Origin of the sequence: Dinoroseobacter sp. PD6, assembly GCF_028807315.1 — a bacterium.
Classification (GTDB): Bacteria; Pseudomonadota; Alphaproteobacteria; order Rhodobacterales; family Rhodobacteraceae; genus Dinoroseobacter; species Dinoroseobacter shibae.
Map to the genome: position 1 here is coordinate 1 of NZ_JARAMN010000016.1, position 56241 is coordinate 56241.

At 66.2% G+C, this 56241-nt stretch carries 51 protein-coding genes and 1 tRNA gene; 13 read left to right on the forward strand and 39 right to left on the reverse strand.

Going from position 1 to position 56241, the window contains the following annotated elements; all coding sequences use genetic code 11:
* Positions 1 to 121: 121 nt before the first annotated feature.
* The 16 genes from fusA to secE all read right to left on the reverse strand — a co-directional run bounded on the left by fusA (position 122) and on the right by secE (position 21453).
* Positions 122 to 2239 (reverse strand): elongation factor G, encoded by a 2118-nt coding sequence (gene fusA, locus PVW48_RS19420; protein ID WP_012176954.1) that lies wholly within the window; start codon positions 2237 to 2239, stop codon positions 122 to 124.
* A gap of 25 nt (positions 2240 to 2264) precedes the next feature.
* Positions 2265 to 2735, reverse strand: a complete 471-nt coding sequence (rpsG, locus tag PVW48_RS19425; protein WP_012176953.1) for a 30S ribosomal protein S7 — start codon at positions 2733 to 2735, stop codon at positions 2265 to 2267.
* 12 nt (positions 2736 to 2747) lie between these two features.
* Positions 2748 to 3119 carry a 30S ribosomal protein S12 gene (rpsL, locus tag PVW48_RS19430; RefSeq protein ID WP_008182915.1) on the reverse strand — a complete coding sequence of 124 codons (372 nt, stop codon included), beginning with the start codon at positions 3117 to 3119 and terminating at the stop codon, positions 2748 to 2750.
* Between the two features lie 280 nt (positions 3120 to 3399).
* Positions 3400 to 4305, reverse strand: a complete 906-nt coding sequence (locus tag PVW48_RS19435) for a DMT family transporter (protein WP_274582605.1) — start codon at positions 4303 to 4305, stop codon at positions 3400 to 3402.
* Positions 4306 to 4455: 150 nt separating this feature from the next.
* The gene (rpoC, locus tag PVW48_RS19440) at positions 4456 to 8703 is read right to left on the reverse strand and encodes a DNA-directed RNA polymerase subunit beta' (protein WP_274582606.1); all 4248 of its coding nucleotides are present in this window, start codon (positions 8701 to 8703) and stop codon (positions 4456 to 4458) included.
* A gap of 97 nt (positions 8704 to 8800) precedes the next feature.
* On the reverse strand, positions 8801 to 12937 hold the full coding sequence (gene rpoB / locus PVW48_RS19445) for a DNA-directed RNA polymerase subunit beta (RefSeq protein ID WP_274582608.1): 4137 nt from the start codon (positions 12935 to 12937) through the stop codon (positions 8801 to 8803).
* 492 nt (positions 12938 to 13429) lie between these two features.
* The gene (locus PVW48_RS19450; RefSeq protein ID WP_274582610.1) at positions 13430 to 14758 is read right to left on the reverse strand and encodes a peptidyl-prolyl cis-trans isomerase; all 1329 of its coding nucleotides are present in this window, start codon (positions 14756 to 14758) and stop codon (positions 13430 to 13432) included.
* Between the two features lie 157 nt (positions 14759 to 14915).
* Positions 14916 to 15296 (reverse strand): 50S ribosomal protein L7/L12, encoded by a 381-nt coding sequence (gene rplL / locus PVW48_RS19455; protein WP_012176948.1) that lies wholly within the window; start codon positions 15294 to 15296, stop codon positions 14916 to 14918.
* 72 nt (positions 15297 to 15368) lie between these two features.
* On the reverse strand, positions 15369 to 15887 hold the full coding sequence (gene rplJ / locus PVW48_RS19460) for a 50S ribosomal protein L10 (RefSeq protein ID WP_012176947.1): 519 nt from the start codon (positions 15885 to 15887) through the stop codon (positions 15369 to 15371).
* 294 nt (positions 15888 to 16181) lie between these two features.
* Positions 16182 to 17240, reverse strand: coding sequence for a Hint domain-containing protein (locus PVW48_RS19465; RefSeq protein ID WP_274582613.1), 1059 nt, complete (start codon positions 17238 to 17240; stop codon positions 16182 to 16184).
* Positions 17241 to 17294: 54 nt separating this feature from the next.
* On the reverse strand, positions 17295 to 18080 hold the full coding sequence (locus PVW48_RS19470; protein WP_274582614.1) for an FkbM family methyltransferase: 786 nt from the start codon (positions 18078 to 18080) through the stop codon (positions 17295 to 17297).
* 127 nt (positions 18081 to 18207) lie between these two features.
* Positions 18208 to 18936, reverse strand: coding sequence for a VPLPA-CTERM sorting domain-containing protein (locus PVW48_RS19475; protein ID WP_274582615.1), 729 nt, complete (start codon positions 18934 to 18936; stop codon positions 18208 to 18210).
* A 352-nt stretch (positions 18937 to 19288) separates the two neighbouring features.
* A complete protein-coding gene (gene rplA / locus PVW48_RS19480) occupies positions 19289 to 19987 on the reverse strand; it encodes a 50S ribosomal protein L1 (protein WP_012176943.1) in 699 nt (232 codons plus the stop codon).
* 1 nt (position 19988) lies between these two features.
* Entirely contained in the window at positions 19989 to 20414 is a 426-nt protein-coding gene (gene rplK / locus PVW48_RS19485; RefSeq protein WP_274582616.1) for a 50S ribosomal protein L11, read from the reverse strand.
* Positions 20415 to 20517: 103 nt separating this feature from the next.
* Positions 20518 to 21051 carry a transcription termination/antitermination protein NusG gene (nusG, locus tag PVW48_RS19490; protein ID WP_274582617.1) on the reverse strand — a complete coding sequence of 178 codons (534 nt, stop codon included), beginning with the start codon at positions 21049 to 21051 and terminating at the stop codon, positions 20518 to 20520.
* 201 nt (positions 21052 to 21252) lie between these two features.
* The gene (secE, locus tag PVW48_RS19495) at positions 21253 to 21453 is read right to left on the reverse strand and encodes a preprotein translocase subunit SecE (protein ID WP_012176940.1); all 201 of its coding nucleotides are present in this window, start codon (positions 21451 to 21453) and stop codon (positions 21253 to 21255) included.
* 194 nt (positions 21454 to 21647) lie between these two features.
* On the opposite strand from secE, the gene PVW48_RS19500 reads away from it, so the two are divergent.
* Positions 21648 to 22997, forward strand: a complete 1350-nt coding sequence (locus tag PVW48_RS19500; RefSeq protein WP_274582618.1) for a S8 family peptidase — start codon at positions 21648 to 21650, stop codon at positions 22995 to 22997.
* Between the two features lie 59 nt (positions 22998 to 23056).
* The gene (locus tag PVW48_RS19505; RefSeq protein WP_274582619.1) at positions 23057 to 23305 is read left to right on the forward strand and encodes a hypothetical protein; all 249 of its coding nucleotides are present in this window, start codon (positions 23057 to 23059) and stop codon (positions 23303 to 23305) included.
* A gap of 78 nt (positions 23306 to 23383) precedes the next feature.
* Here the strand turns inward: PVW48_RS19505 and PVW48_RS19510 are convergent, their stop codons facing one another.
* Positions 23384 to 24136 (reverse strand): DUF1013 domain-containing protein, encoded by a 753-nt coding sequence (locus tag PVW48_RS19510; RefSeq protein ID WP_274582620.1) that lies wholly within the window; start codon positions 24134 to 24136, stop codon positions 23384 to 23386.
* Between the two features lie 150 nt (positions 24137 to 24286).
* Between PVW48_RS19510 and PVW48_RS19515 the strand changes: the two genes are divergently transcribed.
* A complete protein-coding gene (locus PVW48_RS19515) occupies positions 24287 to 24934 on the forward strand; it encodes a ribonuclease T2 (protein ID WP_274582621.1) in 648 nt (215 codons plus the stop codon).
* 30 nt (positions 24935 to 24964) lie between these two features.
* Here the strand turns inward: PVW48_RS19515 and PVW48_RS19520 are convergent, their stop codons facing one another.
* Together PVW48_RS19520 and PVW48_RS19525 are read right to left on the reverse strand one after the other, a co-directional pair.
* Entirely contained in the window at positions 24965 to 26524 is a 1560-nt protein-coding gene (locus PVW48_RS19520) for an AMP-binding protein (protein WP_274582622.1), read from the reverse strand.
* Positions 26525 to 26579: 55 nt separating this feature from the next.
* Positions 26580 to 27185 carry a TetR/AcrR family transcriptional regulator gene (locus tag PVW48_RS19525; protein WP_274582623.1) on the reverse strand — a complete coding sequence of 202 codons (606 nt, stop codon included), beginning with the start codon at positions 27183 to 27185 and terminating at the stop codon, positions 26580 to 26582.
* 146 nt (positions 27186 to 27331) lie between these two features.
* On the opposite strand from PVW48_RS19525, the gene PVW48_RS19530 reads away from it, so the two are divergent.
* Together PVW48_RS19530 and PVW48_RS19535 are read left to right on the forward strand one after the other, a co-directional pair.
* Positions 27332 to 28483 carry an efflux RND transporter periplasmic adaptor subunit gene (locus PVW48_RS19530; protein WP_274582624.1) on the forward strand — a complete coding sequence of 384 codons (1152 nt, stop codon included), beginning with the start codon at positions 27332 to 27334 and terminating at the stop codon, positions 28481 to 28483.
* Between the two features lie 3 nt (positions 28484 to 28486).
* Entirely contained in the window at positions 28487 to 31609 is a 3123-nt protein-coding gene (locus tag PVW48_RS19535) for an efflux RND transporter permease subunit (RefSeq protein WP_274582625.1), read from the forward strand.
* Between the two features lie 209 nt (positions 31610 to 31818).
* Here PVW48_RS19535 and PVW48_RS19540 read toward each other — a convergent pair whose 3' ends face one another.
* Positions 31819 to 32805, reverse strand: coding sequence for an NAD(P)H-quinone oxidoreductase (locus PVW48_RS19540; RefSeq protein WP_274582626.1), 987 nt, complete (start codon positions 32803 to 32805; stop codon positions 31819 to 31821).
* Positions 32806 to 32815: 10 nt separating this feature from the next.
* Positions 32816 to 33514 carry a COQ9 family protein gene (locus PVW48_RS19545; protein ID WP_274582627.1) on the reverse strand — a complete coding sequence of 233 codons (699 nt, stop codon included), beginning with the start codon at positions 33512 to 33514 and terminating at the stop codon, positions 32816 to 32818.
* A 121-nt stretch (positions 33515 to 33635) separates the two neighbouring features.
* On the opposite strand from PVW48_RS19545, the gene rpsU reads away from it, so the two are divergent.
* Positions 33636 to 33842, forward strand: a complete 207-nt coding sequence (gene rpsU / locus PVW48_RS19550; protein ID WP_012176928.1) for a 30S ribosomal protein S21 — start codon at positions 33636 to 33638, stop codon at positions 33840 to 33842.
* A 91-nt stretch (positions 33843 to 33933) separates the two neighbouring features.
* On the opposite strand, the gene PVW48_RS19555 is transcribed toward rpsU, so the two are convergent.
* Complete coding sequence (locus tag PVW48_RS19555) at positions 33934 to 34392, reverse strand: Lrp/AsnC family transcriptional regulator (protein ID WP_274582642.1); 459 nt, start codon at positions 34390 to 34392, stop codon at positions 33934 to 33936.
* A 141-nt stretch (positions 34393 to 34533) separates the two neighbouring features.
* On the opposite strand from PVW48_RS19555, the gene ald reads away from it, so the two are divergent.
* The gene (ald, locus tag PVW48_RS19560) at positions 34534 to 35649 is read left to right on the forward strand and encodes an alanine dehydrogenase (protein ID WP_012176926.1); all 1116 of its coding nucleotides are present in this window, start codon (positions 34534 to 34536) and stop codon (positions 35647 to 35649) included.
* Positions 35650 to 35658: 9 nt separating this feature from the next.
* Here the strand turns inward: ald and PVW48_RS19565 are convergent, their stop codons facing one another.
* From PVW48_RS19565 to mscL, 3 genes are all read right to left on the reverse strand, one after another.
* Positions 35659 to 36810, reverse strand: coding sequence for an acyltransferase family protein (locus tag PVW48_RS19565; RefSeq protein WP_274582628.1), 1152 nt, complete (start codon positions 36808 to 36810; stop codon positions 35659 to 35661).
* A complete protein-coding gene (locus tag PVW48_RS19570) occupies positions 36807 to 37784 on the reverse strand; it encodes a sterol desaturase family protein (RefSeq protein WP_274582629.1) in 978 nt (325 codons plus the stop codon). Before PVW48_RS19570 ends, PVW48_RS19565 begins: the two co-directional genes overlap by 4 nt.
* A gap of 85 nt (positions 37785 to 37869) precedes the next feature.
* Positions 37870 to 38265 (reverse strand): large-conductance mechanosensitive channel protein MscL, encoded by a 396-nt coding sequence (gene mscL / locus PVW48_RS19575; protein ID WP_274582630.1) that lies wholly within the window; start codon positions 38263 to 38265, stop codon positions 37870 to 37872.
* Between the two features lie 148 nt (positions 38266 to 38413).
* Here mscL and PVW48_RS19580 point away from each other — a divergent pair, with 148 nt between their 5' ends.
* Together PVW48_RS19580 and PVW48_RS19585 are read left to right on the forward strand one after the other, a co-directional pair.
* The gene (locus PVW48_RS19580) at positions 38414 to 39112 is read left to right on the forward strand and encodes a glutathione S-transferase family protein (protein WP_274582631.1); all 699 of its coding nucleotides are present in this window, start codon (positions 38414 to 38416) and stop codon (positions 39110 to 39112) included.
* Positions 39109 to 39870, forward strand: a complete 762-nt coding sequence (locus PVW48_RS19585) for an aspartate dehydrogenase (protein ID WP_274582632.1) — start codon at positions 39109 to 39111, stop codon at positions 39868 to 39870. The genes PVW48_RS19580 and PVW48_RS19585 overlap by 4 nt, the downstream gene beginning before the upstream one ends.
* Positions 39871 to 39874: 4 nt before the next feature.
* On the opposite strand, the gene PVW48_RS19590 is transcribed toward PVW48_RS19585, so the two are convergent.
* Together PVW48_RS19590 and pheT are read right to left on the reverse strand one after the other, a co-directional pair.
* The gene (locus PVW48_RS19590) at positions 39875 to 40345 is read right to left on the reverse strand and encodes a YtoQ family protein (RefSeq protein WP_274582633.1); all 471 of its coding nucleotides are present in this window, start codon (positions 40343 to 40345) and stop codon (positions 39875 to 39877) included.
* A 286-nt stretch (positions 40346 to 40631) separates the two neighbouring features.
* The gene (gene pheT, locus PVW48_RS19595) at positions 40632 to 43028 is read right to left on the reverse strand and encodes a phenylalanine--tRNA ligase subunit beta (RefSeq protein WP_274582634.1); all 2397 of its coding nucleotides are present in this window, start codon (positions 43026 to 43028) and stop codon (positions 40632 to 40634) included.
* 232 nt (positions 43029 to 43260) lie between these two features.
* On the opposite strand from pheT, the gene PVW48_RS19600 reads away from it, so the two are divergent.
* Positions 43261 to 43392: a hypothetical protein gene (locus PVW48_RS19600; RefSeq protein WP_274582635.1), complete on the forward strand. Its 132-nt coding sequence runs from the start codon at positions 43261 to 43263 to the stop codon at positions 43390 to 43392.
* Here PVW48_RS19600 and PVW48_RS19605 read toward each other — a convergent pair.
* From PVW48_RS19605 to pyk, 10 genes are all read right to left on the reverse strand, one after another.
* Positions 43389 to 43598: a phenylalanyl-tRNA synthetase subunit beta gene (locus tag PVW48_RS19605; protein WP_274582636.1), complete on the reverse strand. Its 210-nt coding sequence runs from the start codon at positions 43596 to 43598 to the stop codon at positions 43389 to 43391. The two genes, PVW48_RS19600 and PVW48_RS19605, sit on opposite strands and share 4 nt — an antisense overlap.
* 103 nt (positions 43599 to 43701) lie before the next feature.
* Positions 43702 to 44325, reverse strand: a complete 624-nt coding sequence (locus PVW48_RS19610) for a hypothetical protein (RefSeq protein ID WP_274582637.1) — start codon at positions 44323 to 44325, stop codon at positions 43702 to 43704.
* A 2-nt stretch (positions 44326 to 44327) separates the two neighbouring features.
* A complete protein-coding gene (gene pheS, locus PVW48_RS19615) occupies positions 44328 to 45401 on the reverse strand; it encodes a phenylalanine--tRNA ligase subunit alpha (RefSeq protein WP_012176917.1) in 1074 nt (357 codons plus the stop codon).
* Between the two features lie 59 nt (positions 45402 to 45460).
* Positions 45461 to 46525, reverse strand: a complete 1065-nt coding sequence (locus PVW48_RS19620) for a Hint domain-containing protein (protein ID WP_012176916.1) — start codon at positions 46523 to 46525, stop codon at positions 45461 to 45463.
* Between the two features lie 72 nt (positions 46526 to 46597).
* On the reverse strand, positions 46598 to 48481 hold the full coding sequence (locus PVW48_RS19625) for an SLC13 family permease (RefSeq protein WP_443112693.1): 1884 nt from the start codon (positions 48479 to 48481) through the stop codon (positions 46598 to 46600).
* Positions 48482 to 48636: 155 nt separating this feature from the next.
* Complete coding sequence (locus tag PVW48_RS19630; protein ID WP_274582638.1) at positions 48637 to 49707, reverse strand: Hint domain-containing protein; 1071 nt, start codon at positions 49705 to 49707, stop codon at positions 48637 to 48639.
* 257 nt (positions 49708 to 49964) lie between these two features.
* Complete coding sequence (gene rplT / locus PVW48_RS19635) at positions 49965 to 50330, reverse strand: 50S ribosomal protein L20 (protein ID WP_012176913.1); 366 nt, start codon at positions 50328 to 50330, stop codon at positions 49965 to 49967.
* 12 nt (positions 50331 to 50342) lie between these two features.
* Positions 50343 to 50543, reverse strand: a complete 201-nt coding sequence (gene rpmI, locus PVW48_RS19640) for a 50S ribosomal protein L35 (protein ID WP_012176912.1) — start codon at positions 50541 to 50543, stop codon at positions 50343 to 50345.
* 346 nt (positions 50544 to 50889) lie between these two features.
* Entirely contained in the window at positions 50890 to 51114 is a 225-nt protein-coding gene (locus PVW48_RS19645) for a hypothetical protein (protein WP_012176911.1), read from the reverse strand.
* A 4-nt stretch (positions 51115 to 51118) separates the two neighbouring features.
* Positions 51119 to 52567, reverse strand: a complete 1449-nt coding sequence (gene pyk / locus PVW48_RS19650; protein WP_274582639.1) for a pyruvate kinase — start codon at positions 52565 to 52567, stop codon at positions 51119 to 51121.
* A 154-nt stretch (positions 52568 to 52721) separates the two neighbouring features.
* Between pyk and PVW48_RS19655 the strand changes: the two genes are divergently transcribed.
* The gene (locus tag PVW48_RS19655; RefSeq protein ID WP_274582644.1) at positions 52722 to 53471 is read left to right on the forward strand and encodes an N-formylglutamate amidohydrolase; all 750 of its coding nucleotides are present in this window, start codon (positions 52722 to 52724) and stop codon (positions 53469 to 53471) included.
* Positions 53472 to 53482: 11 nt separating this feature from the next.
* The gene (locus PVW48_RS19660; protein ID WP_044028207.1) at positions 53483 to 53800 is read left to right on the forward strand and encodes a DUF1244 domain-containing protein; all 318 of its coding nucleotides are present in this window, start codon (positions 53483 to 53485) and stop codon (positions 53798 to 53800) included.
* A gap of 296 nt (positions 53801 to 54096) precedes the next feature.
* Here the strand turns inward: PVW48_RS19660 and PVW48_RS19665 are convergent, their stop codons facing one another.
* Together PVW48_RS19665 and PVW48_RS19670 are read right to left on the reverse strand one after the other, a co-directional pair.
* The gene (locus PVW48_RS19665) at positions 54097 to 54864 is read right to left on the reverse strand and encodes a hypothetical protein (protein WP_274582640.1); all 768 of its coding nucleotides are present in this window, start codon (positions 54862 to 54864) and stop codon (positions 54097 to 54099) included.
* Positions 54865 to 55063: 199 nt separating this feature from the next.
* Positions 55064 to 55139 (reverse strand) — tRNA-Trp (locus PVW48_RS19670).
* 112 nt (positions 55140 to 55251) lie between these two features.
* Here PVW48_RS19670 and PVW48_RS19675 point away from each other — a divergent pair.
* Entirely contained in the window at positions 55252 to 56127 is an 876-nt protein-coding gene (locus PVW48_RS19675) for a hypothetical protein (protein ID WP_274582641.1), read from the forward strand.
* Positions 56128 to 56241 lie beyond the last annotated feature (114 nt).

Sequence of the window (56241 nt, forward strand, 5' to 3'; positions counted from 1 at the left end):
CACATGCGGTTTCGAACGCTCAAACTTTTCCTTAGCCATGGTGGCCTCCTCATCTTGTTGGGTGGCGGGGTAGCCCCGCCCTACGGGTCGTGGGTAGGGCGGGGTTCACCCCGCCGTCCCGTTATGCGAATTTTTCCTGGATTTCCTGGCTGATATTGGCCGGAACCGGATCGTAATGGTCGAACTGCATCGTGAACTGCGCGCGGCCCGAGGACATGGAACGCAGGGTATTGATGTAGCCGAACATGTTGGCCAGCGGCACGAAGGCGTTGATCGCCACGGCGTTGCCGCGCGGTTCCTGCCCCGTGACCTGGCCGCGACGGGAGGTCAGGTCACCGATGATGCCACCGGTATACTCTTCGGGTGTCACCACCTCGACCTTCATCACGGGCTCCAGCAGCTTGGCACCGGCCTTCTTCATGCCTTCGCGCATGCCCATGCGGGCCGCGATTTCGAAGGCCAGGACCGAGCTATCCACGTCGTGGAACTTGCCGTCGACCAGGGCGACCTTGAAGTCGATGACCGGGAAGCCGGCGAGCGGGCCGCTGTCCATCACGGACTTGATGCCTTTTTCCACGCCCGGGATGTATTCCTTGGGCACGGCACCGCCGACGATCTTGGACTCGAAGGAATAGCCTTCGCCCGGCTCTGTCGGGGAGATGACCAGCTTGACCTCGGCGAACTGACCCGACCCACCGGATTGCTTCTTGTGGGTATAGGTGTGCTCGACCTCGTGACCGATGGTCTCGCGGTAAGCCACCTGGGGCGCGCCGATATTGGCCTCGACCTTGAACTCGCGCTTGAGACGATCCACCAGGATGTCGAGGTGCAATTCGCCCATGCCCTTCATGATGGTCTGACCGGACTCGATGTCAGTCTCGACGCGGAAGGACGGGTCCTCTGCCGCCAGACGTGCCAGACCCTGAGACATCTTCTCCTGGTCGTTCTTCGTCTTCGGCTCCACGGCGATCTCGATCACCGGGTCCGGGAAGGTCATGGTTTCCAGCACCACCGGCTCCTTGACGTCGCACAGCGTGTCGCCGGTCGTGGTGTCCTTCAGGCCCGCGAGCGCGATGATGTCGCCGGCAAAGGCTTCCTCGATCTCTTCACGGTTGTTGGAGTGCATCATCATCATCCGACCGATGCGCTCTTTCTTGCCCTTGGTGGAGTTGAGAACGGTGTCGCCCTTGTTCATGGTCCCGGAATAGATCCGGGTGAAGGTCAGGGAGCCCACGAAGGGGTCGTTCATGATCTTGAACGCGAGGCCGGAGAACGGCATGTCGTCATCCGCCCGGCGGGGGATGTTGCGCTCTTCGTTCTCGTCGCCGGGCGCGAAGCCCATGTAGTCAACCACGTCGAGCGGGCTCGGCAGGTAGTCGATCACGGCATTGAGCAGAGGCTGAACGCCCTTGTTCTTGAACGCGGAGCCGCCCAGGACCGGCACGAAATGCAGCGCGAGCGTGCCCTTGCGCAGCAGCGCGCGCAGGGTCGGCACGTCAGGCTCGTTGCCTTCCAGGTACTCCATCATCGCGTCGTCGTCTTCTTCGACGGCCGCTTCGATCATCTTGCCGCGCCACTCCTCGCAGACATCCTTGAGGCTGTCGCGGATCTCGCCCTTGACCCAGCTCGCGCCGAGATCGTCGCCCTTGTAGACCCACTCCTGCATGGTCACGAGATCGACAAGCCCTTCGAGCTCGTTCTCGGAGCCGATCGGAATGGCCACGGGCACGGCGCGGGCGCCGGTCCGGTCCTCGATCATGTGGACACAGTTGAAGAAGTCCGCGCCGATCTTGTCCATCTTGTTGACGAACACGATGCGCGGCACCTTGTACCGGTCGGCCTGGCGCCAGACGGTCTCGGTCTGGGGCTCGACACCGGCATTGGCGTCCAGAACGCAGACCGCGCCATCGAGCACGGCGAGCGAACGCTCGACCTCGATGGTGAAGTCGACGTGGCCGGGTGTGTCGATGATGTTCAGACGGTGCTTGGGCGTGTCGGCGGTCTCGCCATCCTCGGTGCGCTCCCAGAAGGTGGTCGTCGCAGCGGAGGTGATGGTGATCCCGCGTTCCTGCTCCTGCTCCATCCAGTCCATGGTGGCCGCGCCATCATGGACTTCGCCGATGTTGTGGGACTTGCCGGTGTAGTACAGGATGCGCTCCGAGCAGGTGGTCTTGCCCGCATCGATATGCGCCATGATCCCGAAGTTACGGTACCGGTCGAGGGGATAGTCGCGTGCCATTGGTTCGGTCCTAGGCTAGAGATGATTACCAGCGGTAGTGGCTGAAGGCCTTGTTGGCTTCGGCCATCTTGTGGGTGTCTTCGCGCTTCTTCACGGCGGACCCACGGGAGTTCACGGCATCGACCAGCTCGCCGGCGAGACGCTCTTCCATGGTGTTCTCGTTCCGCGCCCGGGAGGCGTTGATCAACCAGCGGATCGCCAGGGCTTCGCGGCGCTCGGGGCGCACTTCGACCGGCACCTGGTAGGTGGCGCCACCAACCCGGCGGGAGCGAACCTCGACCGACGGCTTGATGTTGTCGAGGCACTCGTGGAACACCTCCAGCGGCGAGCGCTTGAGCTTGCTCTCAACGCGGTCGAACGCGTTGTAGACGATCTTCTCGGCGGCGGATTTCTTGCCGTCGATCATCAGGTTGTTCATGAACTTGGTCAGAACGCGGTCACCAAACTTGGCGTCCGGCAGAACTTCGCGTTTTTCGGCGGCGTGACGGCGAGACATCTACTCTTCCTCTTACTTCGGACGCTTCGCGCCGTACTTCGAACGGCGTTGCTTACGATCTTTGACGCCCTGGGTATCCAGAACACCGCGCAGGATGTGGTAACGCACACCCGGAAGGTCCTTGACACGGCCACCCCGGATCAGGACCACGGAGTGCTCCTGCAGGTTGTGGCTTTCCCCGGGAATATAGCTGATCACCTCAAACCCGTTGGTCAGGCGCACTTTCGCGACTTTCCGCATGGCCGAGTTCGGCTTCTTCGGCGTGGTCGTGTAGACCCGCGTGCAGACGCCGCGCTTCTGCGGGCAGCTCTCCAGGTGCTGGGACTTGGAGCGTTTTACTTTGGGCTGCCGCGGCTTGCGGATCAGCTGTTGAATCGTTGGCATTCCGGTTCCCCGTTTAGCTCGTCATGACATCGCGCGACGGTCGCGCAGATTACGTATGGCACCTTGCGCGTCCGCAAAGCACAAAACCGCGGACGGACCCTTCGCGGGACCGACGCGGTGGAATTCCAGAGGATCGGGGCATGGGCCCGGATCGTGACCACTTCAATTGTGATGCCCAAAGGGTCCGCGGACAGACCCCCGGGTGGCGCGGGGTATAGGGGGAGTCGGAGGGGTTGTCAACAGACCCCGGCGGGCCGCGAGGGCCTTTTGGCGACAGGGGTTAGGCCCGCCGCGCCGCCCGGCGGACCACCTGCTCGCGATACAAGGTATAAAGCCCCGTCGCCACCACCAGAAGCGCCCCCGCCCAGGTCAACGCATCGGGCCATTCGCCGAAGACGAAAAATCCCAGCAGCACCGCCCAGACAAGCGCCATGTAGCGAAACGGCGTCACGAAGCCGATCTCGCCGTGGCGCATGGCCAGCGCCGCGAAGATGTAGCCCGAGGCGATGAATACCCCCGCCCCGAACAGAAGGAGCGCCCCGCGCACCGTCACCGGCTGCCACGGCGTCAGCAGTGACAGGACCCCCGAGGAGACCAGCACGAACACCGCCATCACCAGCCCCAGAAGCACCGCCGGGATCTCGGGCGAGATCCGGCGCGTGGACAGGTCGCGAAAAGTCACGAAGGCCACCGTGAGCAGCACCAGCAGCGCATAGGCCGTGAACCCCGACCCGCCCGGCTGCACGATCAGGAGCACCCCGCAGAACCCCACGACGATCGCCGCCAGCCGCCGCCAGCCCACGGGTTCGCCCAGAAACACCGCACCAGCCAGGGTCAGGGTCAGGGGCAGCGCCTGCAACAGCGCACTGACATTGGCGAAGGGCATGTTCGCCAGGGCGATGAAGAAGGGCACCATGGCGCAGACCTCGGCCGCGCTGCGCAGGCCGATCAGGCGCCGGTCCCTCGGCCCCACGCGCACCCGGTGCGCCCCTGCGCGCCACACCAGCAGCCCCAGGAAGGCCACCGCAATCCAGCTACGCAGGAAGATCACCTGGAACAGCGGCATCTCTTCGGTGGCCAGCCGGATGAGCGCGTCACCGGTGGTGAAGCTCGCGGTCACCACGAGCATGTAGGCGGCACCGCGCAGGTTGCCGGCGGCGCGGTCGGGAACGGCTGTCAGGGGCATGGGGCGTCACTCGGTTCGAATGCACGAGACCTGCGCCTTCGCCGCGGCTTTGGCAAGGGGCGAAGCCCGGCGCGGGCGTAACGAGAAACCCCCGCGCACGGGGCGCGGGGGCAAGGGTCGTCGGCCATCCGGCTCAGCCGGAGGTTTGGATCAATCGCGGCTCTCGGGCATGGAGATATCCGCCATGTCCCCCCCATCCTCGAACACGTCCTCCGCCATCGGGGCGGCGAGGGCAGCGGCCTCTTCGGCCTCCGCCTGACGCTGCTCGATCACCTTCTGGTCGCGCTCCTGGGCGATGCGGCGCATCTGCTGGGTCGCCCCACCGGTGCCCGCCGGGATCAGGCGGCCCACGATGACGTTCTCCTTCAGGCCGATCAGCTTGTCGCGCTTGCCCATGGTCGAGGCCTCGGTCAGCACCTTGGTCGTCTCCTGGAAGGAGGCCGCCGAGATGAAGGACCGGGTCTGGAGCGAGGCCTTGGTGATCCCCAGGAGGATCGGCTCGCCCTGGGCCGGACGACGACCTTCGGCGATCGCCTTCTCGTTGACCGCCTCGAACTGGAGCTTGTCCACATGCTCGCCCTTCAGGAGCGTGGTCTCCCCGCTGTCGAGGATCTCCCACTTCTGGAGCATCTGGCGCACGATCACCTCGATGTGCTTGTCGTTGATCTTCACGCCCTGCAGGCGGTAGACGTCCTGCACCTCATTGATCAGGTAGTCCGCCAGCGCCTCGATCCCCATGATCCGCAGGATGTCATGCGGCGCGGGGTTGCCATCCATGATGTAGTCGCCCTTCTGGACGAAATCGCCCTCGGCCACCGGGATGTGCTTGCCCTTGGGCACCATGTATTCCACGGGCTCCATGGTCTCGTCACTGGGCTCGATCGAGATGCGCCGCTTGTTCTTGTAGTCGCGCCCGAACCGGACATAGCCGTCGATCTCGGCGATGATGGCGTGATCCTTGGGACGACGGGCCTCGAACAGTTCCGCCACGCGGGGAAGACCCCCGGTGATGTCCTTGGTCTTGGCACCTTCGCGCGGGATCCGCGCCACCACGTCGCCGGCCGAGATCGGCATGCCGTCCTCGATCGACAGGATCGCGTCCACCGACATCGGATAGGTCACCGGGTTGCCCGCGTCGTTGCGCACGGGCTCGCCGGTTTCCGGATCCGCGATCAGAACCTCGGGCTTGAGGTCGCTGCCCTTGGGCGCGGCGCGCCAGTCGGACACGATCTTCTGGGTCATGCCCGTCGCATCGTCGGTCTCTTCGCGCACCGAGATGCCCGAAACGAGATCCGCAAACCGCACCACCCCCGACTTCTCGGCGATGATCGGCAGGGTGTAGGGATCCCATTCGAACAGCTTGTCGCCGCGGCCGACCTTGTCGCCCTCGGCCACATGGACCTTGGTGCCGTAGCCGAGCTTGAAGCTGGCCCGCTCCGCGCCCTCCCCGTCGACGATCAGGAGCTGCATGTTGCGGCCCATGACGATCTTCTCGCCCGAGGTGTTCTCCAGCAGGTTGGCGTTGCGGAAGGCGATCTTGCCCTCCTGCCCGGCCTCCTGGAAGGACTGCTGGCCACCCTGTGCGATCCCGCCGATGTGGAAGGTCCGCATGGTCAGCTGGGTGCCCGGCTCACCGATGGACTGGGCCGCGATGATGCCGACGGCCTCGCCCACGTTCACCTTGGTGCCGCGCGCCAGATCCCGGCCATAGCACTGGGCGCAGACGCCTTCATCCGCCTCGCAGGTCAGCGGGCTGCGCATCCGCATGGACTGGATGCTGGACTGCTCGATCAGGTCGGCCTTGCGCTCGTCGATCAACTCGCCCTTGGCGACGATCACCTCGCCGCTGGCCGGGTCGACCACGTCCTCGGCCGCGACACGCCCCAGCACCCGTTCACCGAGGGAGGCGACAACCTCCCCGTCGTTCACGGCCGCTTCGGCGGTGATGGCGTTCTCGGTGCCGCAATCGTTCATCCGCACGATGCAGTCCTGCGCCACGTCCACCAGACGGCGCGTCAGATAACCCGAGTTCGCCGTCTTCAACGCCGTGTCCGCCAGACCCTTCCGGGCCCCGTGGGTGGAGTTGAAGTATTCCAGAACGGTCAGGCCTTCCTTGAAGTTCGAGATGATCGGAGTTTCGATGATCTCGCCGGACGGCTTGGCCATCAGGCCGCGCATCCCGCCGAGCTGCTTCATCTGCGCGGGCGAACCCCGGGCGCCGGAATGGGCCATCATGTAGACCGAGTTCGGCTCCATCTGCTCCTTGGTGTCGGGATCGAACCGGTCGCGGGAGATCTCGTCCATCATCTCGGACGCCACCTCGTCGGAACATTTCGACCAGGCATCGACGACCTTGTTGTACTTCTCACCCTGGGTGATCAGGCCGTCCATGTACTGCTGTTCGAATTCCTTCACCTGGTCGCGGACACCTTCGACGATGTCCCACTTGGTGTCGGGGATCAGCATGTCGTCCTTGCCGAAGGAGATGCCCGCCTTGAACGCCTCCCGGAAGCCGAGCGTCATGATCTGGTCGCAGAAGATGACCGACTCCTTCTGCCCGCAATAGCGGTAGACGGTGTCGATGACCTGCTGCACCTCTTTCTTGCGCAGGAGCCGGTTGACCAGTTCGAACGGCGCCTTGGCATTGAGCGGCAGAAGCGCGCCGAGGCGCACGCGACCGGGCGTGGTCTCGTAACGCTTGTAGATCTCGTTGCCTTCGTCGTCGATCTGCTTGACCCGCGCCTGGATCTTGGAGTGCAGGTGAACGGTGCCCGCGGTCAGCGCATGCTCGACCTCCTCCGGAGAGCCGAAGATCATGCCCTGACCCGGCAGGCCCTCACGCTCCAGCGTGATGTAGTAGAGCCCGAGGATCATGTCCTGGGACGGCACGATGATCGGCGCGCCGTTGGCCGGCGACAGCACGTTGTTCGTGGACATCATCAGGACGCGCGCTTCGAGCTGCGCCTCGAGCGAGAGCGGCACGTGAACCGCCATCTGGTCGCCGTCGAAATCCGCGTTGAACGCCGAGCACACGAGCGGGTGCAGCTGGATCGCCTTGCCTTCGATGAGCACGGGCTCGAACGCCTGGATGCCGAGACGGTGCAGGGTCGGTGCGCGGTTCAGCATCACCGGGTGTTCGCGGATCACCTCGTCGAGGATATCCCACACCTCGGGACGCTCTTTTTCGACCAGCTTCTTGGCTTGCTTGACCGTGCTGCTCAGGCCCTTGGCTTCCAGCCGCGAGTAGATGAACGGCTTGAACAGCTCCAGCGCCATCTTCTTGGGCAGACCGCATTGATGCAGTTTCAGCTCCGGCCCGGTCACGATGACCGAGCGGCCCGAGAAGTCCACGCGCTTGCCGAGCAGGTTCTGACGGAACCGGCCCTGCTTGCCCTTGAGCATGTCCGACAGCGATTTCAGCGGCCGCTTGTTGGCCCCCGTGATCACCCGGCCACGACGGCCGTTGTCGAACAGGGCGTCGACGGATTCCTGCAGCATCCGCTTTTCGTTGCGGATGATGATGTCCGGCGCGCGCAGCTCGATGAGTCGCTTGAGGCGGTTGTTGCGGTTGATCACACGGCGATAGAGGTCGTTGAGGTCCGAAGTCGCGAACCGGCCCCCGTCCAGCGGCACCAGCGGGCGCAGCTCGGGCGGGATCACGGGCACCACGGTCAGCACCATCCACTCGGGCCGGTTGCCGGATTCGAGGAAGTTCTCGACCAGCTTCAGGCGCTTGATGATCTTCTTGGGCTTCAACTCGCCCGTGGCCTCGGCCAGATCGGCGCGCAGCTGCTCGGCTTCGGTTTCCAGGTCGATCGCCGACAGCATCTCGCGGATCGCCTCGGCACCGATATTGGCGGTGAAGGCGTCCATGCCGTAGGCGTCCTGGGCATCAAGGAACTCCTCCTCGGTCATCAGCTGACCGTAGGTGAGGTCCGTCAGGCCCGGCTCGATCACCACGTAATTCTCGAAATAGAGGATCCGTTCGAGGTCGCGCAGGGTCATGTCCAGCATCGTGCCGATCCGCGACGGCAGCGATTTCAGGAACCAGATATGGGCGACGGGGGCGGCCAGCTCGATATGGCCCATGCGCTCGCGCCGGACCTTCTGCAGCGTGACTTCGACGCCGCATTTCTCGCAGATGACCCCGCGATATTTCATCCGCTTGTACTTGCCGCACAAGCATTCGTAATCCTTGATCGGGCCGAAGATCCGCGCGCAGAACAGACCGTCACGCTCGGGCTTGAACGTGCGGTAGTTGATGGTCTCGGGCTTCTTGATCTCGCCGAAGGACCACGAGAGGATCCGCTCCGGGCTCGCCAGGGAAACCTTGATCTCGTCGAAGGTCTTGACCGGGGCGACCGGGTTGAACGGGTTGGTTGTCAGTTCCTGGTTCATTCTCAATTCCTTGAATTCGGTCGGAGGGAGGTGCGGGCGCAAATTCCTTGAGCAAGGAATTTGCCAAGAGTTTTAGGTAAAACTCTTGGCGTCGCGCTTATTCCTCGCCCTCCGCATCCAGGAGTTCCATGTTGAGGCCGAGGCCGCGGACTTCCTTCACGAGCACGTTGAAGCTCTCCGGCACGCCGGCCTCGAAGTTGTCCTCGCCCTTGACGATGCTCTCGTAGACCTTGGTCCGGCCCGCCACGTCGTCCGACTTGACGGTCAGCATCTCCTGCAGGGTGTAGGCGGCGCCGTAGGCTTCGAGCGCCCAGACCTCCATCTCCCCGAAGCGCTGGCCACCGAACTGCGCCTTGCCGCCCAGCGGCTGCTGGGTGACGAGGCTGTAGGGCCCCGTGGAGCGCGCGTGGATCTTGTCGTCCACCAGGTGGTGCAGCTTGAGCAGGTACTTGACCCCGACCGTGACCTGACGCGCGAATTTCTCGCCCGTCCGCCCATCGTAGAGATCGGACTGACCGGAGGTGTCGAAGCCCGCGCGAGTCAGCGCATCGTTGACATCCGCCTCTTTGGCGCCGTCGAAGACCGGCGTGGCGATCGGCACCCCGCGGGTGACATTGCCCGCCCGCTCCAGCAGGTCGTCCTGGTCGAGCCCGGCAATCGCCTCTTCATAGGCTTCGTCGCCATAGGCCAGGCGCATCGCCTCGCGCACGGGCGTCATGTCGCCGGAGCGCCGGTATTCGCCCAACGCCTCGTCGATCTTCAGCCCCATGCCGCGCGCGGCCCAACCCATATGGGTCTCCAGGATCTGGCCCACGTTCATCCGCGACGGCACACCCAGCGGGTTCAGCACGAAATCGACCGGGGTGCCATCGGCGAGGAACGGCATGTCCTCCATCGGCACCACTTTCGAGATCACGCCCTTGTTGCCGTGACGCCCGGCCATCTTGTCACCCGGCTGCAGCTTGCGCTTCACCGCGATGAACACCTTGACCATCTTCATCACACCCGGGGGCAGGTCGTCGCCGCGGCGGACCTTTTCGACCTTGTCCTCGAACCGCGCGGTCAGGGCGCGCTTCTGCGCCTCGTATTGCTGGTTCAGGGCCTCGACCATCTGCGCCTCGGCCTCGTCTTCGAGGGCGAGCTGCCACCACTGGCCACGGCTGAGCGTGCTCAGCAGGTCCTCGGTGATCTCGGAGCCGGGTTTGACGCCCTTGGGCCCCTTCACCGCGGTCTTGCCGAGGATCATGTCCTTCAGGCGCGCGTAGATGTTGCGCTCCAGGATGGCCATCTCGTCGTCGCGGTCGCGTGCGAGGCTTTCGACCTCCTCACGCTCGATCTGCAAGGCGCGTTCGTCCTTCTCGACGCCGTGACGGTTGAAGACGCGGACTTCCACGACCGTGCCGAAATCCCCCGGCGGCAGGCGCATGGAGGTGTCACGCACATCCGAGGCCTTCTCGCCGAAGATCGCGCGCAGGAGTTTCTCCTCCGGCGTCATCGGGCTTTCGCCCTTGGGGGTGATCTTGCCTACGAGGATATCGCCGGGGCCCACATCGGCGCCGATATAGACGATGCCCGCCTCGTCGAGGTTTCGCAGGGCTTCCTCGCCGACATTCGGGATGTCGCGGGTGATTTCCTCGGGCCCGAGCTTGGTATCGCGGGCGGCGACCTCGAATTCCTCGATATGGATCGAGGTGAAGACGTCGTCGCGCGCAACGCGCTCGGAGATCAGGATCGAGTCCTCGTAGTTGTAGCCGTTCCACGGCATGAAGGCGACGACCACGTTCTTGCCGAGGGCCAGCTCGCCCAGGTCCGTCGACGGACCGTCCGCAATCACGTCATCCTTGCCGACCTTGTCACCCACCTTCACCAGCGGACGCTGGTTGATGCAGGTGTTCTGGTTCGAGCGCTGGAACTTGCGCAGACGGTAGATGTCCACGCCGGGATCGCCCGGCTCGAGATCCTCGGTGGCGCGGATCACGATCCGGGTGGCGTCCACCTGGTCGATGAACCCGCCACGTTTGGCCATGATCGCCGCCCCGGAGTCGCGGGCCACCACGCCCTCGATCCCGGTGCCGACGAAGGGCGCATCGGCCTGCAACAGCGGCACCGCCTGGCGCTGCATGTTGGAGCCCATAAGCGCGCGGTTCGCGTCGTCATTTTCCAGGAACGGAATGAGCGAGGCCGCCACGGACACCAACTGCTTGGGCGACACGTCGATCAGGTCCACGCTCTCGCGCGGGGCCAGCGTGTATTCGCCCGACTGGCGGGTGTTGACCATCTCGTTCACGAAGCTGCCGTTCTCGTCGAGATTGGCGTTCGCCTGGGCCACCGTGTGCCGCATCTCTTCGGTCGCGGACATGTAGTTCACCTCGTCGGTGACCTTGCCGTCCTCGACCCGGCGATAGGGGGTCTCGATGAAGCCGTACTTGTTCACCCGCGCGAAGGTCGCGAGGCTGTTGATCAGGCCGATATTCGGGCCTTCCGGCGTCTCGATCGGGCACATCCGACCGTAATGGGTCGGGTGCACGTCGCGCACCTCGAAGCCCGCGCGCTCGCGGGTCAGACCGCCCGGCCCGAGCGCCGAGAGGCGCCGCTTGTGCGTGACCTCGGACAGCGGGTTGGTCTGGTCCATGAACTGCGACAGCTGCGAAGAGCCGAAGAATTCGCGCACCGCGGCCGCCGCCGGCTTGGCGTTGATCAGGTCCTGGGGCATGACCGTGTCGATCTCGACCGAGGACATGCGCTCCTTGATCGCGCGCTCCATCCGCAGCAGGCCGACGCGGTACTGGTTTTCCATCAACTCGCCGACGGACCGGACCCGGCGGTTGCCGAGATGGTCGATGTCGTCGATATCGCCGCGCCCGTCGCGCAGATCGACCAGCGCCTTGATGCAGGAGACGATGTCTTCCTTGCGCAGGGTGCGCACGGTGTCCTCGGCGTCGAGCGCCAGGCGCATGTTCATCTTGACCCGGCCCACGGCCGACAGGTCATAGCGCTCGCTGTCGAAGAACAGCGTCTCGAACAGGGCCGAGGCGGCCTCGACGGTGGGCGGCTCGCCCGGACGCATGACGCGGTAGATGTCCATGAGCGCGGTGTCGCGGTTCATGTTCTTGTCCGCGGCCAGGGTGTTGCGCATGTAGGCGCCCACGGTGATGTTGTCGATGTCGAGCACCGGGATCTCTTCGATCCCCGCGTCCAGCAGCTCCTTGAGCGTGCCGCCGGTCACCGCGCCATCCTTGTCCACTTCCCAGGTCAGCTCATCGCCAGCCTCGACATAGATCGCGCCGTTTTCCTCGTTGATGATGTCCTTGGCGGCAAACTTGCCGATGATGCCATCGAAGGGCACCAGGATTTCCGAGACATTGCCTTCGTCGATCAACTGCTTGACCGCGCGCGGCGTCACCTTCTTGCCGGCTTCGGCGATCACTTCGCCGGTGGCCGCGTCGACCACGTCCTGGGTGGGACGGGTGCCGCGAATACGCTCGGGGAAGAACTTGGTGACCCAGCCCTCGCCCTTGCGGTGGGTGTAGGTCACGGTGTCGTAATAGGCATCCATGATGTCCTGCTGATCCATCCCGAGGGAATAGAGCAGCGTGGTCACCGGCAGCTTCCGGCGGCGGTCGATGCGCGCGAAGACCAGGTCCTTGGCGTCGAACTCGAAGTCCAGCCAGGAACCGCGATAGGGAATGATGCGGCAGGCAAAGAGCAGCTTGCCCGAGGAATGGGTCTTGCCCTTGTCATGGTCGAAGAACACGCCCGGGGAGCGGTGCATCTGGCTCACGATCACACGCTCGGTCCCGTTCACGATGAACGTCCCGTTCGGGGTCATCAGGGGCATGTCGCCCATGAAGACGTCCTGCTCCTTGATGTCCTTGACGGATTTCGCGCCGGTATCCTCGTCCACATCGAACACGATCAGGCGCAGGGTCACCTTCAGCGGCGCGGAATAGGTCATGTCGCGCTGCTGGCATTCCTCGACATCGTATTTCGGCTTCTCGAGCTCGTATTTCACGAACTCCAGGACCGCCGTTTCGTTGAAGTCCTTGATCGGGAAGACCGACTGAAACACGCCCATGATCCCCTCGCCGTCCATGGGCTGGGGCTGGTCGCCGGATTTCAGGAAAAGATCATAGGAGCTCTTCTGCACCTCGATCAGGTTCGGCATCTCCAGGACTTCGCGGATCTTGCCGTAATACTTGCGGAACCGTTTTTGGCCGAGAACGGTTTGAGCCATGCGCGCTATTTCCTCTTGCATCGCAGTGCCGCTGGCCCCGGGAGAAGGCCGGCAGCGCCGGGTCGGATGACGACCGGTCCTATACCTGCGCACCGTCCCACTGGCGCGCGCCCGAACCGGAAACCTCATCTGGGAAAGCCGCTCGCCGGTGCGCGAGCACCCAAGCGGCTTGCCAAGACAGGTTTTGCCGGACCCGGAACAGCTCCCGAACCCAGCGTCTTGAGCCCCTGCGGGGCAAAGTTTGAATTGCTAAGTCAGCCCGACTTGCCCATCGTAGAAAATGGCCGTGTGATGAAACCCTTGCATGTGCGGGGGCTTTCGGCGACTTTCTGCGGGTGGCAGAGTCGATCTTGAGGGGGTCGGGATCCTCCTGTGAGCCGAAAACACGGAAAAGCGCCCGAATCAAACGCACGCTCAGAAATGGGTATCTAGGTCAGGCACGGCGCAAGTGCAACGGGTGTGCCAAGGAAAATGCGCTCCGGTCCCCTCGCGCTAGTCGCCCGGAGGATTATAGGCTTCCAGCAGCGTCCGGAACGGCAGGCGCTTTGCGCTGTCCGCGACACGCGCAAGCTCGCCTCTCGGGATGACGTCAACATTCTCGCGCAGGTCGGGCCAGATATCGGAGATATCATGGCTCCGCATCTGCGGGTCCTCGCTGTAGCGCCTACGTTCGTCATAAGTGTAGGATGGTCCCCCACGGACATCGTTCACCATGATCAGATAGTACCTGCCCGTAACCTCGTAAGGCCCCTGCCAGAGGCCGAACGACGTGCCCAGAACAGGCGGCATAAGAGATGCAGGAAGGGTGCTGGGCCGGACCCATGCGGTTTGGTCGTCCACCGGCCGCCAATCCGGTTGCGGCTCGAACCCTTCTGTCGCCCGGTGTCTGTTTCGAACATAGTCCACCGCATCCAGCGCCGCATCGCGCGTCGGGAAAGCCGAGAGCCTCACGAGGTACTCCACGCGGTCGCCATGCTCTTCGAGATATCGCTTCGAGGACCGCCAAACGAACGGACCATGTCCCACACCGCCCGCCAATGCGGCTTCCGCCAGAAATCGCCGGGTTTCGTTTTCCAGCAGATAAATCAGGTCTTGCGGGGCGTCCGACTGGGTCCGAAGCGCCTCGAGGACCTGCTCGAAGCGCGCCAGCTTGGTCAGTTCGTCGCGCACCCCAAAGAAAGGGGGCGCGTGCCAGATCATGTCCGCCCGCACCACGTGCCAGCCGGACCGGCTTCTCACAGGGTCCGAAACACCACCTGAGTGCAACACCGCCGCCGCGCGCAGGATTGCAGGATCCAATTCCTTTCGCCGCAGCCAGTCCGCCTCGAAGAGAGACGCCTCCGCACCTGCCTCCCGCGCGGCCTCCTCAAAACTCTTGCCCTGGGCAACTCTCTGCGCGAAGGCCTGTGCGGCGTCCCGTGTCGGAAGCGTGGCAACCGTCAAGTCGAACCACGCAAGCCGCCCGTAGGTTCTCAGGTACGTGTCAACGAGGTCGTCCTCGGACACCGATATGGCATCAAACCGGGCCCCCAGATACGCCTCCGCGACCTTGGCCTGACTCAGTCTGATATAATACCCATCTGGGTCGAACCTCGGAGCCATGCGCTCCGCCAGGACCTGTTGATCGATCAGGTGCGCGAGAAGCGCAGGGCGCAACTCCGCCCGGATGTAGTCCCGCGGCAGCCCCCGAAGGAACATCTCGAAATGCCCCTCGGTGATCTCGACCCGATTGACTGTTGCCAGCACATCCCGGCTGAGCGCGGGCGCGGCCGCCGACACGGCAAGCCAGCAAAGAAGTGGTGCGATAATCCGTCTGAACATGTCTGGGCCCCTAATCGGCATCTTGAATGAGCCGATCCTGCAAGGATTTCGCGCACTTGTCACCTGCTGGCCCGAAAAGCCCAAGCAACCGCGCCGGATTGCACGAAAAAAGGGCCGCGGAGACCGCGACCCTTTGGCAATTCGGAACGGGTCCGGATTACTTGAGCTCGACCTCGGCGCCAGCTGCTTCCAGCTTGCCCTTGATCTCTTCCGCTTCGGCCTTGTCGACGCCTTCCTTGACGGCTTTGCCGCCGGCTTCGACCAGCTCCTTGGCTTCTTTCAGGCCGAGACCGGTCAGCGCGCGGACCTCTTTGATGACGTTGATCTTCTGGGCGCCAGCGGCCTTCAGGATCACGTCGAATTCGGTCTGCTCTTCGGCAGCCGCGCCAGCGTCGCCGCCAGCAGGACCGGCCATCATCACGGCGCCGCCTGCGGCGGGCTCGATGCCGTACTCATCCTTGAGGATGGTTTTCAGTTCTTGTGCTTCGAGAAGCGTGAGGCCCACGATCTCTTCTGCGAGTTTCTTCAGATCAGCCATTTTACTGTTTTCCGTCTGTATAAGTGTGTTCCAACGCGAGGCATCATCCTCACGCAAATCTCGTATCGCGGATCAGGCCGCTTCGGCCTTTTCCTCGATGGTCGACAGGATGCTTGCGATGTTCGAAGCAGGGGCGCCAATCGCACCGGCGATGTTCGAAGCGGGGGCGCCGATGCAGGACGCGATCTGAGCGATAAGCTCTTCGCGCGACGGCATCGAGGCCACGGCTTTCACACCGGCCTGGTCCAGATAGTCCTCGCCCATGGCCCCACCAAGTATCTGGTACTTGCTGTTGTCCTTGGCATACGCGTCCGCAACCTTGGCCGCAGCCACGGGGTCTTCGGAATACGCGAGAACCGTCATACCCGTCAGCAGCTCACCGATCTTTTCGTTCGGTTTGCCCTGCAGGGCGATCTTGGCGAGCCTGTTCTTGGCAACACGCACGGAGCCCCCGGCTTCGCGCATGCGCGCCCGGAAGTCCTGCATCTCGGCAACCGTGAGACCTGCGTAATGGGCAACGACCACAACGCCAGAGCTTTCGAAGATCTGGCCGAGCTCGTCAACCAATTTCTCTTTCTGGGCTCTATCCACAGTTCCACTCCAATTTGGGGACCCCGGAATTATCGGTGTCCCCGGCTCAGTTGTACCGGATCGCTCCGGCGGTTTTGGTCCAGTAACGGGGGCCAAGACCACCAGGGGCGCTCAACGGTCAGAGCACTCTGGAATGGTAAGACTGATCCCGTCTCAGGCAGGAATTATCGCCATGCAGGCAACCCACCGTCTCGGACGACGAACGGGGCCCGCGAATCCACGCATGCCCCGTCGGATGCCGGATAGACCGAAACGCGGGCCGCAACAACCCCTGTTCTGCCGCGCGCCGCGGGATCAGCCCACGGGCGACGGCTCCAGCCAGGCGCGCAGAGCGGATCTGCGTTCGATGAAGGGGCGCGCGGGTGTCATCTTGGCCAGTTCCGCCCGCGCCCCCGCCGGAACCGCCCGTGCCGCCGCCGGGAAAAGCAGCAAACTGCGCGCGCCCCAGAACAGGCTTTCGCAGGCCAGCCCCTCCGCCTGCAGGACTTCGTGCTGCGCAAAGAGAAGGTGGTGATAGGAAATGTGACGGGTGGGGCCCGCAACCTCCACCCCCGCACACCCCAGCAGTTTCGCCACGGGCACGAGGCACTCCGCACCATCCGCCCGCGTCAGCAGCACGCGATGCTGCCGCGACAGCCACAGGGGTCGCGCCGGGCATCCCGGCCCCAGCGCCCCCGCCGCGATCCGAACCGGCCGCAGCCTGGCATTGGCGATCTGCTCCGCGAGCGACACCTGCCGCGCCCCGGCCCAAAGCACCGTCTGCACCTCGTGATCCAGTGTCAGCACCTCGTCGCCCGGGCGCAGGGATTCCACCGGAACGGCCCCCTTCGGCGTGACGATCCGCGTGCCCGCCCGGAAGCATGGCAGCGACGCGCCCGCGAAGCCGATGTCATAAACATCCCATCCGCCGCCGGAGCCATCGCCCGATACCTTCACACTGGTGATCGGCACATGGAACTGCAGCACCGCGGCATCCATGGTGGTGTAACTGCCCGTCGCGGTCAGCCCCCCATCGGGATTGATAATCTGGTTGCCGCCGAAATTGTGGAACGTCGCCTGCCCCGCCGCGATCATCGCGTTCAGATCCGTGGGCTGGCCATCTACCTCCACCACGTAATCCTCCCCGACATTCGAACTGGAGATGTGGATCGCCGCGTTCTGCACCGCCACGTCGAAGGTCACTTCGACGAAACCGCCGCTTTGCGCCACCTGCGCGCCGTCGTCGATAACCCCCCAATCCATCGTGTTGGCACTGGAGGACACGGTATAGCCCACGCTCTGCCCCGATGGCGTGGTCAGGGTGCCCTCGGCACCATTGCTGTAATCATTGATCTTGTCTTCGAAGACGGACATGGGAGCACTCGTAGGGAACGTCACCGTGATGCCATGCCAGCCCCTAAAGCCCGGTTAATCGCACCCCGGGTCCGGATCGGACCATAGGCGCGCGTAAACATCCCCCGAGTTCGCCGCGTCCGGCAGGTCCAGGATCTGCGCCGCCATCGTCGCAGCGTCGACCCACTCCGGCAGATGCAGCGCATGGCGCTCGCCCAGGCTCAGGTTGAACACGTAGCGGCCCAATCGACCCAACCGCGCAAGGCAGGCCAGCGCCACATCCCGCTGGATCATCGTCACCTCGAACGAAACGCAGGGCAGCGCCACCGAAAGCCCGTTCAGCACCTCCGCCTCATGCCCCTCGACGTCGATCTTGACGAAATCGGGCACGCCATGGGCCGCGATGAGCGCATCTAGGGTGGTCACGGGCACCCGCACCCGATCGTCCCAGACCTGCCCCTCCCAACCGGGTGCACCGCTGGCGGCGGCCGGAAACGTGGGCGCAATCGTCGCGACGGTCGGGTTGGCGGAGTTCAGCAGCAGGTCGACCTCCCCTGCCCGCGCGCCCGCGGCCACCGCATACAGGGTCGCACGCGGACACCGCCCGTAGAGCCGTTGCACGGCCCGGAACGCCATGGGCTGCGGCTCCAATGCCACGACTTGGGCCCCAAGCCGCAGGAAACTGCCCGTCCGGTCCCCGACATGGGCCCCGATGTCGAAAACCAGCCCGCCGGGTGCCACGCATTCCGCGTTCAACCGATCCATACGCAACGTGCGGGCCCGGTCACGGTAATAAATGTCGAAGGAGCGCCGGAGCCCGGCCCGCGCAGGACGGGTCCGATCCGGAAAGGGTGTGCGCATGATCGGTCTTTCCTCGCTGTCGCTGCATCAGCTAGCGAGCCGAACGATCACGTAAAGCCCGGTCAAGGCGCCCATGCAAAAGGGCGGCCCGCAGGCCGCCCTGTCGATCTTCGCGGATCGAGATTGGTCAGGCTTTCCGGCGGCGCCGCGCCCCGTAGAGCCCTGCAAGACCGAGACCCAGCATCCAGGCCGCAGCCGGCAGCGGCACTGGCGCCACTGAGACGAGGTTCTGGCTCAGTTGATCGCCAGTGCCCGTCGTTCCGGATTCGTAGTAGGTGAAGTTGTAGCCCTGCGTCACGACCCCGCCTGCCAGCAACGCGAGGTAGCTGTTCGCAGCCGCTTCGGCAGCGTCCTGTGCGCTTCCGGACTTCGATTGGCTGAACGTACCCGCGGTCAGATCGAAGGTGGCATCCGTTTCATACAGCACTTCCCAAAGCGCCAGTTGAAAGCCCGCCGACTGCGCATTGTCGGTGATGTCGACCGAGCTGTACGCCGTCTCGAAGAGACCTTCGACATTCGCCAGGGTCACCGGATCCAGGGCGCCGGTGGTATTGGTGAACGGCGCCGTGGTGGTGTTGTACTGCTGGCCACCGGCCGGGATGGCCAGATTGTTCATGATGTCCAGGCACCACGCCACGAACGCGTTGTCGTCCCCATCCTTGAGCCGGAAGCCGCCCGCCATGGCGTTGGCCGTCGGGCTGGCGACGTTCACATGCAGGTTCCCACCGCCGTTGAACGTGTCGCCGTTGTTCTGCATGAATAGGGTCACTGGGGCAGCTGCCGCGCCGGTCGCCATGAAAGCCGCAAAGGCCAGGGTTGACGCAGCGGCGATGCCCGCTTTTCCGAATACTCGCATTCTCGTTACCTTTCGCACTAGTATTAACGAAATAGTTACCATCTTCATTTGCGCGATGCAAGATGTCGCACGAAACGGCCCCCAAGGATCGCGGATGGCAGGTCTTTCAGAACAATGCCTGTAAAGGCGCGGCTTCGTTGCGCGATTGGCGTGAATGGGGCTGCTGGTCGATCCGAATCGTTGTGCTCGCCCTCGGCATGGGAGCGACACTCAGGTCACCCCCTGTGGCGGCGGTATCCGGCATTCCGGTGGGATGTGCTCTGTCGGGTTTCACGTGCACCTGCGCAAACCGCAGCCAACCCACGAAAAAGGGCGACCCGAAGGCCGCCCGAATTCCGCATCATCACAAGGCTCAGTTGCCCGTTGCACTGTCCACAGCGACCGTCACGCCCGGGCCCATGGTGGAGCTGAGCGCGATCTTCTTCATGTAGGACCCCTTGGCGCCCGACGGCTTGGCCTTGGAGACCGCGTCCACGAAGGCGCGCACGTTCTCAACCAGCTTGGCCTCGTCGAAGGACGCCTTGCCGACGCCGGCATGCACCACACCGGCCTTCTCGGCCTTGAACTGCACTTCCCCGCCTTTGGCGGCTTCGACGGCGGCCTTGACGTCCATGGTCACGGTGCCGACCTTGGGGTTCGGCATCAGGTTCCGCGGGCCCAGGATCTTGCCCAGGCGTCCGACGATCGGCATCATGTCCGGGGTCGCGATGCAGCGGTCGAACTCGATCTTGCCGGACTGGATCGTCTCCATCAGGTCCTCTGCGCCCACGATGTCCGCGCCGGCCGCCTGCGCTTCCTCGGCCTTGGGGCCACGGGCGAAGACAGCCACGCGCACGGTCTTGCCCGTGCCGTTCGGAAGGCTGACCACACCGCGCACCATCTGGTCCGCATGGCGCGGGTCGACGCCCAGGCACATGGCGATCTCGACGGTCTCGTCGAATTTCGAGGTCGCGTTGGCCTTGATCAGGGCGACGGCCTCTTCCACGGTCAGGTCGGACTTGCCGGCCACGGCCTCGCGCGCGGCGCGGGTGCGTTTTCCAAGCTTTGCCATCTTACTTCACCTCGATGCCCATGGAGCGGGCAGAGCCCAGAACGATCTTCATCGCGCCTTCGATGTCGTTGGCGTTCAGATCTCTCATCTTCGCTTCGGCGATCTCGCGCACCTGTGCGACGGTCACCGTGCCGACGGTCTGGCGCGACGGGGTGCTGGCCCCGGATTTCACCTTGGCCGCCTTCTTGAGGTAGTAAGACGCGGGCGGCGTCTTGATTTCCATCGTGAAGGACTTGTCCTGGTAATAGGTGATCACGGTGGGGCACGGCGCGCCGGGCTCCATGTCCTGCGTCTTGGCGTTGAACGCCTTGCAGAATTCCATGATGTTGATGCCGCGCTGACCCAGGGCCGGGCCCACGGGGGGGGACGGGTTCGCTTGTCCGGCGGGCACTTGCAGCTTCATCGTGCCTGCGAGTTTCTTGGCCATCTGGCCTCTCCTTTTACAGCATCCGAACCGCCGCGGCGGCCGGACAGGGGTGCTCGTGGTACGGTGCGGTCACGCGTGACCGCCGCCTCCCACGTCTCATCACTCAGGACGTTTTGGTGACCTGCGTGAATTCCAGCTCGACCGGGGTCGCCCGGCCGAAGATCGATACCGTCACCTTCAGACGGTTGTTGTCGTCGTCCACTTCCTCGACGCTGCCCGAGAAGCCCTCGAAGGGTCCGTCGGTCACGTTGACCTGTTCGCCGATGTCGAAAGTGATCAGGCTGCGCGGTGCCTCCTGGCCCTCTTCGACCCGGTTGAGGATCTGGTTCACCTCGTCATCGCGCATGGCCATGGGCCGGCCCTGGGGGCCGAGAAACCCGGTGACCCGGTTGATCGAGTTGATCAGGTGATAGCCCTGGTCGGTCATCTCCATCCGCACCAGCACATAGCCGGGCATGAAGCGACGCTCGGCGGTGACCTTCTTGCCGCGGCGGACCTCGATGACCTCTTCGGTCGGGACAAGCACCTCTTCGATGTCGTCCTCAAGCCCTGCCTCTTCGACGGCGTGCTTGATCTGCTCGGCGATCTTCTTCTCGAAATTCGAGAGGACGCTGACAGAGTACCACCGTTTGGCCATTGTGTTCGCTTCCTTGCCCCTCGGGCGCAGTGCGCGGGCGCGCGCCCCCGCCTCATTCCGGTTGTGTCACCCCAAATGAAAAGCAGCGTGCGGCTCGAATCGACGCACGCTACGGGTTGGGATGGTGGGGCGTGTAACGCCGAACAGGGGGGATTTCAACCGCTTTAGAACCCGCGCAACCGCCCGGACGGAAAGCCCGCGTCAGCCGCCGAAGAAGTTCAGCACGAACTGCAGGCCGGTCCGGATCATCCAGTCCACGAAGAAGAAGAAGATCGCCGTCAGGATCGCCATGGCGAACACCATCAGGGACGTGACCATGACCTCCTTGCGGGTTGGCCAGGTCACCTTGCTGACCTCGGCGCGCACCTGCTGCAGGAACTGGAAAGGATTGGTGATGGCCATCGGTACGCATTGCCTCTCGGTGTCGGACCCCGTGCAGATACGCCGCCCTTGTGAAGATTTCAAGGCGCTTTGCCGCGCGCCCCGTGGCAGTGTGCCGCCGACGGGTTTGTCGCAAATTCGGAACTCTGCTACGCTTCGGTGTGTGCCGATCATTTTAAGGCGCAACAGCTATTTGCAAAGTGAAAGGAATTCCCATGCCCGGCAGTGGACAGGTTCTCAACCGCGACGGCCATCCCACACACATCGTGGTTTTCGAGAAACCCTCGGAAAACAATGCGGCAATGCTGTCGTCCATGTTGGGCGACCGCAGCCCCAAGGGTGCGAATGGCGCCCTGCGGTTCCAGGCGCGCGGCGCCCGCAAGACCAGCGCGCTGCTCTATGAGCGCCTTGCGGTAGCCGAGATGGACATGACCGAGGCAGAGGCGAGGGACATGCGCGACCAGTCCGGCATCGCGGCGGTGGAGCGCAATGAGGTCATGTCGATCCCGCGCCCGGTGCGCCTCGATCCCGCCGAAGCGCAGGAGGCCGAAGAGGGTCTACGCCCGCCCTCCCGCGCGATGGGGGCCGAGAGGGACGCGTATCTGCGCGGGGTGCGCGATCTCGCGAACATGCTGCTCGGCGAGGGCCCCCGCCCCACGGGACCGGCGGGGGCGCAGGGATTCTGGCGGCCGCGCAGCTGGACGACCTGGGGCCTCGACGCCATCGGATCGGACCGACGCCCGGAGTTGACCGGCGAGGGGGTGAAGGTCGCCGTGCTCGACACCGGGCTCGACCTCACCCACCCGGACTTCACGGATGTGCTTGGCGCGCGCACCGCCTCTTTTGTCGGGACCGAGACGGCGCAGGACGGCCATGGCCACGGCACCCATTGCTGCGGCACCGTCGCAGGCCCGCTGCAACCCGCGCTCGGGCCGCGCTACGGCGTGGCGCCGGGGGCCGAGTTGCTGGTGGGCAAGGTTCTGGCCGATGACGGGTTCGGCATGATGAGCCAGATCATCGACGGCATCACCTGGGCGCTGAACGAAGGCGCGCAGGTGATCTCCATGTCGTTGGGCTCTGCGCGGGCCGAGGGCGCGGGCTTCTCCCGGGTTTACGAGATGGTCTTTCGCCGCCTGCTGTCCGAAGGCGTCCTGCCGATCTGCGCAGCCGGCAACGAAAGCGACCGCCCCGGCCTGATCGCGCCGGTGGGCAACCCCGCCGCCTGCCCCGGCGCCATGGCCGTGGCCGCCGTGGACCGGCGCATGGACCCGGGCGATTTCAGTTGCGGGCAGGTCGACCGGATCGGGCTGCTGGATATCGCCGGGCCAGGTGTCGGCGTGCATTCGGCCTGGACCGGGGGCGGGTACCGCCGGATCAGCGGCACCTCGATGGCCACGCCCCATGTGGCCGGGGTCGCCGCCCTGCACCTGCAGGCGGACCCGACGACCAGGGGCGACGACCTGCGCGCCCTGATGAAGATGCAGGCCACCGCCCTCGGCCCGGTGCGCGACTTCGGCGCGGGCCTCGTGCAGGTGCCCGCGAACCCCGGCGTGCCGGTGGGCTGAAACATGCGCACGGGGCCGGCACGGTTGACCGGCCCCGTCCCGCTGCCTAGCTTTGATCCATGGATACCACGCTGAAAGTGCATATCGGGCTGAAACCGCATGCCGCGCAGACGCTCAAGGCCCTGCCGAGCGAGGCGCGCGATGCTTGGGTCGAAGAGCATATCCATGCCCACCCCGTGACCTTCGAGACATTCGAGACCTACGGGTTCCTGAGTTGCACACTCGACCGTGCGGACATGCTGAGTACCGTCAAGGCCGCGCCGGAGGTCGACTGGGTCGAGATCGACCGCAAGATGTCGGCGATCTGACCCCGCCCGAAACCACCCCCGAATAACGCAAAAGGCGCGCCCCGCAGGACGCGCCCCTGTCTCGCAAGGCCCGACCGATCAGGGCTGCTCGTCCTCGTCATCCTTGCTGTCGGGCAGGTTGAACAGGCTGTCGGCATCGACCAGCGTGCTCTTGTCCTCGTCCTCGTCGTCGTCATTGCCCAGCAGGGTGAAGCTTTCGAGCCCCGAGATCGCCGTGGGCATCCGCGGCTCCGGCTCCATCTCCAGCGACTGCTCGGTCGAGACCAGCTTGCGACGCTCGTCATCGCTCATCAGCTCGCCCTCGCGGGCCTTCTTGGCGGCGGCCTTCTGCACGGCGGCGTCAAGCTCGGTCTGCTTGCACAGGCCCAACGCCACCGGGTCGATCGGCTGGATGTTCTGGATGTTCCAGTGGGTCCGCTCGCGGATCGCCTGGATCGTCGGCTTTGTGGTGCCCACCAGCTTCGAGATCTGGCCATCGCTCAGCTCGGGGTGGAACTTGACCAGCCACAGGATCGAGGCCGGACGGTCCTGCCGCTTGCTGAGCGGGGTGTAGCGCGGGCCGCGCCGCTTTTCCTCGCCCGTGGCGGCCGGGTTGTATTTCAGCTTCAGCGTGTAGCCCGGGTTGTTCTCGCCCCGGTCGATCTCGGACTGCTCCAGCTGGTTGTTGGCAATCGGGTCGAAGCCCTTCACGCCGGCGGCCACGTCGCCATCGGCGATGCCTTGCACTTCCAGCTCGTGCAGCCCGCAGAAATCCGCGATCTGCTTGAAGCTGAGCGTCGTGTTGTCGACCAGCCAGACCGCGGTCGCCTTTGCCATCAATGGTTTCGCCATTGTCGTGTTCTCCTGAATTCCGGACCCGGAGGCCGCAGACACGCCTTCCCCCGCGCCGGAAACCGGCGGCACCGAGCTTCGGTGCGGGTTCTCGCTTTGGGGGAACTTGGCGGTTATATAAGACGCGATCCGGTTTGAGGGAAGCCCGAAATGCACTTGCTCCGCTGCGTCCTGTGCCTCTGCCTGCTGCTGGCGGCCCCTGCGACGGCGCGCGCCGACGGGGATCAGGCCGGTGAATTCGACTATTACGTGCTGGCGGTGAGCTGGTCGCCCAACTGGTGCCTGCGCGAAGGCGACGACCGGGATGCGCCGGAATGCGCGCCCGGCGCGGGCCGCGGCTGGACCCTGCACGGGCTCTGGCCGCAATACGAAACCGGTTGGCCCAGCGACTGCCGCACCACCGCAAGCGACCCGTCACGCGCCATGACCCGCGCCATGACCGACATCATGGGCTCGTCGGGCCTCGCCTGGCACCAGTGGAGGAAACACGGCCGCTGCTCGGGCCTGTCGGCGGCCGATTACTTCGCCGCCTCGCGCCGCGCCTACGAGTCCGTGACCCGCCCCGAGATCCTGCGGAAGCTCGACCGGGACGTGACCCTGCCCGCCGCGGTGGTCGAAGAGGCGTTTCTGCGCGAGAACCCGGACTGGGACGCGGACATGCTGACGATCACCTGCCGCGACCGCCAGATCCAGGAGGCCCGGCTCTGCCTGACCCGCGACCTGGAGCCCCGCCGCTGCGGGGCGGATGTGCTCCGCGATTGCACACTGCAGGACGCTCTGCTCACGCCGCTGCGCTGACCCGCCGCCCCGCGCCGCGACAAGCGCCACTCAGGCACCGGTCGCCATGTCCTCCCCGACCTGTGCCCGCAAGAGCCGCCGCAGGATCTTGCCCGAGGCGGATTTCGGCACCGCCTCGACAAAGGCCACCCGCGCGATCCGCTTGTAATGGGCCAGATGCTCCGCCGCGTGGGCGATCACCGCCCCCTCGCTCAGATCCGGATCGCTGCGCACCACGAAGGCCATGGGCCGCTCGCCCGCCGAGTCGTCCGGTACGCCGATCACCGCCGCGTCCGTGATCGCCGGATGGGTCAGCAGCACCGCCTCCAGCTCCGCCGGGGCGACCTGGAACCCGCTCACCTTGATCAACTCCTTCACCCGGTCGGTGATGAACAGATTGCCCGCCTCGTCGAACCGGCCCAGATCGCCGGTCTTCAACCAGCCATCGGGCGTCACGGTCTCGGCCGTGGCATCGGGTCGGTTGAGATAGCCCTGCATGATCTGCGGCCCCCGGACCCAGACCTCACCCTCCGCGGCATCCTCCCCGGTCTCGGGATCGACGATCCGGCTCTCGGCACTGGGGGCGGTCGGCCCGACCGAGCCCGGCACATTCTGCCCCGGCGGGGTGAAATGGGAAACCGGGCTCATCTCGGTCATCCCATAGCCCTGCACCATCTCGACGCCCAACCGCCGCCCGACCGCCTCGGCCACATCGCCGCCCAGCGGGGCCGCCCCGGACAGGATGAACTCCACCCCCGACAGGTCGTAGTCATCAACCATGGGATGCTTCGCCAGCGCCAGCGCCACGGGCGGCGCGATGTAAAGCTGCCGGGGCCGGTGGGTTTGACACAGGGACAAAAACTGCTCCAGGTCGAAGCGTGGCATGGTCACCACCGCCGCGCCCCGGGACAGGTAGCAGTTCATCAAGACCGTCATCCCGTAGATGTGGAAGAACGGCAGGAACCCCACGGTCACATCCTGCACCGTGATGCCGATGATCTCTGCGGTCTGATCCACGTTCACCACAAGGTTCCTGTGGCTCAGCATCACCCCCTTGGGCAGCCCCGTGGTCCCGGACGAATAGGGCAGCACCACGATATCCCGCGCAAGATCCACCGCCACCTGCGCCGCCAGGGGCGGGCCGAACAGCGCCTCCAGCGACCCGGGCCCGGTCGTGCCCATCATCACCGTCTCGGTGACGCCCGTGCCCTGCACCGCCTCAGCGGCCAGATCGGCGAAGGCCGGCACGGTGACCAGCATCTGCGCGCCGCTGTCGCGCAGCTGGTGGGCCGCTTCCTCGGTGGTGTAGGTCGGGTTCAGGGTGGTGACCGTCGCCCCGGCAAAGGCCGCGCCATGAAAGGCCGTGGCATAGTCGGGCATGTTCGGCGCCATGATCGCCACGACATCCCCCCGCCCGATCCCGCGCGCCCGCAACCCGCCCGCGCAGGCCCGGATCCGTCCTTCCAGCTGCGCGCCCGTCATCGCCGCGCCGCTCGGCCCGTCGATCAGGATCGGGGCATCGCCGCGCCTTGCCAACCCCTCGAACAACGCCTCGGTGATCGACAGGTCGCGCAGTGGCACATCCGCAAACGGACTGCGGTAGATTTTCATGGCATATCCTCCCGGACCCGAGCCTAGCAAACGCGCCCGGTCTTGGGAGAGAAATCTAACGCCCGGTCAGCAGCCGCCGCGTGGCGTCCGACACGAGGTCCGCCACGGGCATGTGCATCCGCGCGAACTCCGCCTTCCCGTCGATGCGCAGGAAGGACAGGCCATGCACGAAGGTCCAGAGCGGGAAGGACACGGCCAGCACCTCCTCATCGACCGCGTCCTTGCCCAGATATGCCGCCACCTGCATGAGCAACCCGGAATAACAGGTATGCCCCGCTTCCTCGACATCCGCGCGGCCCGAGTTTTCCGCGAACATCAACCGGAACACCGCCGGATGGGCCTCGGCGAAGGCGACATAGGCCACGCCCGAGGCCGAGATCCCCTCGACCGAGCCGTGGGGATGAGGGACCGCGGCGGCGTGGAGGGCGGCGGTCATCTCCGCCATGCCTTCGAGGATCACCGCCGCGATCATGTCGGTCTTGTCCCCGAAATGGCGATAGGGCGCGGCCGTGGACACCCCCGCCCGGCGGCAGGCCTCGGAAACCGAGAACGCCTCGGGCCCCTTTTCCTCAATCAGCTCGCGCGTCGCCGTGACCAACTGCTGGCGCAGGTCGCCATGGTGATAGCCCGCCTTGCCGGTGACCCTGGTTGCCTGTTTCACGCGCATATCCCCTTGTTTGCAGGGCACCTTCGGCGAAAAACCGATCAAGCGGGATTTAATGTTAGACATTCTAACACCGTCGATTTATGTCTTTCGCAATGTAAGTCACTCTAACTTCTCGCCGCCCGCACCGCAAGGAGCCCGCCATGCCAAAGGATCCCGCCAGCCCGCTCCGCCCGTCCCGGACCCGGCGGGGTCTGCGGCGCCTCGGCATCCTCACCGGCACCGGCCTGACCCTCGCACTGGCCGCCGGGCTGGTAATGGGCGGCAGCGGCCTGATCGCCGCCCGGGCGCAGCAGGACGGGCCCGCCCGCCCCGAAACGGTGCTGCCGGTGCAGACCGCCCCCCTCGTGATCGAGGACAGCTACGCAGTCACCGCGCGCTTCACCGGCCAGGTCGAACCGGCCCGCAGCGCCGATCTGGGGTTCGAGGCGGGCGGCACCCTGGCCGAAGTGCTGGTGGACGAAGGCGACCGGGTGGCGGCGGGCGACGTGCTCGCCCGGCTCGATATCCGCGCCCAGCAGGCCGACCGTGCCGCCCAGGTCGCCGCCCGTGACGCCGCCCGCGCCCGGCGCGACCTGGCCGAGTTGACCTCCGCGCGCCAGGAGCGCCTCGCCGCCTCGGACTTCGCCTCCGCCCAGCGCGCCGACGAAGCACGGTTCCGTCTGGCCGAGGCGGAGGCGCAGATCGCCCAGGCCGACGCCGCCATCCTCGCCCTCGACGTGGCCCTGTCGAAATCCCAGATCACCGCACCCTTCGACGGCACCATCGCCGCGCGGCTGCGCGACGAAGGCGCACGGCTCGGCGGCGGCACCCCAGTCCTGCGGATCGAGGAGACCGAAGCCCCGCAGCTGCGCGTGGGCCTGCCCGACGCGCTGGCGCAGACCCTCGGCCCCGACGCCACCTTCCCGGTGACCCTGCCGGGCGGGACGGCCACCGCCACGCTCGACCGGCTGCGCCCGGACCTCGACCCGGTCACCCGGACCCGTGCGGCGGTCTTCACCCTCGACCGCCCCGCACCGTCGGGCACGCTCGCCACGCTGGAGATGACCCGCGAGGTGCCGGGCCGCGGCGCCTGGGTGCCGCTCTCGGCCCTTTCCGAAGGCATCCAGGGGCTCTGGACGCTCTACCTGCTCGATGACGGCGACATCCTGCGCCGTGAATCGGTCGAGGTGCTGCACGCCACGGGCACCCGCGCCTTCGTCACCGGCACCTTTCCGCAGGCCGCGCGCTACGTCCCCGCCGGCGCCCACCGGATCGCGCCGGGCCAGCGCGTCGCGCCCACGCCCGCGAGCTGAGCCATGCGCACCCTGCCCTTCCGCAACCCGCGCCTCGTCGCCCTCACCCTCTTGGTCATCATCGCCGCGGGGCTCTCGGCCTTCCTGTCGCTCGGACGGCAGGAAGACCCGACCATCACCAACCTCAACGCCACCATCACGACCCTCTATCCGGGTGCGGAGCCAAGCCGGATCGAGGCGCTGATCTCCCAACCCCTCGAAGACGAGATGCGCACGCTTGCGGACATGGACGAGATCAAATCGACCTCCGCCACGGGCATCTCGATCATCTCCCTGCAACTCGACGAGGCCACCGACCCCGCCATCATCGAAGAGATCTGGTCCAAGGCCCGCGACGGCGTGGCGGACGTGGCCCGCACCTTCCCCGAAGGCGTCCGCCCCCCGGAATTCGACAGCGAGGGCATCGCCGCCGTCGGCGCCATTTTCGCCGTCAAACCCAGCGGCGCGGCCGCCAACCCCGCCGTGCTCGCCCGCACCGCCGAGGAACTGGCCGAACGCCTGCGCAACGTCCCCGGTACCAAGAGCGTCGAGAGCTGGGGCACCCCCACCGAAGAGGTCCGCGTCACCCTCGACCCCGCCGCCATCGCAGCGCTCGGGCTGACACCGGATGCGGTCTCGGCGGCCGTGCGCGCCGCGGACGCCAAGGTCCAGTCCGGCCGCCTGGTCAGCGGCAGTACCGACATCCTGCTCGATGTGCAGGGCGATATCGAAGCCCTCGACCGCCTGCGCCAGATCGTGCTCGCCACCGGCCCGCAGGGCCAGGTCACCCGCCTCGGCGACGTGGCCGAGATCAGTCGCAGCCCCCGCGACCCCGCCCCCGCCATCGCCCTTGTGGACGGACAGGAAGCGATCCTGCTGGGCGTGCAGGCCAACGAGGGGCTGCAGATCGACGTCTGGATGGGCTGGATCCGGGACGAGGTGGCCGCCTTCGCGCCCCTCCTGCCCGCCTCCCTGACGGTGGAGCAGATCTTCGACCAGGCGGTCTATACCGCCGACCGGCTGAGCGAGGTGGCCCTGAACATGGCCATCGGCGTCGGGCTGGTGGTGCTGGTCCTGCTGGTGACCCTCGGCGTGCGCGCGGCCCTGATCGTGGCCGCCGTCCTGCCGCTGGTCAGCCTCGCGACCCTTGCCTCGATGAACTTCATCGGCCTGCCGATCCACCAGATGAGCGTCACGGGGCTGATCGTGGCGCTCGGGCTGCTGGTGGATGCGGCGATCGTGATGACCGACGACATCCGGCAACGCCTGCGCGCGGGCGCCTCCCGGATGGACGCGGTGGATACGGCTGTCAAACGCCTCTTCGCGCCCCTGCTGGCCTCCACCGTCACCACCGCGCTCAGCTTCGTGCCGATGATCCTGCTGCCCGGCGGCGCGGGGGATTTCGTGGGGGCGATCGCCATCGCCGTGGTGCTGATGCTGATCTGGTCGCTGATCATCGCCCTGACCATCACGCCGGCGCTCGCGGGCTGGTTGCTGCCCGAGGGCGGGCGCGGCGCGGGCCTGCCCTCTGGCCTGGCAGGCCGGGCCTTTCACGCATCGCTGCGCTGGTCGGTGCGCAACCCGGTCCGGTCCGTCGCGCTGGCCCTCGTGCTGCCGGCGATGGGCTTTGCCAGCTTTCCCACCCTGACCGCGCAGTTCTTCCCGGGCGTGGACCGCGACCAGTTCCATATCGAGGTGGACCTCGCCCCCGGTGCCGCGCTCAGCCGCACCCACGCCCTGGTCGAAGAGATGGACGCGCTCCTGCGCGACACCCCCGGCATCACCCGCGTCGCCTGGACCCTGGGCGAGAGCGCGCCGGCCTTCTACTACAACATCGTCGGCTCCCGGCAGGGCGCGCCGGGCTTTGCCCAGGCGCTGATCACCACCGCCGCGCCCGAGGCCACCGCCGACCTGCTCGACCCGCTGCAGACCTCTCTGACCGCCGCCTTCCCCGAGGCCCGCATCCTGGTGCGCGGGCTGATCCAGGGCCCGCCCGTGGACGCGCCCGTGGAGTTCCGGCTGGAGGGCCCCACGCTGGAAGTGCTGCGCGCCGAGGGCGAGCGGCTGCGCGCCATCCTGCTGGGCGTCGAGGGGATCACCACCGTGCGTGCCAGCTACGAGGGCGGCGCGCCCAAGGTGCAGGTCGAGATCGACGAGGCCGCGGCGCAACTGGCCGGGCTCAGCCTCGCGGACGTGGCCCGGCAATTGCAATCCGGCCTCGACGGGGTGACCGGCGGGTCGCTGATCGAGGCCTCCGAACAGCTGCCCGTCCGGGTGCAGCTGGGGGCGGGAACGCGGGACGACCTGGAGCGTATCTCCCAGATGCTCATCGTGCCACCACCGGGGAACGGCCGTTCAAGCCGGACCTTGCCTGCGTTCCCCCTCTCCGCCATTGCCAAGATCGCGCTGGTCCCGTCCGACAGCCCCATCGCGCGGCAGGACGGCACAAGGGTCAACACCGTGCAGGCCTTCATCGCGCCCGACCTGCTGCCGCAGGAGGCACTGGTGCGTGCCCAGGTCGCGATCGACGCGGCGGGCTTCGCGCTGCCCGCGGGCTACCAGATGGCCGTTGGCGGCGACGCCGATGCGCGCAACGACACGGTGAACCGGCTTCTGGCGCCCTTGGGACTGATCGTGACCCTGTCGCTGGCGACCATCGTGCTGACCTTCGGATCCTTCCGGCTGGCCGCCGTGACCCTTGTGGTGGCGGGGCTTTCGGCAGGGCTGAGCCTGCTGTCGCTGGCGGTGTTCCAGTACCCGTTCGGGATCACCGCGATCATCGGGGTGATCGGCTCCATTGGGGTGTCGATCAACGCGGCGATCATCATCCTGACGGGTCTGCAACAGGACAGGGCCGCCGCCGCCGGGGACCGGGATGCGATGGCACAAGTGGTGATGGACGGCTCGCGCCACATCCTGTCGACGACGTTGACGACCTTCGGCGGATTCCTGCCCCTGATCCTGGCGGGCGGGGGCTTCTGGCCGCCCTTTGCCATGGCGGTTGCGGGGGGCGTGCTGCTCTCGACCGTGGTCAGCTTCTATTTCACGCCGCCGCTCTTTGCGCTTCTACGCCCGCGCCGACCGGAGACGGAGGGCCGGGCGACAACCCGCCCTGGCCACGCGGAGCTGAAGATCGCGGCGGAGTGAGGCGGGCGGGTTAACCTATTCAGGAAATTGAATGTTTCGCATGCGAAACAAATCTCTGCAAGCCCCTGGGGCACCACGATTCCTTGAAAAAATTTGTCGGCGGGTCGGGGCGTGTTTCGGGGGTCCGCGTTAAGAACTGCGCGAACTCGCCCCGAAGACGCGCCACCAAGCGGTTTCGAAACCGCTTGGCCCCGTGGCGGGCGCGGCACTCAGACCTTCAGGACGATCTTGCCGATATGGGCGGAGCTTTCCATGCGGGCATGGGCCTTGGCCGCGTCCTCGAGCGCGAACTCGCTGTCCATCACCACCTTGATCCGTCCCGCCGCCAACAGCGGCCAGACCTCGCGCTCCAGATCCGCCGCGATCCGCGCTTTGGCCAGGTCCGATTGCGGCCGCAGGGTCGAGCCGGTGATCGTCAGCCGCCGCATCATCAGCGGCGCGAAGTTCACCGCCACCTTCGGCCCCTGCAGGAACGCGATCTGCACCAGCCGCCCGTCCTCGGCGAGGCTCTTGAGGTTGCGTGGGATGTAGTCGCCGCCCACCATGTCGAGGATCAGGTCCGCCCCGCCTTCGCCTTGCAGGACGGGCACGAAATCCTCCTCGCGGTAGTTGATCGCGCGCTCGGCGCCGAGGTCCACGCAGGCCGCGCATTTCGCAGCGGACCCGGCGGTGGCAAAGACGCGTGCGCCCAGGGCATGGGCCAATTGGATCGCCACGGTCCCGATCCCGGAGGACCCGCCATGAACAAGGAACCGCTCGCCGCCCGTCAGCCCGCCCCGGGTCACCACGTTCGACCAGACCGTGTAATGATTTTCGCAAAGGGCCGCCGCTTGATCCATGGGCATGCCCTCGGGCACCGGCAAAGCGTGTGCGGCGGGGCAGACCACGTATTCCGCGTAGCCCCCGCCCGGGGTCAGGGCGCAGACCCTATCGCCCACCGCCCAGCGCGCCACGTCCGGGCCGGTCGCCACGACCTCGCCCGCCACTTCCAGCCCCGGCAGGTCGCTCGCGGTCGGCGGCGGCGCGTAGGAGCCCGCCCGCTGCAGCGCGTCGGGCCGGTTCACACCCGCATAGGCCACCTTGATCAGGATCTGTCCCGCGCCGGGCACCGGCATGGGCCGGGTGCAGGGGCGCAGCACCTCGGGTCCACCAGGTTCCGTGATTTCAACGGCGCGCATGGTCTCGGGCAGGGTCATGGAAGCAGTCCTATTTCGGCCGGTAGGACCCCGGAAGGTCCGCCCGGGGCAGTTTCGAGGGCGGCTTGATCTGGCTCAGAACCCAGTTCGGGCCGGTCATCAGCCCGCGCAGAAGCGGGTTCTTGTTCACCGCGCCCTTCACCTGTTCGATTTTCATCACATCGTCAATCCGGCGATCCAGGAAGGCCCAGGTCGCCGCGTGATCCTCCGACGTGTCACCCAGCCAATAGAGCACCGTCGCGCTGTAGACCCCCGACAGGGTCGCGCGCTTGGAGTACCAGTTGAAATCGTCCGACCGGTCGCCGAGCGTCTCCCAGATCAGATCGCAGGTGCCCCAGACCGCCTTGGCCCCTTCCCCGGCATAGACCGGCAGCGCAAAGAGCGTGGTTGCGCGGCGAACGGCTTCCTTGTCCTCCACCGCCTCCAGCCGGTACCGCACCGCCGCCGCGATCCGGTCGCGGAAACGCAGACCGTCCAGCGGTTCACGCTTGATGCGGGCAACCATCTCGGCATCGCCGCGCGCGTGGAAGGCCAGAGCCAGATCCACCGCGCCGCGGGGAAACAGGCTCTTGGCCAGTGCGGGGTCGATATCGGCATCGGTGCAGGCCGCCGCGAACGTGGCCTGGGACCAGCCGTCGAAGGCCACGTGAATCAGGGCGGCATCCAGCAGTGCTGCGCGCAATTCCGGGGTCGAACGGGTGTCTTCCATGGGAGCTCCTATTCAGGACTGACAGGCAATCAACGTTGCTGGACAACTAGGGCGTCCCTTGCTATACGGCCACCTCCTGCAATCTGACGCAACACAAACTTAGGAAGGTGGTGACAACCACATGCAGGTCAGCGTACGCGACAACAATGTCGACCAGGCACTGAGGGCTCTGAAGAAGAAGCTCCAGCGCGAGGGCGTGTTTCGGGAAATGAAGCTCAAGCAGCATTACGAGAAGCCCTCCGAGAAGAAAGCACGCGAGAAGGCAGAAGCCATTCGCCGTGCCCGTAAACTCGCACGCAAGAAAGCCCAGCGCGAAGGCGGGCTCTAGGCCCCACCGCGCCCGAACATCTTTGCTGTTCGAAACGACGACCCCCGTGGCTTTGCCCGGGGGTTTGTTGTTTCGCGGCGCACGCTTTGCATCAAAGCGGCAGGGCGGTGGTCTTGAACACGGTCCGCAAGGCGAAGCTCGACTGGATCTGCGCGACCCCCGGCAGGGTGGCCAGGTGGCGCCGGTGGAGGGCGGCGAACGCCTCAGTATCCTGGGCCACGACCTTGAGCAGGTAATCCGCCGATCCCGCCATCAGGTGGCATTCGAGCACTTCGGGCACCTGTGCGACGGCCGCCTCGAAGGCGGCGAGCACCGCATCGGCCTGGCCCGACAGGGTGACCTCGACGAAGACGGTGGTCTTGCGGTCCACGGCGCGCGGGTCGACGAGGGCGACGTAGTCCTTGATGACGCCTGCCGCCTCCATCCGGGCGACGCGGCGGTGGCAGGCCGAAGGCGACAGGTGCACACGCTCCGACAACTCGGCGTTGGACAGGCGCCCGGCCCTCTGAAGGGCCGAAAGCAGACGGCGATCCGTGTCGTCCAAGGCGATCATGGCGCAAAATTTTCCTGTTTTCGAGATGATTGATGCAAAATTTTAGCATGTCATGGCCATCCAGCACAGGGCTTTTCAAAGCACTTGAGCGCCGTTCGTGGCAATTTCAGAGCATAAAGTTCATGCAGGGAGGTTTTTATGCGCATCGGTTGCCCGACAGAGATCAAGCCCCAGGAATTCCGTGTCGGGCTCACCCCCGCTGCCGCGGCCGAGGCCGTCGCCCATGGCCACGCGGTGCTGGTGCAGGCGGGCGCTGGTGTCGGCTCGGGGTTCGAGGATGCCGACTACATCGCAGCCGGGGCGCGGATCGTGGACACCGCCGAGGAGGTCTTCGCCAAGGCCGACATGGTCGTGAAGGTCAAGGAGCCCCAGGCGGTGGAGCGCGCGATGCTGCGCGAGGATCAGGTGCTGTTCACCTATCTTCACCTGGCCCCGGACCCGGCGCAGACGCGCGAGCTGCTGGCCTCGGGTGTGACCGCGATCGCCTATGAGACCGTGACGGCGCCCGATGGCACGCTGCCGCTGCTGGCGCCGATGTCCGAAGTGGCCGGGCGGCTGGCACCGCAGATGGGCGCCTGGACCCTGCAGAAGGCCAATGGCGGGCGCGGTGTGCTGCTGGGCGGTGTGCCCGGGGTCGGCGCGGCGGAGGTTGTGGTGATCGGCGGCGGCGTGGTCGGCACCCATGCGGCCCGGGTCGCCGCGGGCATGGGCGCGAAGGTCACGGTTCTGGACCGCTCGCTGTCGCGGCTGCGATATCTCGACGACGTGTTCGGAGGGCGGTTCGCGAACCGCTATGCCTCGCGCGCCGCGACGGCGGAGTTGGTGGCGCAGGCGGACATGGTGATCGGCGCGGTGCTGATCCCCGGGGCCGCAGCCCCCAAGCTGGTGAGCCGCGCGCAATTGGCGGACATGAAGCCGGGTGCCGCGATCGTGGACGTGGCCATCGATCAGGGCGGGTGTTTCGAGACCTCGCGGGCGACGACGCACCGGGACCCGATCTACGAGGTGGACGGCATCCTGCATTACTGCGTGGCGAATATGCCCGGCGCGGTGGCACGGACTTCGACCATCGCGCTGGGCAATGCGACCCTGCCCTACATGCTGCAGATCGCGGATCAGGGCTGGCGCGCGGCTGTAAGGGCGGACCCGCATCTGCGCGCGGGGCTGAACGTGCACGCGGGCAAGCTGACCTACCGGGCGGTGGGCGAGGCGCTGGGTCTGCCGGTGACCGAGGCCGACCTGCTGGCGGCCTGAGCCGCGGGGTTATCCCGACAAGGCGCGTTCCGGGCGATCCGAGCGAGGCTTGTGCAATCTGCACCAGAGCTGCCGCAGGCGGGCGCGCTGCTGCGGCAGGCGACGCTCGAACAGAGCGGCGAAGGCGAAGCAGGCCAAGAGCGTCAGGGCCAGCAGCCACAAATCGTAGCCCGGCAGCGCCTCGGGCAGGCCCGCATCCAGCAGGTGCAGTACCGGGTAGTGGAGGACATAGAGCGAAAAGCTGCCCTGCGCGATCCAGCGCACGGCGCGAGCGGGGCGGCCCCGGTGCGGTGCGGTGCGGCCGACGCAGAGGGCATGGACCCCGCGCAGGTGGGCGGCGACGCAGAGCGCGAGCAACGTGTTCCACAGCACCTCGTCGGAATAGCCGAGCAGGGCGTGGTGACTGGCGGGGGCGACCGCCGCGGCGGTGAGCGCGCTGAGAAACGGGGCCAGACCTGCGGCCTTGAGCGCAACGAGGGTGACAGGGCCGCCGAGGGCGAGGGCCCAGGCGCGGGACCGGGGCAGCGCCAGGGCGCGTTGGATATGGTGCCAGAGCGCGACGCCCAGAAGCCAGCAGGGCATGAGTGCCAGGATCGGCAACCCCGCGAGGAGCGCGCCCAGCGCGAGGAGCACCCAGCGCAAGAACCCGCGCAGATAGAAGGCGATGGCGAAGAGGGCGTAGAAGGCGACCTCGTAGCTCAGCGACCAGAGCGGCCCGTTGGAGCCCAGGCGCACCCGGTCCGACAGCCCCTGCCATTCGTTGGTGAAGCTGAGCCCGCGCCAGAGCATCTCGGCCACCGGCAGGGCCTCGAAGAACGGGGGCTGGTAGGCGCGCGGGTCGAGCCGCTGGCCGATCGCGTCGAACAGCAGGGTCAGCACGAGCGCGGGGGCCACCACCGACAGCACCCGGGTCAGCCGGTGAAAGGCGAAGCGGCCGAGGGTGCCGTCGCGTTCCGCCGCATAGGCGATCACCACGCCCGACAGCACGAAAAACACCACCACCGCGTCGCTGGCCAGGTTCCAGTCGCGCAGCACCTGGTAGTCGCCCCGGGTGAAACGGGTATGGGCCATGTGCCCGAACAGCACCGTCAGCGCCGCGCCCGCCCGCAGCACATCGAGCCAGAGCGAGAAGCCCGGCGACATGGGGCGCGCGCCGCTCATGGCTCGCGCAACTCCGGCGCGGCGGCGTCCTCCCCGGTGCGGGCGGCCGCGATGCTTTCGGCGAAGGGGGTGAGCAGGGCTGCGCCCAGGGTTTCATGGGGCTGCGGGATCCGGTTGCCCGCGGCGTCGGAAATGCCGAAGGTCAACGCTTCCTGCCGGGGCGGGATGTAGAGCGTGCCGAAGGCCCAATCCCAAAGGGCGAAGATCGAGCCGTAGTTCTTGTCATGGTGCTCGACCGCGACCGAATGGTGCACCTGGTGCTGGGCGGGGGAGATGAACACATGCTCCAGCACCGCACCGTAGCTCAGCCAGATATGGCTGTGGCGCAGGTTGGCGCCGAGCGCGTTGAAAAGCACGTAGAGCGCGTTCGCCCCGCCGATGGTGACGAAATCGATCTGACCCAGCACAAGAATTAGCACCACCGCCTGCACCACGCCCACAACCACGGTGATCAGCAGGTTGCGCAGCAGCGTCTCCACCGGGTGGGCGCGCATCACCGTGAGCGGCGTCAGCACATCGGCCGAGTGGTGCACCGCGTGAAATGGCCAGAGCACCTTCCATTGATGGTGCCACCGGTGGGCCCAGTATTTGCAGAAATCCGAGGCCATCACGATGATGATCGTCGCCAGCAAGGTCCGGCCCCAGGTTTCGGGGGGCGGGTTGTAGCCCGCGACATCCGCCCACAGACCGATCAGCCCGATCGCCACCAGGGGCGGGAAGAACACCGCCCCCGCCAGCCCCGAGGCATCCACCAGCCGATTGGTCAGAAAGAGCTTGATATCGAGCAGGTTGGAGCGATGCCGGTAGACCGACGCCGGCAGCAGCCAGGACAGGAAGCCCGTGGGCCGCCCCCGCCAGATCCAGATCGCGCCCGCCAGCACCACAGTGCACAGCAGGTAGACCAGCGAGATGCGCAGGTTCATGTTGAAGGGCACCGCGCCCAGATCGCGCAGGTAGTTCGAAAGCAGGTCCATGGCACGCGTCCTTTCACCGACCGTGCCATGGCATAGCTTTCCAGTTTGTTATTCCCGGGGCGATTTCATGGCCGGCCCCGCCCGCTCAGGACTTGGCCAGGGAATCGCGGATCTGCGTCAGCAGTTCCTTTTCCGTCGGGCCCGGGTCCTCCGCCGGGGCTTCCTCGGGCTCGTTCTCGGCCATTTCCTTGATACGGTTGACCATCTTGACCAGCAGGAACACCACCCAGGCGATGATCAGGAAATTGATGACCGCCATGATGAAGTTTCCGTAGGCGAAGACCGCGGCTTCCTCGCCTTCGGTCAGGGCCAGGCCGAGCCCGGAAAAGTCGAGCCCCCCGGTAAACAGGCTGATGATCGGGTTGATCAGGTCCTCGACCAGCGAGGTGACGATGGCCGTGAACGCGGCCCCGATGATGATCCCGACGGCCATGTCCATCACATTGCCTTTTGCGATGAATTGCTTGAATTCGTTGAGCATGATTGCTCTCCCTTGAACTGAACACGCACACCCCCGCCCCGCGTTTTGCACGGATGCACAGAAGGTGCGCGCAAAGGTTAACAGGCCCGCCGGTGTTTTCCGCCCCAAAACCGCATAGCTTTGCAAAACATTGCCGAAGGAGGCCCTGATGTCCGACCTGACCCGTTTTCCGATCACCGCTCGCTGGCCCGCCGAAGATCCGGGCGTGATCCAGTTGTATTCCTTTCCCACCCCGAACGGGGTGAAGGTATCCATCGCGCTGGAGGAGCTGGGCCTCGCCTATGAGCCGCATCTCGTCACGCTGTCGGACACGGACGTCAAAAGCCCCGCGTTCCTGTCACTCAACCCCAACAACAAGATCCCCGCGATCATCGACCCCGACGGGCCGGAGGGACCGCTGGGCCTGTTCGAAAGCGGCGCGATCCTGCTCTATCTCGCGGAGAAGACCGGCAAGCTGGCCGGGCGCAATGCCGCCGAGAAGGCGGTCGTGACCCAATGGCTGATGTTCCAGATGGGCGGGCTCGGCCCGATGCTGGGGCAGTTGGGGTTCTTCGTGAAGTTCGCCGGGGCCGCGATCGAGGACCCGCGCCCCCGGGATCGCTACGTGAGCGAGGCGCGGCGGCTCTTGGCCGTGCTCGAAGGGGCGCTGGAAGGGCGGGATTGGATCGCCGGGGAATATTCCATCGCCGATATTGCCATCGTGCCCTGGCTGCGCGCGCTGGACTTCTACGGCGCGCGGGAGCTGGTGGGCTGGGCGGATCATCCCAACCTCGTGGCGTATCTGGACCGGTTCCTGGCACGGCCCGCGGTGCAGAAAGGCCTCAACATTCCGGCGCGGCCCGCATGAAGCTGGCCCTGATCGGACTGGGCGCGATCAACCGCGCGGTGGCGGTGGGAATGGCCGGGCAGGCGGAGATGGTCGCCCTGACCCGCAGCGGGGCCGAGGCGCCCGAGGTAATGGCAGTATCAGACCTCTCGGCGCTGCGCGCCTTCGCGCCGGACCTGGTGGTGGAGGCCGCGGGGCACGGGGCGGCGCGCGCGTACCTGCCGGACCTGCTGGCCGCAGGGATCGATGTGCTGATGGCGTCGGTCGGCGTGCTTGCGGATCCGGAGACCGAGGCCGCCTTCCGCGCCGCGCCTGCCCATGGCGCGCAGCTGACGATCCCGGCGGGGGCGATTGGCGGGCTCGACCTGTTGGCGGCCCTGCCGAAGAACAGCCTGCGCGCGGTGCGCTACACGGGTATCAAGCCGCCCGCGGCCTGGGCGGGCAGCCCGGCGGCGGGCGGGCGGGACCTGTCGGCTCTGGACGGGCCGGTGACGCTGTTCGAAGGCACGGCGCGACAGGCGGCGCTGAGATTTCCCAGGAACGCGAATGTGGCCGCGACGCTGGCACTGGCCGGGGCGGGGTTCGACAAGACCGAGGCGCGGTTGGTGGCCGACCCGGACGCGGCGGGCAATAGTCATGCCTACGACGTGATCTCGGACACGGCGGAGATGACGTTTTCGGTGCGGGCGCGCCCTTCGGACACGCCCGGCACTTCGGCCACCACGGCAATGAGCCTGTTGCGGGCGATCCGGAACCGGGACGCCGCGTGGGTGGTCTGAGCGGTTACTCGGCGGCGGCAGACTGCCCGGCGGGCAGCGCGCCAGTCAGCACGTAGCGCAGCACCTCGACCACCTGGGCCGGGGTTTCGGCCACGGCAAGGGCGGCGGCGTGCACCTCCTTGAGGGCGTGCTGATGCTCCGGCGGATTGAGCACGATGATCGACTTGCCCAGCGCGGCGGCATAGCCCGCGTCGAAGGCCGCGTTCCATTGCTTGTACTTCTCGCCGAAGCGGACGACGACGACATCCGCGTCGGCGATGCCCTTGCGGGTGCGGATGGCGTTGACCATGGCGCCCTTGTGGTCGTGCCAGTACTTGTTCGGCTCGGCCCCGAGGATCGCCACGCCGCAATCGTCGCTGGCCGCGTGATCGGTGACCGGCGCGTTGAATGTGACGTCCAGCCCCGCGGCCCCCTCGACGATCTGCTCGCGCCAATCGGTGTGAATTTCGCCGGACAGATAGATGTTCAGGCCCATGGGTCCCCTCCTTTTTCGGTGTCGCGGGCATCGTAGCCCCTGCGCGGGGTGTTAGGTATCCCCCTCGGCGCGCCTGGCAACCGCTCCGGGTCGGCGTTGGGGTTTGCGCGAGAGGTCAGCCGCAAGCGACCAAGCGGTTTCGAAACCGCTTGGGGTGCTCTGGACCGGACGTTTGCGCAAGGGACACCGCGCACAGCCGGGTCGGACGAGGCGCATAGCGCGGCCCTGGACATTCGGGTCGGGCCCGAGGGCCAAGCGGTTTCGAAACCGCTTGGTTGGCGCGGGCTCAGCCGCGCAGCACGCCGCCCGTGGCCTTTTCGACCTTGGCCACGATCCGGGCAGCCACCGCTTCGATCTCTTTCTCGGTCAGGGTGGCGTCCGTCGGTTGCAGCCGCACGGTGATGGCCAGCGATTTCTTGCCCTCGCCCAAGGCGCCGCCGATGAACTCGTCGAACACGCGGACCTCTTCGATCAGCGTCTTGTCGGCCCCGGCGGCGGCGTTGGTAAGCGCCAGCGCCTCCACCTGCGCGTCCACCACGAAGGCAAAATCGCGTTCGACTGCCTGCAGGTCGCGGGCCTCCAGCGCGGGCCGGGTGGCAGAGGTCTTGCGCGGCATCGGCACCTCGTCGGGCCAGAGGGTAAAGCCCATCACCGGTCCCTTGAGATCCATGGCCGCCACCACGCGCGGGTGCAACTCGCCAAATACGCCGAGCACCTTCTTGGGGCCAAGGCAGATCTTGCCGTGCCGACCGGGGTGCCACCAGCCTTGGGCGCCGCGCAGGATCTGCACCTTGGCGGGGGCACCGATGGCCGCGAGGATCGCCTCGGCATCGGCCTTGACGTCGAACACGTCTACGGGGCGGCTTTCGCCGCGCACGTCCTTGGGCCCGGTGCGCCCGACCAGCAGGCCGGAGATCAGCGTGTGCTGCTCGCCCGGCTCGCCGCCATGGAAGGCCGGGCCGACCTCGAAGAGCGCGAGATCCATGATGCCGCGCGCCTGGTTGCGGGAAGCGGCCTGCATCAGACCGGGCAGCAGCGCGGGGCGCAAATGGCTCATCTCGGAGGAGATCGGATTTTCCAGCTCGGTCGCCTCGGTGCCGCCACCGAAAAGCGCCGCGGTGGGCTGGTCGATGAAGGAATAGGTCACGCACTCGTTGTACCCGAGCGCCGCCGCAGTGCGCCGCGCCAAGGCTTGCCGCCGCTGGCCTTGGGTCACGACCGGCTTCGGCACGCCGGTGGACGCGCGCGGCAGGGGGCGACCCTGGAGCTTGGTGAGTGACGCGATGCGGGCGACCTCTTCGACGAGATCGGCCTCGCCCATCACATCCGGGCGCCAGCTCGGCACATGGGCCATGTCGCCCTCCAGGGTGAAGCCCAGCGCCTCCAGCGTGGCGCGCTGGATCTCGGGGGCGATGTCCATGCCCACGAGGCTCTGGACCCGGTCGGTATCGAGCTTGTAGGCGCGGGCAACATCCGGCAGCGCACCCGCGACCACCACGTCGGAGGCCTCGCCGCCGCACAGGTCAAGGATCATGCGGGTGGCGTGTTCCATCCCCTCGGGCGTCCAGGCCGGGTCGATCCCGCGCTCGAACCGGTAGCGCGCGTCGGAATTGATCTTGAGCGCGCGGCCCGTATAGGCGGTGCGGACCGGGTCGAAATAGGCCGCCTCGACAAAGACATTGCCGGTGTCCTCGGTGCAGCCGGAGTGCAGGCCGCCCATGATGCCCGCGAGGCTTTCGACGCCGTTGTCGTCGGAGATCGCCGTCATGCCGGGCGCGAGCACGTATTCCTTCTCGTCCAACCCGGTGAAAGTCTCGCCGCCCTTGGCCGCATGGACCCGCAGGCAACCTGCGACCTTGTCGGCATCGAAGACGTGAAGGGGCCGGTTGCGGTCATAGGTGAAGAAGTTGGTGATATCGACCAGGGTCGAGATCGGGCGCAGGCCGATGGCGCGCAGGGCGGTTTGCAGCCACTCGGGCGAGGGGCCGTTTTTGACGCCGCGGATCAGGCGGCCGTAGAAGACGGGGGCCGCGTCCCTTGTGTCGTCGTCGATGGTGACGGTGATCGGACAAGGGAAGGCGCCGGGCACCGGGGCGACGTCGCGGGCCTTCATCGTGCCGAGGCCGCGGGCGGCCAGATCTCGGGCAATGCCGCGCACGCCCAGCGCGTCGGGGCGGTTCGGGGTGATGGCGATCTCGATCACCGGATCGACGCGGGCAGGATCGTGGGCGGCGAGCCAGTCCGGGAAGCTCTGGCCGATCTCGCCCTCGGGCAGTTCGATGATGCCGGTATGCTCATCCGACATCTCGAGCTCGCGCTCGGAGGCCATCATGCCATGGCTCTCGATACCGCGGATCTTGCCCACGCCGATGGTGGTGTCGATGCCGGGCACGTAAACGCCGGGCCGGGCCACGACCACGGTGATGCCTTCCCGCGCGTTGGGTGCGCCGCAGATGATCTGTACGGGGCCGTCGCCGTATTCGACCTGGCAGACCTTGAGCCGGTCGGCCTCGGGGTGTTTTTCGGCCCGCAGCACCTTGCCCACCACGAAATCCGACAGCTTGGCGGCGGGGTTCTCGACCCCTTCGACCTCGAGCCCGAGATCGGTCAGGGCGTAGAGAATCTCGTCCAGGGTGGCGTCGGTCTCAAGGTGGTCCTTGAGCCAGGAGAGCGTGAATTTCATCGGGCCGGTCCTGCGGTTTTGCGTGCTTGGCCTGCTCTTATCCGAAGGGCGCGGGACGGGGAAGAGCGGCGGGAGATTTTGCCGGACCACCGCCCGGCCCCGGTCATGCCACATTTCCGCCATGGGACGGGGGTAGCTCCGGGTCAGGTTAACGAAATATTAACCGGCCCCGGGCCGGGACGACGAGGCAGGCAAGATGAAGACACTTCTGATGCGACGAGACGGAACAGTGATGGCAGAGACGGTACTCATGGCGGCCGCCTTTGGAGTCGTAGCGCTGCTGACATTGGTCGCGGTCACGCGAAACGAGGGGCCGCAATTATCGCTGGAGGCGGCACCCGGGGCCGCGCAGGTCGGGGACTAGCGGTCGGACGGATCGCGCTCTGCCTCCCGCGCGGCGAGCCAGCGCGAGACACCATAGGCAGGCAGCAGAACCACCGACCAACCCAGCACGTTGATGATCGTGAACCGCAGCTTCATCTCGGTCGGCATCCGGTCCGACATCCACAGGCCGATATGGGCCACCACGATCAGGATCAGAAGGGCGACAAGAGCGATGCGGGTTTTCATGGGAGAGATGTAGGGCGCGGACACATCCTGAGAATGGGTCGTGCGCAGGCTGCAAGCCCGGGCAGCGCCCGACCGCCCCCCCGGGCGGGCGCTGCCGTAGGTGCTATATAGTTGTCCTATCAATCCTGCGTATTTCAAAGCGCACTATCGGAGAAAGCTCCGTTTCAATAGTTTTCAGGCTTGTACTGAGAGTTCTAACGATTTCGTCATCTTCGAAATCTCCTTCCCAGATAACCCCGTCGTCCCTGTGAATTCGTTTCTGCTCGGCTTCCGTCATAGACTGTCCGCCATTCTCACGCAAAACGGTGCGGATACGACTCCTCAGGCCAAGCGCAACCTTCGACCGAACTTCGAAGAAAGCGTCAATCGCGTCTAGGAGGGGTTCTGAATGCACAAGGACTTTTGTCCGACTTCGGAGCCTTCTGAGCTCCAGGAAGTCTGAGTCAAGTTCCGCCAACTCTTTTAAGCGTCTACGATAATCATAAGTTCCATCGTCTTCTTCTCCAGCAGGCGGTCCGTATCCCATTACAGATCGAATTTCGCTTATCCTGTCCGCCAGCTCCGAGGTAAGAGCTACGATTTCTTCCGCAAGTTCTTGAAGACGAAGTGACAGTCTCTCGTCTCGCCAAGAATGCAGTTGGCGCCACGCGATCCAGGCACCAAATGCCACCACCGCGAACATACCCAACTGCGCTATGGCGGCGATACCGTTGAAGATATCGCCCACTGTCACCGACTGAGCCCCGCATGCACCGTGGGCACATCCAGCGCCGAGAAGCCGTAATTGCGCAGCCAGCGCAGGTCCGAATCGAAGAAGGCGCGCAGGTCTGGGATGCCGTATTTCAGCATGGCGATCCGGTCGATGCCCATGCCGAAGGCGAAGCCCTGCCATTGGGTCGGGTCGATGCCGCCGGCCTCCAGCACCTTGGGGTGCACCATGCCGGATCCGAGGATTTCGAGCCAGTCGTCGCCCTCGCCCACCTTGAGCTGACCGCCCTCCCACGAACACCGGATGTCGACCTCTGCCGAGGGTTCGGTGAAGGGGAAATGCGAGGCGCGGAAGCGCAGTTCCACATCGTCCACCTCGAAATAGCTGCGCACGAACTCCTCCAGCACCCATTTGAGGTTCGCCATGGAGATGTCGCGATCGATCGCCAGCCCTTCGACCTGGTGGAACATCGGGGTGTGGGTCTGGTCGTAATCGCAGCGATACACGCCGCCCGGGCAAATCACGCGGATCGGTGCGCCATGCTCCTGCATCGCGCGGATCTGCACCGGCGAGGTGTGGGTACGCAGCACATGGGGCGGGCGGTCGTCACCCTCCGCGCGCTTCATGTAGAACGTGTCCATCTCGGCCCGTGCGGGGTGATGGCCCGGGATGTTGAGCGCGTCGAAATTGTACCAGTCGCTCTCCACGCGCGGCCCCTCGGCCACGGCAAATCCCATGTCGGCGAAGATCGCGGCGACCTCTTCGGAAACCTGGCTGATCGGGTGCAATGTGCCCGCGGGCCGCTGCCGTCCGGGCAGGGTCACGTCGAGCCATTCGGACCGCAGGCGTTCGTCGAGCGCGGCATCGGCCAGCGCGGCCTTCTTGGCGGCCAGGGCGGAGTTGATCTCGTCCTTCAGGGCGTTGAGCGCGGGGCCGGCGGTCTTGCGCTCCTCCGGGGTCATCTTGCCCAGCTCGCGCATCTTGAGGCTGATCTCGCCCTTCTTGCCCACGGCGGCCACGCGCAGGGTTTCCAGCGCGCTCTCGTCCGCGGCCTCGGCAATCGCCGCCAGGTATTTCGACTTCAGATCGTCCATGTCACGCCTCGCACATCGTCGCGGAGGGCGTAGCGAGCCGGGGCGCAAGATGCAACCGTTCAGAGCTTGCACAGCAGCCGCGCCTCATGGGCCCGCAGGGTTGGCCGGGCGCTGGGACCATATGCGGCGGGATCGGCGGCAAGCTCGGGAAAGAGTGCCAGAAGCTCGTCCCGGGAGGCCTGCGCCATGGTATCGAGGCCCTGCGCGCCCGGATGAAAGCTCTCGGACCAGGCGCCGTTGGCGCGCACGATCTGGTGCCGGTCAAAGAGGATGTGAACATAGGTCACCATGCCGCCCGGGCGCCGCACCACGCGGTCGCCATCGACCAGATGCAGGGCGGCCACGAGCACCTCCGCCGCGCCGGTCAGCAACTCGGCCTGCCAGCCGGTCACGAGGATCCGGTGCTGGGGCGAGACCAGCAGCGGCGCGGTCGCCCCGTGGACGCCCACCGGGATCGCCACGGGGGCCAGCACACCCGCCGCGGGCACCCGGCGCGCGCCGGTCCAGACCAGTGGCTGCGCCCCCGCGTCGCGGGTCAGCACAAGGTCGCCGGGGCGCAAATGTTCGACCGGACGCGGGCCATCGGGCGTGTCGATCCGGGTGCCGGGGGTGAAGCACATGCCCGTGTCGCCGGGATCGACCGGCTCGAACACCGGCGTGGTCGGGTCGGGCTGGTTCCACTGGATCGAATAGGTGGCCATGCCCGCGCCGGTGGGGGGCCAGACATTGACCGAGACCGCCCCCTGGGCCGCACCGTCCAGAGCGGTGATGTTCTGGGTCTCCCCGCCGATGTCGAAGAAGCTGTGGACCGTGCCGGAGGTGTGATCGGTCAGGGCCGCCGCCTCGGCGTTGAGCGTCCCGCCGCCATCGGGATCGGTCAACCGGATCACGAAATCGTCTTGAGAGATGACATAGACGTTCTCGCCGCTGTCGGCATCGAAGCTGACGCGGACATCCGGATGGTCGAGAGGAATTTCGATCAGGGCGGTGCCGTCGTGATTGTAAAAGCTCGCGGTGAAATCGGCGGGATCCTCGGACGGGTCGAGCGCGAGCTCGAGAAACTCCGACACGCCGGACGCGTTCGAATAGACGTCGGAATAGTGCATCTCGCTGATGCGGGCCATGTGCGCGGCCTCGCCTTGACGGTATCGCGCACGGGCATAGGCCAAAGCCCCTAACAAAGCGCGAACATCCGCTCAGAAGACGAGGTTCATGACGCTCAGTGAGACCACGAGGAAAAGGAGCGTCATGATTCCGCCGCTCTTGATGAAATCGGTGACCTTGTAGCCCGCCGGGCCCATGATCAGCGCGTTGACCTGGTGGGTGGGGATCAGGAAGGAGTTGGAGGTGGAGATCGCCACGGTCAGCGCAAAGAGCGCCGGATCGCCGCCCGCGGCCATTGCGATGGAGATCGCCAGGGGCACCAGCAAAACGGTCGCGCCCACGTTCGACATGATCAGCGTGAAGACCGTGGCCAGCACCGCAAGCCCCGCCTGCAAGGCCCAGAGCGGCCAGCCGTCGAGCAGGATGAGGATCTGCTGCGCGATCCAGGCGGCGGTGCCGGAGGATTGCACCGCCTGGCCGAGGGGAATGAGGCTGGCGAGCAGGAACACGGTCGACCAGCTCACGGCCTTGTAGGCCTCGTCGATGTCGAGCACGCGGGTCAGGATCATGCCCGCCGCCCCGGTCAGCAGGCAGAGCGACAGGCGCAGGTCCGTCAGCAGGATCAGCCCAAGCGCGATGGCGAAGAACAAGAGCGCCCAGCCGACCTTCTTGGGGCGCGGCTCTTCCTGCGGGTAGTCCGAGGTCACGACCACGAAATCCCTGTTTCGACTGAGCCGGGTCAAGGCCTCCCAGGTGGTGAGGATCACGAGCGTGTCGCCCGCGCGGAAGGGTACTTCGCCGATCTGGGTATGAGTGTGATCCTCGGTCTCGACGATGCTCAGGGTTTCCTCGCCCCGGTGGATGGCCAGCATGCTCGCGCCATAGGTCTTGCGGAACACGACGTCATGGGCGCATTTCCCGATCAGGGACGAGCCCGGCGGGATCACCACCTCGGCGATCCCGGACTTGGTGGGGGCGTAGTCCTCGGCAAAGACGTCGAGCCGGTCATGGAGGGTGAAGCCCATGTCCTCGGCCATGTGGCGCACTTCACGCGCGCGACCCAGCACGGCAAGGCGGCAGGGCGGTGTGATCTCGGTCTGGATGACGGGCGCAAACCAGGTCTTGCCCTGATAGGCGCTCCCGATGATGTAGACATGATACTGCTTGGTCAGGTCGTCATAGGTCTGGCCCGCGACCCTGTGCCCTTCGGGGATGGTGATCTCAAAGATGTCGGTTTTCAGTCCATAGATCTGCTTGAGGTAGTCCTTGGTGGACTGGCCAGAGGTGGCGTCGCCGCCCTTCTGGCCACTGGGCAGGACCCAGCGGCCGAAGAGCATGAAATAGAGGATGCCCGTAGCGACAAGCGCGATCCCGACCGGGGTGACCGAAAACAGGCCGTAGGGCGCCATCCTGGCGTCGGGCGGCAGGCTCGGATTGGCCGCCAGCAGCAGGTCGTTGAGCAGGATCAGGGGCGAGGAGCCCACCATGGTCAGCGTCCCGCCAAGGATCGCGCAGAAGCCCATGGGCATCAGCAACCGGCTGAGCGGCAGGCCCGTGCGCACGGAGATCCGGCTGACCACGGGCAGGAACAGCGCAGCTGCGCCGACATTCTGCATGAAGGACGAGATCACGCCCACCGTGCCCGACACGATGGGCACCACCCGGGCCTCGGAACTGCCGCCGCGTTTCAGGATGAGCGCGGCGACCTTGCTCATCAGCCCGGTCTTGTCGAGGCCGGCGCCGATGATCATCACGGCGATGATCGACACCACCGCGTTGGAGGCGAGTCCATCGAAAAGCTTACTGACATCCGCCAGTGAGTGCAGACCCGGCAGTTGGCTGAGCAGGCCCAGGAGCACCATGACGAGGATCGCCGCGAAATCGATCCGCACCACTTCGGACACGAACAGCGCCACGGTGAAGCCGAGCAGTCCGAGCACGACCATCATCGGATAGGTGAGCGTCAGCGCCTCCACGTGTCCTCCCGGTCTGCGCGACCCGGCCTCTCTGCGGCGGGCCGTGCGATGCGCGGGCCGTCACCCGGACCCACGCGCCCATGTCTTTGGCATGGGTAGCTCAACCTGCCCGAAAGGGCGGCGGAAAGGCAACAGGATTGGCGGGCGCCGGGCCCTCAGCGGGATGGGAGGCGGAGAAGCTGCGCTTCATGGGCGCGCAGGCTGCGCCGGGCGCTGGGGCCATAGGCGGCCGGGCTTTCGCGAAGCTCCGGGAAGAGGCCGAGCAGTTCGTCCCGGGCGGCGCCGTCCATGGTCTCCAGCCCCTGAGCCCCGGGGTGGAAGCTTTCGGACCAGGCGCCGTTGGCTCGCACCAGGTGATGCCGGTCGAACAGGATATGGATGTAGGTCACCATCCCGCCGGGGCGCCGCACGACCCGGTCCCCATCGACAAGGTGCAGGGCCGCGACCAGCACCTCGTCTGTGCCGGTGAGCAGTTCGGCCTGCCAGCCTGTCAGCAGCATCCGGTGCTGCGGCGACACCAGAAGCGGCGCGGTCGCCCCGTACATCCCCGCCGGGATCGCCACGGGCGCCAGCGGACCGGCCGCGGGGACCGTGCGCGCACCAACCCAGCGCAGGGGCTGCGCGCCCGCATCCCGGGTCCAGACCAGGTCGCCGGGCCGCAGGTCTTCCACCATCCGCGGGCCGTCAGGCGTGTCGATCAGGGTGCCCGGAGTGAAACAGACGCCGCTATCGCCCGGGGTCACGGGAATGTAGACGGGCGTATCGGGATCGGGCTTGTTGAACTGGATGGAATAGGTGGCGGCCACGGGCCCCGTGGGCACGGGGATATTCGTCGAGACCGCCCCGTCCGCTGCGCCGCCATCGGCCACGATATCGGTTCTGCCACCGCCGATGTCATAGAAGTTGATCACCGTATCCGTGGCCGTGTTCGTCAGGGCGAATGCTTCGGTATTACGAGGACCGATCGAATCCGGGTCGGTCAGCCGGACTATGAAGACGGTTTCCGAGATCACGTAGACGTCTTCGCCGGTTTCGGGGTCGCGGGTCACGGTGACGCCGGGATCGTCGAGCCGCACCTCCAGCGCGAGTTGACCGCTGGTCTCGTAGAAGGAAACGACGAAATCCGCCGGGTTTTCGGACGGGTCGAGCGCGACTTCGAGGAATTCCGGCTCGCCTGACCGTCGAGCGTACGCATTCGAGTAGTGGAGTTCGCTTATTCGGGCCAAATCAGTCGCCTGCCATGCCTAACGTCGTGTTAACAGTGCGCTAATCTATCGATCAAGCAAATTGGAATGACAAGTCAGGCAAATGAATTATCGGCGGGTCTGGCCGGAATGCACACCCGCGGGATCGAACGTCGCGCCTTTCGGGACAATTCGATTACGCCTGCCACCAATCTGCGAGGCGGCGAGCAAAGCAGGCACGGACCACGAAAAAGGCCGCCCCCGAAGGTGCGGCCCGATCGGTTTGGGACTGCGGCGGGTCAGGCCGGCAGGGCGGCCTTGGCCTGGTCCACGATGGCGCTGAACGCCTCGGGCTCGTGCACGGCCAGATCGGCCAGAACCTTGCGGTCCACTTCGATCCCGGCCAGCGACAGGCCATTGATGAAACGCGAGTATGTCAGCGCCTCGTCATGGGCGCGCACGGCGGCATTGATCCGCTGGATCCACAGGGCGCGGAACTGGCGCTTGCGGTTCTTGCGGTCGCGTGTGGCGTACTGGTTGGCCTTGTCGACCGCCTGACGGGCGACCTTGAAGGTATTCTTGCGGCGACCGTAATAGCCTTTGGCGGCATCGGTGACCTTCTTGTGGCGGGCGTGGGTGACGGTTCCACCTTTGGTGCGGGACATATTCCGGTCTCCTTAGCGCGAGTAGGGCATGTAGGACTTGACGATCTTCGCATCGGGCGCGCTGAGGATCGTTGTGCCCCGCGCGGTGCGAATGAACTTCGTCGTCCGTTTGATCATGCCATGGCGCTTGCCGGCCTGACCGGCCCTGACCTTGCCAGTGGCCGTCATCTTGAAGCGCTTCTTGGCGCTCGACTTGGTCTTCATCTTGGGCATTTGCGTCTCCTGTCGTCTACGCTTGATCCCGCGACTCGGCATGCCACTGAGGCCGGACGCGGGCTTGGAGACGCGCAGGTACGACAGAGCGGAGCGCTTGGCAAGAGCTTTGGCGCATTTCGGGGCGATGCCGAAAGGGCGTCGATGATCCGAGGGAGCGGCGCAAGCTCCTGTCGGATGCGCTTGGCCCAGGCGCAGGTTCGTCCGACGAAGGCCGGGATGTCGAAGCAGCAAAGGGCGGTGCAGGCCGATTTCGGGTGCTCAGGCACAAAAGGCGCCGTCAGGTTCCCGCCCCTCGGGGAAGGTCGTCGGCACGGCGCAGCGGTTTCTCTACCTATCGGGGGGATCAGTCCATCACCGTGCGATAGATCTTTACCACGGCAACGGGGATATCCTCGAGTTGCAGCCCGTCCGGTTGGGCCTGCCAGGCCACGGCCAGCAAGCCCAGCCCCACCGGGGCGAGCAGGAGTGTCGGCCAGATGGCGCGCTGCTCGATCGCCGCGACGAGGCTGCGGGTGACTGCCAAAGCCAGGCAGATCAGCCCACCGATCAGCGGCAGCGCCCCCTCCAAGGGATCAGCCCGGCTCGGTCGAGAAGATCAGCTTCTCTTCGCACGGCGCAACGCGCAGGATGTTGGTGCTGCCCGCCTGATTGAAGGGCACGCCCGCGACCACGAGGATCTGGTCGGCCTCGGTGGCGAAGCCCTCGGTCCGGGCCGCGCGGGCCGCCGCCACGACGGCCATCTTGAAGCGCGAGATTTCCGTCGCCATGACGCAATGGGCGCCCCAGGTCAGGCACAGCTTGCGAGCGGTACCGAGACGGCTGGTGAGCGCGATAATGGGCACGCGGGGTTTCTCACGGCTGACCTTGGACACGGTGGTGCCCGATTCCGAGAAACAACAGATCGCCTTGATCCCCGTTGTGGTCTCGGCGATCTCCCGGGCTGCCGAGACGATCCCGTCGGCCACGGTGGAGCGCGCGCCGGGGCGCGAGGCTTCGATGATCTGGCGATAGGTCGGGTCGCTTTCGACCTCGATGGCGACGTTGTTCATGGTGGTCACGGCTTCGACCGGAAAATCGCCGGCGGCGGATTCCGCGCTCAGCATCACTGCATCCGCCCCTTCGTAGATCGCCGCGGCCACGTCCGACACCTCTGCCCGGGTGGGCATGGGGGAGCTGATCATGCTCTCGAGCATCTGGGTCGCCACGATCACCGGCTTGGCCTCGCGCCGGGCCCCGCGCACCAACCGCTTCTGGATCGGCGGGACCTTCTGCACCGGCAACTCGACCCCGAGATCGCCGCGCGCGACCATGATCCCGTCGGAGGCGGCAAGGATTTCCTCGTAGGCCTGCACGGCGGCGGGCTTCTCGATCTTCGACATGATCGCCGCCCGGTTCCCGGCCAGCTCACGGGCCTCGTGCACGTCCGCGGCCCGCTGCACGAAGGACAGGGCGAGCCACTCCACGCCCAGCGTGCAGACGAATTCCAGATCCGCCCGGTCCTTGTCCGACAGTGCCGCGAGCGGGAGGACCACATCGGGCACATTCACGCCCTTGCGGTCGGAAACCTCACCGGCCACGAGCACCTCGGTCTCGGCGAAATCGCCGGCGCAGCGCGTGACCTTCAGCACCACCTTGCCGTCATTGACCAGAAGGCGCGCGCCAGGCTCCAGGGCGTCGAAAATCTCCTTGTGGGGCAGGCAGACGCGCGTGGCATCGCCCGGCGCCGGGTCGAGATCGAGCCGGAACGCCTGTCCCACCTCCAGTTGATGGGGCCCGTCGGCGAACGCGCCCACGCGCAGCTTCGGCCCCTGCAGGTCCGCGAGGATCGCGATGGGCCGTCCGGTGTCCTTTTCGACCTGGCGGATGATCTCGTGCCGGGCCGCCACATCGTCATGGCTGCCATGGCTCATGTTCAGCCGGAACACGTCGGCGCCTGCTTCGAACAGCGCCCGGATGGTGTCGTAATCGCTGGAACTGGGGCCCAGAGTGGCCACGATCTTCAGGTTTCTATGGCGTCGCACGCGCGTTCTCCCGCCTCTTTTCTCAATTCGCTGTTAGCGGTACCACGTCCCCGGGGCGCTTTCCATCGCATATTGCAGTCGCAGCAAAGCGCCCTGCTCTGGCCTCCCCGCGCGATCCCCGGTATGGCCAATGGACAAGACCACGGGAAGACAGATGGACGCCTGCCCCTTTCTCGAAATCGACGGCCCTGCGCCCTCTGACTGGGTGCTGCTTTGCGACCATGCGCGCAACTGGGTCCCGCCCGATGTGGCGGGGGGCGACCTGGGCCTGCCACCGGAGGACATGGCGCGCCATATTGCTTACGACCCTGGTGCGGAGGGAGTGACGCGCGTGCTGGCGGCGGAATTGAATGCCCCGGCGGTGATGGCGACGTTCTCGCGACTGGTGATCGACCCGAACCGGGCCGAGGACGACCCCACCCTTCTGATGCGGCTCTATGACGGCTCGATCATTCCGGGCAACCGCCACGCGGACGCAACCGAGCGGCAACGCCGGATCGCGGCCTGGCACCGGCCTTACCACGACGCGGTCACGGCCATGCTCGCCGCGCGGCCCGAGGCGATGCTGGTCTCGATCCATTCCTTCACCCGGCAATTGCGCGGCCGGGCGCCGCGGCCCTGGCATATCGGCGTGCTCTATTCGGACGATACGCGGCTGGCGCGCCCGCTGCTCGATGTTCTGAACGGCGAGCCGGATCTGTGCATCGGGGACAACCTGCCCTATTCGGGGCACCTGCCCGGCGACACGATGGACCGCCACGGGGTGCAGCCCGGCCGACCCCATGTCTTGATCGAACTGCGCAACGACCTCATTTCCACACCAGAGACCCAGGCTGCCTGGGGGGTCCGCCTCGCGCACCTCCTGCGGGCGGCGCACCAACAGATGGAGGAGACCCGCCCATGACCGCCCCCCAGATCGACCCGCAGACCCAGGTGGAACTCGAAGCCGCGGCCTTCCGCGCGCTGCGCAAACACCTGATGGAAGACCGCACGGACGTACAGAACATCGACATGATGAACCTCGCCGGGTTCTGCCGGAACTGCCTGAGCCGCTGGTACCAGGAAGCCGCCGCCGAGAAGGGGATCGAGTTGGGCAAGGAAGACGCGCGCGAGATTTTCTATGGCATGCCCATGGCGGAGTGGAAAGCCAACTACCAGACCGACGCGAGCCCGGAAAAGCAGGCCGAGTTCGAGACCGCCTTCAAGGAAAACGTCACCGACAAGCAGGGCTGATGCCTAGCGCAGGCGGGGACCGCACGTTCTCCGCCGAGCGTTCAGATCGGATTGCAGACGGAGTTGCCAGTTTGCGCGCGGCGCCTTCCGCAGGGATGGGCCAGACCGTCTTTTTCTGACCCTGCTGTCGAGCCGCCGCCGCGTCAGAAGGGTAGGTCAGACAGAACCCCAGAGCGAAACTTGTATGGCTTTGGCATGTGTGTGGCTGGTCGTGGGACGGGCTTTCCGCTGCACCATGACGACCTGGCCAGAAGAGCTATGGCGCGCCTTCCCGGCCCATCGTGCAATCCCCACCCTCAGAACATCATGCAATCGGCCCCGGACGGCAGCGGGTCGGCGCCCGGCGGCAGGGTTGGAGTGTAGTTGAAGGTGACGATCTCGGCCCCGCTGTCGAAGGCAATGAAGAGCTGGTTGGAGCCGGGGCGGATCGCGATGCCTTCGGGGTCGATTCCGTAGGGATAGAGGCTCTGGGACGCCAGCAGGGAGCCGTCGGGGGCGAACTCATAGAGGCTGTTGGAGCCTTCCCAGTCGTCCACGATCAGCAGGTGTCCCGTGCGCGGGTCGATGGCGATGCCTTGTGCTTCGGTCAGGGGCGGGGTCAGGGTCAGGGTGTCGATCCGGCGCAGTAGCGTGCCGTCCGGGGCGAACCAGGACAGGCGTTCGGGGTCGTCCTCCACCGTGACGATCTCGCCCGCAGTGTTGATCGAGATCCCTTCGGTATCGGCCCAGCCGCCCTCCAGGGCAAAGGGCGGGCCGAGCGCCTCACCGTCCTTGGTCAGCCGTTGCAGGTTGCCCGCGCCGTCGCCCACGATCAGGGTGTCGCCCTCGATCGAGATCGCCTTGATCCGGAACATGTCGCTGGAGATGCGGCGCAACTCGTCGCCCTGCAGGGTCACCAGCACGGCCTCGGGACCCTCGTTGGCGATCCACAAACCGCAGAAGGTCGGATCGTAATCGAGGCTGGCCGGCCGGTTCAGATCGTAGCGCCCGGTTTCCACCAGATCGAGGGCCGCGGCGGTGGCGGGCACCAGCCCGGCCAGAGCGATCAGGACATGGCGAATCATGAAACCTCCCGGACTGCGTTCTTCCATGAACTGCGCCGCTTCCCGTGTGGGTCAAGGCGACGGGCGGCTCACGGCACCCGTTGCGACGGGTCCAGGGGGCCGGTTCACGAAGGAACGACGCGCCAAGACGCGGTTGGACTGCGAACGAAGGGGATGGGCCTTGTCCGCCATCGATCTCGGGAAAATCCAGCGAGATCAATGGCAGGGGCGGAGGGGCTCGAACCCCCGACCCTCGGTTTTGGAGACCGATGCTCTACCAACTGAGCTACACCCCTAAGGCCAAGGCGAGGGGTATGAGAGTTGTCCGGGGAAATCAAGAGCACTTTTTTCCAAGGGCCGGGGCGCCGGACGCTTGCATCCTGCGGCCCGTCATAGGACATCGGCGCCATGACGACGCCCGCCACCGGTCCCCGCCTATCCGTGCCCGCGCCCTTCCGGGACGCCCCGTGGCAGGCCGACGCACTGCGCGCGGCGGAGGCCGAGATTGCGGTGCCCACCATGCTCGCCCCCGAAGAGCGGCAGTTCTACTACTGGGCGGCGCGGGATTGGGCGCGCGGCGAGGGCGCGCTGGTGGATCTGGGGGCTTTTGCCGGGGGATCCACCGCGCGACTGGCGGCGGGGGCGGCCGCCGCGGGGCACGGGGCGGTGATCCATGCCTATGACCGGTTCACGGCCAAGGAGCAGACCAAGGCAAAAGTGCTCTATGCCGCCGGGGTGCCGCCGTTCGAGGGGCGCGATATCCTGCCGCTCGCGCAGGAGTTCCTTGCCCCCTGGGCCGCGCAAACCCGGTTTCACGTGGGCCATATCCCGGATCTCGGCTGGCCCGGGGGCAGGATCGAGCTTCTGGCGGTGGATGCCGCGAAGATCGCCACCACCACCGACCTGATCGCCGCGGCCTTCCTGCCGCACCTGATCCCCGGCCGGTCCCTGGTGATCCAGCAGGACTTCCTGCACTGGTCCCAGCCCTGGCTGCCGGCGCAGATGTGGCGGCTGCGGGATCATCTGCGCCCGGTGGCGTTCGCCCGTCGGGACACGGTAGCGTTTCTGTGCACCGCGCCGATCACGCCCGAGGCCCTGGAGGGCGCCCGGATCGCGGAGGCCACGGATATGGAACTGATCGAGGATATCCGCGCGATCCGCGAAACCTTGCCCGAGGACTGGGACCTGACCCGGCGTCTGCGCCGGACCATCGCCGCCCTGCGCGCCAACCCGGGGGAGCGGATCGCGTGGAAGATGCGGCCCGCCCCGCCGCCGGGTTCCTGATCGAAAACGCTTCGCGCATGAAAAAGGGGGCGCGAACCGCACCCCCTTAAACGTTTCTTCGGGCCTAGGCCTTACTCGATGATCTTCGACACGACGCCTGCGCCGACGGTGCGG

Excerpts from the sequence above, each read along its gene's own strand:
- rplL (WP_012176948.1), bottom strand. The coding sequence starts at position 15,296 with ATGGCTGATCTGAAGAAACTCGCAGAAGAGATCGTGGGCCTCACGCTT.
- PVW48_RS19510 (WP_274582620.1), bottom strand. The coding sequence starts at position 24,136 with ATGGCGAAACCATTGATGGCAAAGGCGACCGCGGTCTGGCTGGTCGAC.
- PVW48_RS19435 (WP_274582605.1), bottom strand. The coding sequence starts at position 4,305 with ATGCCCCTGACAGCCGTTCCCGACCGCGCCGCCGGCAACCTGCGCGGT.
- PVW48_RS19475 (WP_274582615.1), bottom strand. The coding sequence starts at position 18,936 with ATGCGAGTATTCGGAAAAGCGGGCATCGCCGCTGCGTCAACCCTGGCC.
- nusG (WP_274582617.1), bottom strand. The coding sequence starts at position 21,051 with ATGGCCAAACGGTGGTACTCTGTCAGCGTCCTCTCGAATTTCGAGAAG.
- rpsG (WP_012176953.1), bottom strand. The coding sequence starts at position 2,735 with ATGTCTCGCCGTCACGCCGCCGAAAAACGCGAAGTTCTGCCGGACGCC.
- pheS (WP_012176917.1), bottom strand. The coding sequence starts at position 45,401 with ATGGACGATCTGAAGTCGAAATACCTGGCGGCGATTGCCGAGGCCGCG.
- PVW48_RS19520 (WP_274582622.1), bottom strand. The coding sequence starts at position 26,524 with ATGAAAATCTACCGCAGTCCGTTTGCGGATGTGCCACTGCGCGACCTG.
- PVW48_RS19585 (WP_274582632.1), top strand. The coding sequence starts at position 39,109 with ATGAAGCTGGCCCTGATCGGACTGGGCGCGATCAACCGCGCGGTGGCG.
- ald (WP_012176926.1), top strand. The coding sequence starts at position 34,534 with ATGCGCATCGGTTGCCCGACAGAGATCAAGCCCCAGGAATTCCGTGTC.
- PVW48_RS19620 (WP_012176916.1), bottom strand. The coding sequence starts at position 46,525 with ATGGCCCGCATCAGCGAGATGCACTATTCCGACGTCTATTCGAACGCG.
- PVW48_RS19605 (WP_274582636.1), bottom strand. The coding sequence starts at position 43,598 with ATGAAAACCCGCATCGCTCTTGTCGCCCTTCTGATCCTGATCGTGGTG.
- PVW48_RS19470 (WP_274582614.1), bottom strand. The coding sequence starts at position 18,080 with ATGCGCACACCCTTTCCGGATCGGACCCGTCCTGCGCGGGCCGGGCTC.
- PVW48_RS19500 (WP_274582618.1), top strand. The coding sequence starts at position 21,648 with ATGCCCGGCAGTGGACAGGTTCTCAACCGCGACGGCCATCCCACACAC.
- secE (WP_012176940.1), bottom strand. The coding sequence starts at position 21,453 with ATGGCCATCACCAATCCTTTCCAGTTCCTGCAGCAGGTGCGCGCCGAG.
- PVW48_RS19655 (WP_274582644.1), top strand. The coding sequence starts at position 52,722 with ATGGACGCCTGCCCCTTTCTCGAAATCGACGGCCCTGCGCCCTCTGAC.
- PVW48_RS19450 (WP_274582610.1), bottom strand. The coding sequence starts at position 14,758 with ATGTTCAGACGGATTATCGCACCACTTCTTTGCTGGCTTGCCGTGTCG.
- fusA (WP_012176954.1), bottom strand. The coding sequence starts at position 2,239 with ATGGCACGCGACTATCCCCTCGACCGGTACCGTAACTTCGGGATCATG.
- PVW48_RS19665 (WP_274582640.1), bottom strand. The coding sequence starts at position 54,864 with ATGATTCGCCATGTCCTGATCGCTCTGGCCGGGCTGGTGCCCGCCACC.
- PVW48_RS19565 (WP_274582628.1), bottom strand. The coding sequence starts at position 36,810 with ATGAGCGGCGCGCGCCCCATGTCGCCGGGCTTCTCGCTCTGGCTCGAT.
- rplT (WP_012176913.1), bottom strand. The coding sequence starts at position 50,330 with ATGTCCCGCACCAAAGGTGGAACCGTCACCCACGCCCGCCACAAGAAG.
- rpoC (WP_274582606.1), bottom strand. The coding sequence starts at position 8,703 with ATGAACCAGGAACTGACAACCAACCCGTTCAACCCGGTCGCCCCGGTC.
- PVW48_RS19540 (WP_274582626.1), bottom strand. The coding sequence starts at position 32,805 with ATGACCCTGCCCGAGACCATGCGCGCCGTTGAAATCACGGAACCTGGT.
- PVW48_RS19515 (WP_274582621.1), top strand. The coding sequence starts at position 24,287 with ATGCACTTGCTCCGCTGCGTCCTGTGCCTCTGCCTGCTGCTGGCGGCC.
- rpsL (WP_008182915.1), bottom strand. The coding sequence starts at position 3,119 with ATGCCAACGATTCAACAGCTGATCCGCAAGCCGCGGCAGCCCAAAGTA.
- PVW48_RS19465 (WP_274582613.1), bottom strand. The coding sequence starts at position 17,240 with ATGTCCGTCTTCGAAGACAAGATCAATGATTACAGCAATGGTGCCGAG.
- mscL (WP_274582630.1), bottom strand. The coding sequence starts at position 38,265 with ATGCTCAACGAATTCAAGCAATTCATCGCAAAAGGCAATGTGATGGAC.
- rplA (WP_012176943.1), bottom strand. The coding sequence starts at position 19,987 with ATGGCAAAGCTTGGAAAACGCACCCGCGCCGCGCGCGAGGCCGTGGCC.
- PVW48_RS19600 (WP_274582635.1), top strand. The coding sequence starts at position 43,261 with ATGGCAGAGACGGTACTCATGGCGGCCGCCTTTGGAGTCGTAGCGCTG.
- PVW48_RS19590 (WP_274582633.1), bottom strand. The coding sequence starts at position 40,345 with ATGGGCCTGAACATCTATCTGTCCGGCGAAATTCACACCGATTGGCGC.
- rpoB (WP_274582608.1), bottom strand. The coding sequence starts at position 12,937 with ATGGCTCAAACCGTTCTCGGCCAAAAACGGTTCCGCAAGTATTACGGC.
- PVW48_RS19530 (WP_274582624.1), top strand. The coding sequence starts at position 27,332 with ATGCCAAAGGATCCCGCCAGCCCGCTCCGCCCGTCCCGGACCCGGCGG.
- rpmI (WP_012176912.1), bottom strand. The coding sequence starts at position 50,543 with ATGCCCAAGATGAAGACCAAGTCGAGCGCCAAGAAGCGCTTCAAGATG.
- PVW48_RS19570 (WP_274582629.1), bottom strand. The coding sequence starts at position 37,784 with ATGGACCTGCTTTCGAACTACCTGCGCGATCTGGGCGCGGTGCCCTTC.
- PVW48_RS19545 (WP_274582627.1), bottom strand. The coding sequence starts at position 33,514 with ATGGAAGACACCCGTTCGACCCCGGAATTGCGCGCAGCACTGCTGGAT.
- rpsU (WP_012176928.1), top strand. The coding sequence starts at position 33,636 with ATGCAGGTCAGCGTACGCGACAACAATGTCGACCAGGCACTGAGGGCT.
- PVW48_RS19580 (WP_274582631.1), top strand. The coding sequence starts at position 38,414 with ATGTCCGACCTGACCCGTTTTCCGATCACCGCTCGCTGGCCCGCCGAA.
- PVW48_RS19535 (WP_274582625.1), top strand. The coding sequence starts at position 28,487 with ATGCGCACCCTGCCCTTCCGCAACCCGCGCCTCGTCGCCCTCACCCTC.
- rplK (WP_274582616.1), bottom strand. The coding sequence starts at position 20,414 with ATGGCCAAGAAACTCGCAGGCACGATGAAGCTGCAAGTGCCCGCCGGA.
- PVW48_RS19675 (WP_274582641.1), top strand. The coding sequence starts at position 55,252 with ATGACGACGCCCGCCACCGGTCCCCGCCTATCCGTGCCCGCGCCCTTC.
- pheT (WP_274582634.1), bottom strand. The coding sequence starts at position 43,028 with ATGAAATTCACGCTCTCCTGGCTCAAGGACCACCTTGAGACCGACGCC.
- PVW48_RS19505 (WP_274582619.1), top strand. The coding sequence starts at position 23,057 with ATGGATACCACGCTGAAAGTGCATATCGGGCTGAAACCGCATGCCGCG.